Below are 57,671 nucleotides of genomic sequence, written 5' to 3'. Positions count from 1 at the left end.
CCTGAACCGGTGGGGCCGGTGACCAGAAGAATGCCGTAGGCCTGGCGCGTCATCTTATCGAAAATGGCTCGCTGTTCCGGCAAAAGCCCCAGTTTGTCGGGGCTGGTGAGGATACCGGTCTTTTTTAGCAGGCGCATCACCACCTTCTCGCCGTAGATAACAGGAATGGTGCTGATGCGTAGGTCATACACTTCGCCGTTCTCTCCGTGCATCACGAATCTACCATCTTGTGGGCGCCGCCTCTCCGCGATGTTCATATGGGCTAAGATTTTAATGCGCGAGATCACGGCCGCGTAGTGCCCTCGTGGCAAGGTCATCTGGTCATAAAGCAATCCGTCCTGACGAAACCGCACCCGTACCGTGGTCTCCTGCGGCTCGATATGGATATCGCTTACCCCTCCCGCAATGGCATCTTGAATAAGCCCGTTCACCAAGCGCACAATGGGGGCATCCTCAGCCATTCCGAGCAGTTCGTCTGTGCTCAACTCCGCCTCGGGCGTCTGGCCATCCATCTCTTGCAGTACCGAGGCCGCCCTTGGGCGTTGCCGATAGACGCGCTCTATAGCCTCCAGGAGGTCCGATTCGAGTGCCAAGTAGGGGATGATGCGTTGATTAAAGCGTCGCCGCAACTCGTCGAGAGCGCTAACATCGAGAGGGTCGGCCAGTGCCACACAGATGCCCTCCTGCTTTTTCTGAAAAGGGAGCGCTTTCATGCGTCTGGCCACGGCATCCGAAAGGGCATGGGCAACGCCCAGGTCTACATAGGTCTCACTGAGGTGAATGAACGGAAAGCCCGTTATCGCTTTTAAACACGGGCCGAGATCGTTTGGCGAGATGAACCCAAGCGAAACAAGGGTTTCACCGAGAAACTTGCCGGTCTCTTGCTGCACCTGCAGGGCTTTTTGAAGCTGTTGGGTATTGATGAGGCCGGTTTCAACCAAAAGCTCTCCCAAACGCGCGCATCGCACCTCGATCGCGAGGTTTGCCATAGAGGTCTCTCCTACAATACAATTCAACAATCTGCGGTTCTGGAAGAGTTATTCCCCAAAAGCAGCGGAAATTACCATGCAAGAAATACGGGTTCGACTCGTTTCGAGTCGAACCCTTAATCATACAAAGCGAAAAATCCAGATGGTAAGGAGGAAAGTGCCGAGAACAGGGATCGAACCTGTGACACGCGGATTTTCAGTCCGCTGCTCTACCAACTGAGCTATCTCGGCTTACCTCTACCAAGTTTGTATTATAACGTTTCGAGCGTCCGCTTGTCAAGCTTACACTCCGTAGAGCCTGGTGACGCTTCACCTGGTCTGCTTGTAGGGTCGGCACAAAGCCTACCTCCTACAGATACCTCTCTATTGCGGCGGGCTAAAGCCCTGCATTGTCAACTTGTAACGTAAGCACCCGCCAAACCGTAATTTGAATGGTTGTGCTACAAGAGGGTTTTACGGTAAACTATCGTTGTGGCACGCATTTTCGCTTGCCTCTGTCTGCAAGCGAAAGAAGATTCTAAATCCTTAATCCATCATGTTGGTTTTTGCCCTATGGGCAAAACCGGCAAAGGAGGTCAAGAGTTCGTTATGAAGAAGACAGCCTTGTTCTCAACCCTGCTCGCTGCCCTTAGCGTCTCCGTGGCAGTTGCAGCCCCGCCGGCCAAAAAGGCTCCGGCGAAAAAGCCCACTCCCAAAAAGCCGGCCATTGTGGATGTGTGGACTTGCCCCATCACGGGCGATAAGGTAGACCCGAAGATGCAGGCCGGCAAGCCGGTGGTTGTGGGCCACTATCGGGTTCACTTCTGCTGTGGCGGCTGCCCTGGTGCATTTGCAAAGCTCAGCCCGAAGGAGCAGCTTGCCAAGGCGGAGGCCGCCTACAAGAAAGACCACGAATCGAAAACAAAGAAGAGCTAGCACCAATCGCTCGCATCTCGTAACGAAGGGCGGAAGCGTTTTGCCTCCGCTCTTTTTCATAAGTCCGCTTTATGCCGCGCTATATTCTCTTCTTTACGAAAGAAGAGCCTGTTCGCTGGCTAGGCCATCTCGACATCCTGCGCACGTTCGAGAGGGCTATTCGGCGTTCCGGCCTGCCCATTGCGTTCTCCGGTGGTTTTAACCCGCGGGAACGGCTCTCTTTTGCCTCGGCCTTAGGCGTGGGCGTTACCGGCGCCGAGGAGCGGGTAGCCTTGGAGCTAACCGAGCTTATTCCGCCGCAAGAGGTGCAAGAGCGGCTTAATGCCGTTCTTCCGCCCGGCATTCGGATTATTCGATGCTTTCCCGTTTCGGAAGAGCAACAGGAGCGCAACCTTTTTGGCGAGCTAGACCGTGCCGATTATGAGGTGGTGTGCAGTGTCTCTGAGCCGATAACGGCCGAAGCGGTAGAGCGAGCGATTGACCATCTTCTCTCCCAACCCCAGGTAACGATCGCACGCGAGCGCGAGGGAAAGACGCGCGCCGTGGATATAAGGCCCTACGTTCATGCTCTTCAGCTTAAGCCGGAGAGTTTTCAGAACCACCAGTTTGTTCTTATCATGCGTCTGGGCATGGGGGAGACGGGCAACGTGCGCCCCAACGAGGTGGTCGAGGCGCTCGGTCAGCAGGTACCCGGCATTAAAGCTCGTCGTATCCACCGCCTTCGTCTGCTTGCTCCAGATTCTTAGATGCTTTACATACACTCTGCTTCGCTACACCTTCCTCTTTCAAAAGCCGAACTTTAAGAAGGCAAAAAAAGTGTTGACGCAAATAAGACACTATGTTATAATAGGTTTGTAGCTTCTACGGTAGAAGCTACCTATTCTGTAAAACAAAGGAGATACATCCTCATGAACGCCTATTGCCTAAACGGTAAGAAGTCACAGTTGCAGGGTGTCATGCTGCCCCCCCGTAGTCCCCTCCTTGTTTAAGGGTGTGATCGCAGCTTTGTTCATCCTGGTTTACCTCACCGTCTCCCCTCATGCGCTAGCCCAATATCCACCTCCTGGCCCGTACCCGCCTGGGTCGCCTTTTGGAGCGTGGGTTGGCCCCTACTATCTCCCCGTAGGTGAGATCGACTCATCTATCATTCCGGCAAGCAATCCCACCCCTGTGACGGATAAAGCCCCTTGGCCACCGCCTTATTCCTTCCCCTATAGAATAGACCCTCTTGGCATGGGCTATATCTTCTCGGCTTCCGGAAGCTACTTCTTTAGCACGGGCAGCACAGGGCCTAATCTCAACGCCCAATATTCGGCTAAAGGAATCCTCTACGGAATGTTTATTTGGGAAGACCCTATGACGGGGCTTCCACTTCCGAACGCCCCTAAAGACCTATGGGTTTTAGAGGATTGTCACGCGGATTATAGCGCAGGGCCAAATGGCCAAGGCGATGTGAACGACGGATGGGGCGACGATTTGGTGACAAACGATAACGATACCGCCGTCAGCGGCTACCGGCAGGGAGAACATCTGGTGCATCTGGACGGTTCTTCGGGCATAGCCAAGTTCGAAATCCCGCTTTCGGGGCAGATTCAAGCCTCCTGGTCTCCCAACGTAACCCCTGTGGGGTGTGGTGGGTTCTTGAACTTCTACGTAAGGGTTCAGCCGGACACACGCGGGGTGTATGTAAGCACCAGCTTAGGGGCCACCTATCATCGTGAGCTTATTAACAACGTGCCGACTCGGGTGCTCGATCGGCCCGAAAACGATGGCGACCCCTGCCCCAACAGCTTCAAGCTGGTTCAAAACACCGTGAAGCCGGACTGGACACCGTTTCCTGCCAGCCTCACAAAGGAAAACTCTGTTTGGATCAGTTACACGGCGTCGCCTGTGGGCGGCTGGGGTGCCAATAGCACGTATGAATGGATGGAAACTATGTTTAACGATAATCAGGATGGTTTATTCAATGTAAGTCCGGATCACTTGCAAACCATCTGGGACTTTCCACCTGGACAGCCTATACTTTTCCGTGAGTATGCCATCGGGCAAAATGGCATTGAATATTTCGAGCACGACGTTCAAAGCAACTCGATGAGCACGGTAACAACTCATGCATTTGTGCGCCTTACGGATTCGACGCCGGATTCCAACGGCGAACAGGCCAGCGCTACCGGCAACGTCTACGTGAATTTCCACTTCAAATACGGAGATCGAAGCGAATGGATACGAGACCCCAAAAAGACGGTATGCCATCCGATCACTCAGGACATCATACTTGGGAAACCACTTGAAGAGCAGCCTGATGATATTCAACATGATTGGAAGTGTGCTGGTCAATATGACAACCGGCAGTCCAAACAGACACAGCATCAGAGTTTCACCTTCTCTTCAGAATTAAAAGTCACAAACGGCGGCTCGATCAACTTTCAGTTAGGTCCGCTTGAGCAACTGGCATTACAAACTGCCATCAATCTCAATTTCAGCCAGGAGGAGGACATCACCCAAGGAGCGACGATAGATGTCAACATCGATCCCCAAGTCTATGTCCAGATATGGGTCGGTCCGATTTGGCATGAGGAGGGTGGCACCTGCCCCATCTACGATGCGCATGGATATGCCGGAGAGGCAACCTGGTACGCCCAAATAGTGGATATGGTAGGAGAGATTAAGTCGCTCGTTGCTCCCACCCCGGCTATCCATATTCAGCCTATTACTGAACCATAATTCTTGTTTCTACCACCTCGGCAGGCCTTAGGCCTGCCGAGGCCTCCACGATTTTAAGGAGATAAACCATGAAAGCAAGAGGAAACCTAAGCCAGATAAAGTGGGGGCTGTTTATCGTGCTAGCTCTGCTCCTCGCCCTGGGGCTGTTGGGCGGCCAAGCGCCCACACTCCACCAAACCGACACACCAAACAGCACAGCGGAACTCCTCAAACACTACAAGCCCGATTGGACAGGCACTATTATACTGCCCAACGGCAATAAAATCGGCCTGCCAGGCAAATTTTTTGGTGGGATATTTGATGATGTGGCCTGTCTTGGTTGCGTGCGTCTCTATCCCATGATGCAGGATAGGGCTTTGCGCAAAGCCTTCAAAATCCTCGAAGAGAAACACGCCTTCGATGCTGCCGCAAAAATCTTTCAAAGCTACCTCCAAACCCATCCCAACTCGATCTATGCCTGGATAGGCCTCATGCAGTGCAGCCCCAAATACTGGGATGCCGAACTAAAGAAGCTGGAAACCACCGATTTCGACCCGAAAAAAGACCCAACCTCCGCCTTCAAACTCGGAATGCTGCTGTGGTACAAATACATTATGCGGCCAGAACCACAGAATGTCAGTTACGAGCAGTACGAGGCTGCTCGAAGAGCGTGGATAGCAGACCCGGTTAAAAAACGCATAGAGTGGTTGCTGAAAGAGGCATGGGTCTACTCGCATAATCCTTTTTATGGCATTGCCTACGTTGATGATAGCCCTCACTCTGGCATTCCCCGCATAAGCGATCAGGAACTGATTAAGGCGATGTTAGAGGAGACGGCAGGGCCGAAAGCGATGGCGATCTATCACCAGGCCGAAGCCAACCATTGGAACGGGCCTGTACCGGACTTGAAACTGATAGACCCTCAGAAATTGGGGTTGTTGCGTGGAGTAATAGCAACTCTCTACATAGACAGAATGTCTTATGGAGAGACATTCTTTCCAGAGGCCAATGGGAAAATGCGTGTTGTCTACGACCACTATCCCTCCCCGGAGGCCAAACGGCAAGGAGCCTATCTGAAACGGTGGCGTAATCTTATTGACCAGACGCTTAAGGCAGAGTATGAGGACGTTCCTACCCCAGAGGCCAAAAACTAGAAACGGTTCACACTAAGACATCTCAATGTTTTCTCACTGTCTCTCTCACGATTTCGGCGGTTTGCGAGGAATAGCCTGCAATCCATGAGGTTTTTTCGTCTTGAGCAGGTAAACTTTAAATAGCAGCACCGCATGATGAGAGGAGACAGGAGCGATGGCTTCCGGAAGCTGTGGCCCAGCAGAGAACACAGAGGATGCAGTGGGCTTGCCGACCCCAGAAAGCGCCCACCACAGCCCTGAAGAAGAGCAACTCATCGCCAAAGCGCGCCAAATTGCCGAAGAGGTTCTGTTGCCCAACGCGGAGATAAGCGACCAGGCCGACGGCCCTAACCGAGAGAATTTTCGTGCTCTAGCCGAAGCCGGCCTCTTGGGGATTGCGTTGCCCAAAGAGTATGGTGGCTCCAACGTCTCGGGTGAGACGCAGCGGGCCATCACCGAGATACTCGCCTCCGCCTGCGGCGTTACCACCTTTGTGCAGGCGCAACATCACGGCCCTTCACGCATGATCGCCAACGGGCCAAACCCCGCCCTCAAAGAGCGCCTCGTGCCGGAGCTTGCCGCGGGACGAATGCTGTGCGGTGTCTCCTTTGCCCACTTGCGTCGCCCCGGGCCTCCTGTGTTGCGCGCGGAACCCGTGCCCGGTGGCTATCGCCTTTATGGCACCGCCCCATGGGTTACCGGATGGGGCCTCATGAACCAGGTCGTTTTCGGCGCCACTCTGCCGGACGAGCGTTTTGTCTACGTTTGGGTGCCGGCGAACCGAGAGGAGTTCCCGGAACTGTTCGAGGGGCTTACGCCGCCCGATGGGGACTGGGGCCGCTATCAAGCTTCTCCGCCGTTGCGCCTCTGCGCCATGAACGCCTCGGCAACGGTTACCCTCACCCTTGAAGGCCTCTTCGTGCCAGAAGCCCATCGCCTGCAATTCTCCGATAGAGAGACCCTGCGCTGCAACGACCGCAAAGGCGTTTTGGGGGGCACGGCCCTCCCCATGGGCTGCGCCGCCGGAGCCGTGCGCCTGCTCTGCAGCCTGGCGGAAAAACGCCCCCTACCGGCCATTCGCCAATCTGCAGACCATTTCACCCAAGAGCTTGCCCGCACCCGCCGTGCCATTGCAGAGTGGAACGCACGCAACAACGAGCCGGATTTCTTTGAAAAAGCGGTTCGCCTGCGCGCCCATGCCATCCGCTTGGCCGTTCGCGCCGCCCATGCCGCCGTGGCGGCCAGCAGCGGAGCGGCCAACCTGCTTTCTAACCCAGCTCAGCGCCTCTTCCGCGAGGCGATGTTCTATACGGTACAAGCACAAACACAAGAGGTGATGGCCGCCACCCTGCAGCTCCTGGAAGAGGAGACTTTGGAGGAGCTGCTGCCGCCTGCGGAAACATCCTCCTAGGCGTTTAAAGAGGAGGTAGACGAAACGCACACCGGTTTGTGAAGGAAGAAGGATGCCTGTTCTGTCCGTCGCACACGATGTCATCTGCCCTTGGTGTTGGGTAGGTCGCCATCAGGCAAAACGTTTGAAACAAGAGTTTCCGACCATCGAATTCAATTGGCTTGGGTTCGAGCTTTTACCGGAGGGGCTAACCTACACACCCCCTCCCCCCGATCCGGATGCCGATAAAAAGCCGCCGGTGCCCACACGCCTGGAACTGCTCTTGGCGGCCGAAGGGCTTACCCTGCCGAAAAAGCGAGGGCCTCTCTCTAACTCTCGCCTCGCGTTGGAAGGTGCCGAGTTTGCTAAGGAACAAGGGCTTATCGAGCCTTATCTCGATGCCCTATATCATGCCTATTGGGAAGAAGACAGGGATATAGCCGATAGAAGCATCCTTCGCGAGATCGCAAGGAGAGCCGATCTCGATGGGGTGGCTTTTGAGCGATGCCTTAACGAGCGCCGCTACAGAGATAGAATCGTCGAGTTCGACGCCCCTGCCCATCGTGTAGGCATTTGGAACGTACCGACTTGGATGTTCCCAGAAAAATGGGTTGCCGAACAACCCTACACCGTGCTGCGCGGGCTGGCGGCGCGTTTTGTGGCCGGGACTACTCCTTCTCGATAGCGGCCGTACTCGGATTCTCATGTACGGCAAAGACCGCAATAAGAAAAGCCGTCAGCAGCATCACCGCACACCCTAAGAACGGCCACCCATGGTTGGGAACAACCAAAAAACCTAGGCGGAAGCCGGGCTGCTTATAGAGAAAACTGCCCACACCAATCCCCACAATGGTGCCAAGCGCCTGTGCTGTTCCCACCGCGCCAATGGCCGCCCCTCGTTGGCTTGCATCGCTTAAAGAGCTTACCAGTGCCATCCAAGCGGGAAAGGCCAGCACAAAGCCAAGCCCAAGCAGCGTTCCGTAGATCGGCAAGGTAGCGCGCTGCAAAAACAGCACCATAAGCCAGAAGGAGACCGCACACGTCCCGATGCCGATCTTGATCGCCAACGGTTTCCCCAATCGGTCGCCCAAGGCCCCCATCGGCGCCGAGAGAACGGCAATAAGGAGCGCCGGAATAAGCAACATGCGCCCGAAATCCGTCTCTGTAAGATGTAAAGCCGCCATTAAGAAGAGCTTTACGTAGGCCATGATCAGCCCGATGCCGAGAAAAGTGATGAAGGTCATGAGGAGTATCATGGGCATTCGGCGCATCATGGCACGGAAGGCCTTAAAATCAAACTCGTTTGTGGCCTTGGCGTGGCCGGCGCCGGGGTGATCGTTTGGTAGCACGAGCACGGCGATCAGCGAGGTTAAGAGAAACAGCACCGAGGCCAAATAGAAGGAGAAGCGCACGGGCGATGCCCCATGAAGATGGAGGCGGTACCGGGCAAAGTCGTCTATCGCCCCTCCGAGAAACGGCCCTACCGCAACCCCGATGAGATAGGCAATATTAAAATAGCTCATCGCGGCCGTGCGCCTGTTTTCGGGAACGTGGTCACCGATAAGGCTAAACGCCGACGGCCAAAGCGCCGCCGCCCCAATGCCGTCGAAAATGCGTAGAAGGATGAGGGCAAAGGGATGCTGCACGTGGGGCGTCAGCACGGCTGTGGCCGTAGAGAGGAGAGGGCCGGCGATCATCATGACCTTGCGCCCGAATCGATCACCTAAAATGCCGAACGGCGACTTTAAAAGGCCCTCCGTCACCAGGAAAGAGAGCATGGCGATGCCCACGAGATGATCGCCAAGGCGGAGGTCATGAATATAGACCGGCATGGCCGAAACGTTCACGGTGGTGTAGCCCAGCTCGCCGAACACGGCCACGCAGACGATCGCCAAAAGCAACCCCCTCACGCTCACCGTCGGAGCGGAGGTCGAACACAAAGCCGTCTCCTGAGAAGTCTCTATTCCCTTCTCAGAACGTTCGGATGGGGTTTCTGAGGGCGCTTCCAAAGGAAACTCTCCTTTGCCTGACGGAATAACCGGCCGACGGTATCGGCGTAGCCGATACGCTTTTCAAGACGAAGTAGTGCATAGATTTGGTTTCGTTATCTTACGAAGAACCCACCTGTACGCTCGAGGCGCACAGGTGGGTTGAGGAGAGCATTAGGCGATGGCGACTTCTTTGCCCGATTCTGCGGAGCGATAGAGGGCTTCGGTAATCTGCGCTACGATCAAGGCCTGTTCCCCGGTTACCAGCGGCTCCTTGCCGTCGCGTACACACTCCACAAACGACTTGATCTCGGCGTTGTAGGTGTTGAACTGCTGGCCGCCACCGGGCACCCGTGGCTCGAAGTGATAGAGCGCTTTATGCTTCTCCTGCACAATGGTGGGCGGGCTTGTTTCCAGACCGCCGTCCGTGCCTAACAGCGTTATGTTTTGGGTGTCCTGCTTCCAGTTGGCGGCGAAGCTCGCCTCAATCGTCATGGTGAGGCCGTTCTCGAAGCGCACAAAGCCAACGGCCAAATCCTCCACGGTGAAGTTCTTGTAATCCCATTGGCCCATAAACCCAACGAGGTCGCGATTGCCCAGTTTCTGATAGGTCATACCGGTAGCGCTGATGGGTTTAGGATGCCCCATAAACCAGAGCGCGAGGTCAATTACGTGTACCCCGATATCTATGAGAGGGCCCCCGCCCTGTTTTTCCTTATCGGTAAAGACACCCCAACCGGGAATGCCGCGCACGCGCAAGGCCTGCACGCGCGCGTAGTAGATGTCGCCTAGGTCGCCGGCATCTATGAAACGCTTCAGGGCCTGATGGGTAGGCGAAAAGCGCGAGTTGAAGCCCACTTGTAAGATTTTGCCCTGTTTGCGCGCCGTCTCCACCATCTCCTTTGCCTCTTGGGTATTGATGGCGATAGGCTTCTCGCAGAGCACATGTTTGCCGGCCTTCAAGGCATCCACAGTAGGCCCGTAGTGTGCCGCGTTGTGCGTGCAGACAGAAACCGCATCGATCTCATCGAGCTCTAGCAGCTTGCGGTAATCATCGAAAAGATGCTTTACTTGCGGATAGCGTTGTGCGGTGCGTTGAAGGGCTTCTGGATTAATATCGCAGAGAGCCACAATTTCACACTCATCGGGGATGTTTGCATAGCCGGGAAGATGCGCCCCATTGGCAATACCTCCCGTACCGATCACACCCACTCGAACTTTTTTAGCCACGTTCTCCTATAGTCCTTTCCTGGTTGTTTTTTATTTTTTGGAAACTCTCGTTCCCCCTGCGGAACGCCGATTTTAGCCGGTTTTGAGAGGCTGCTGCGTCCTCTGAGAACGCCACACCAGCTTCACAAAACGCGGGAGCAGCAGCACTTTGCCCAGTTTGCGCGGGTTGTTTAACAACCGCCAAAGCCACTCCAAATGAAGCCGACGCATCCATTGAGGAGCACGCCTTACCTTGCCGGAGAGCACGTCGAAGGTTCCCCCTACCCCAATTGCCACCGGCACCCCAAGCGCACGTTGATAGGTGGCTATCCACTTCTCCTGTTTCGGAATCCCTAAGGCCACACACAGAATATCGGGTTGGCAGCGGCGTATCTCATCTAGGATGGCCTCGTTCTCCGTCGGGCCGAAGAACCCATGATAAGCCCCCACAATTTGAACGCCCGGATAGCGCCGGCGCATGCGCTCGGCGGCAGCAGCAGCGATGCCTGGCGCCGCCCCGAGAAAGTAGAGGCGATAGCCTTTCTGCGCAGAAAGCGCACAAAAACGTTCCACAAGCTCAACGCCCGATACGCGTTCCGCCAAAGGCGTTCCCTGCCGCCTCGCCGCCCAAAGCACCCCCGCGCTATCCGGCGTTATAAGATCGGCAGCGAGTAAAATAGAGCGTAACTCCCTATCCTCCTGCGCCATCACCAACATGGATGCGTCCGCCGTGATAATGTGTCGAGGCTTGCGCTCCCGAACGAATCGATCCACGATATCAAGAGCCTCCTGCATGTTCACGCGATGAACAGGAAGCCCCAAGATGGTGATGGCGGGAACCGTTTTGGCGTCCGCCTGAGTTTGAAGGTCGGTCATTCTATAAACTGTCCTCTAGGGCCTACCCCAAAGCCGGCATTTCTGGTGTACAATATCGTGCGTGAAGAGTCCTACGGTGTAAAATCCGCTTAGAAGTATACCCTTGAGATTTCAAAATGCGAATTAGCGTGCGCCGATTAGCGCGTGAATGGGCTTTGAAAGTGCTCTATCAATACGATGTGGGCGATGGTGATCTCCATGAGGTGCTCATGACCGCGATGGATCACCTTCGTCAGGATTTTGTACATCTCGGCTCACGCACCAGCAGCGGCTCTCCTTTCGAGGAGGCCTGTCTCGATGTTCTCACACAACCTCTTCTGCCCCGACTGCCTCACTTTCATCTGGCTTTGGCACGCCTCTATGCTTTCGTGGCAGCCGCCCTACTCGGAGAGGCCCCGTGGTGGCAAGAACAGCTTCTGGAAAGGTCTTTGCGCAATAAACTGCCCTCCGGTGTCTTACAACCCCCTTATCTACTCTCCGCCCTCCCCAAAAGGGCCTTCTTACCACCACCCGGCCATCCGCTCGAAGCCGATTATGAGGCTCTAACCTCCCAAGAGAAGGCCGATCTGGAGCAGTTTCTTCAGGAGATGAGAGAAAATTTGCCTCGTCACCTCGAAAGCCTCATGCGCGGCATCGCACGTCAGGAGGCGAAACGCATTTTGGATTCCCTCCCCGCCTCCGCGCCGACGGAAGAGACCCGAAACCTCTTGCTAACACAACGCGAGGAGTTCAATCGGCAGCAGATAGCGCGTTGGCGCCGAATCGCGGATACGGTGAGGCACTATCTTGAACTGTGGCTTCGTACCGCTCCCTTTGCTACCCAGTTGGTACTGGATGTGTCTCAAAACCGTAATCAGCTCGACGCAGCCATTGGAGAGACGGCCGTGGGTTGGAGGTTGGAACGCCTCGTATCGGTAGACCGCAACATCCTCCGTCTCGGCGCTTGTGAACTGCTGATCCGACGCGAGCTTCCGGCTGCCGTCATCATTAACGAGGCTGTGGAGCTGGCCAAAAAGTATAGCACCGCCGATTCGGGCCGATTCGTGAACGGTGTGCTGAGCGCGATGGCCGAAAAGCTTGCCACCGCTCCAACGCCCTCACCGCATCTCATGGAACAAGAAGAGACCCTCATCGAAATGGATATGGATGGAAAGGACGAGAGTTGAGCGAACAGACGGAACGTAAAGCCACTTTACTCGATGGCACCGCCACAGCGCGAACGATCCGCGCCGAGATCGCCGAGGCGGTACGTGCGTTCAAACAGGAACGGGGCATCGTGCCGCATCTCGCTGCTGTGCTCATTGGCGATAACCCCGCTTCAGAGACCTATGTGGCCATGAAGCAGAAAGCCTGTGGATGGGTAGGTATGGAATCGTCGGTGCATCGCTTGCCCGCCGACACCACTCAGGAAGAGGCCGAGGCGCTTGTGGAACGTCTCAATGCCGACCCCCACGTCCACGGCATCCTGGTGCAACACCCACTTCCGAAACATCTGCACGAGACCGCCGTGCTCGATAAGGTTTCGGTGGAGAAGGATATTGATGGCATTAGCCGCATGAGCCTGGGCGCCCTCGTCAACGGGGAACCGGCCTTCCCCGCCTGCACGCCCGCCGGCATTATTGAGCTGCTCGATCGGTACCATATCCCCATCGAAGGCAAACATGCTGTGGTTGTGGGGCGAAGCATCATCTTGGGAAAGCCCATGGCGCTTCTTCTCCTAAACCGCAACGCAACGGTTACCATCTGTCACTCACGTACCCCAAATTTGGCCGAGCAGACTCGCCAGGCCGACATCCTCGTTGCCGCTGTGGGACGCCCAGAGATGATAACCGGCGACATGATCCGTCCCGGCGCGGTGGTCATAGATGCCGGTTACAATCGTGTAGAGGGCCGTAGTGGGGACGTGGGCGATGTGCATTTTGAATCGGCGGCGCAGGTTGCCTCCTATATTACCCCTGTCCCAGGCGGAGTTGGCCCCATGACCATCGCCATGTTGCTGCGCAACACGCTCCTTGCCGCCATGGGGAACTATCCGACCACCAGATAGCTGGCCTTTAACACGCCTGGCCGCCCCAGCGTTGAAGCCTGGAGTTTCTAACCTATTCGTAACACTAGAGGAACTCCGAAACTAAATGTCGAAAGAGGAGTCTTGTAGTTGTCAAAAAACCTAATCTGCGAGGAAACGAATGGCAAAAAAAGTGAATTCGAGTAAAGGCCCTCTCTGCCCTGAAGACTTAGAACGGATGCGCCGTGACTTCCAAGCCAACCCCATCTTTCGTGTGGCTATGAACGCGGTTTGCAAAACCCCTATCAATCAGGTTGCCCTTAATCGTCATGTGGTTACCCGCACCAACCACACTTTTTCGCACATGGTGAAAACAGGTGCCGCCACGAGCCAAGAGAGAAGCGGACGCTGCTGGCTCTTTGCCGCACTGAACACCCTGCGCATGGCCGCAGCGGAACAGATGAACCTGGAGGATTTCGAGTTTTCTCAAAACTACCTCATGTTCTGGGATAAGCTGGAAAAGGCCAACTATTTCTTAGAAAATATCCTCAAAACGCTTGATGAACCTACCGATGGGCGCCTGATCAACTGGCTACTGCAATCCCCCATTCAAGATGGCGGACAGTGGGATATGTTTGTTAACCTCGTGCACAAGTATGGGCTTATCCCCAAAAGCATCATGCCCGAAACGGAAAGCAGCAGCAACACACCCAGCATGAACTACTACATTACTGCCAAGCTGCGCGAAGATGCGGCCGAGCTACGCAAAGCCCATAGCAAGGGCGTTAAGGAGGCCAAACTGCGTGAACGCAAAGCCGAAATGGTGAACGAAGTCTACCGCATGTTGTGCATCCATCTCGGCGAACCTCCTCAGGAGTTTCTTTGGCAGTGGCGCGACAAAGATAAGGTCTTTCACCGCGATGGGGTCATTACACCACATGAGTTCATGCAACGCCATGTGCCCGTAGACCTCGATGAGCGTGTCTGTCTCATCCATTGCCCCATTTTAGATTATAACAAGCTCTACACCATTGAGTATCTGGGCAATGTTGTAGAAGGGCACATTGTGCGCTATCTCAATGTAGAGCTTCCTGTAATTAAAAAAGCCACCGTCTCCATGATCAAAGACGGCAAACCGGTTTGGTTTGGATGCGATGTAGGCAAACACTTCGACCGCGATCTGGGGCTTATGGACTTAGAGCTGCACGATCCGGAAAGCCTTTACGGTGTCTCTTTTGGGATGGATAAGGCCACTCGGCTGAACTACGGCCATAGCCAGATGACCCATGCCATGGTGTTTACCGGCGTAGACCTCGACGAGAAGGAGCGCCCGCGCAAGTGGCGTGTGGAGAACAGTTGGGGCGATAAAGGTGGCGACAAGGGCTTCATGGTGATGACCGACCCTTGGTTCGATGAATATACCTACGAGGTGGTGGTAGAGAAGTCGTACGTCGAGCCGAAAATCCTCAAGGCGCTCGATACGAAGCCTATTCCTCTGCCCCCCTGGCACCCGATGGGCTCGCTGGCCTGTGCCTAAAACCCATCCTCTTAACATTACGGGCAGCCGAATGGCTGCCCGTAACTTTTTTTTACTTCGCTAAGGTCTCTTAGAAGAGCGTAGCCGTCCACGTGCCGGAGCCGTTGAACACGTTGCCCGACACCAAACCGCTGCAGCTCCAACTGCCTTGCAACGACGGTTGCCCTATGGCAGCGCTGGCCGAGATCGTTGCCGAGGCGCTAGCGCCGCTCGCTAAAGGAAATACAGGCGTGAGAGAGAGCGTGTTGTTCGAGCCAAGGCTTCCGAAGGCAAGCACCACCTTTTGATTATGAGGCAGCGTGGTATCGGTGTTGTCGTGGGCATACAAAAGGAGTTCCTTGTTCGGAAAGAGGAAAAGGAACCACGAGCCAGAAGGGCCCGACGAACTGCCGGCAGCCTGAGCGCTAAATGTACCTACATAGGCGGCGCCAGGTGTGCCTGTCAGGGTGTTTGTGTTGTCTTGAGAGCCGCTTTGGCTACCGCCCGAGCTTCCGGAACCGCCGGAACCGGTAGGCGGCGGAGGCGGCGTGCTGCCACCGCTCGAATCGCTTTGCGCCGAGGCGTGGGTCGCCTCCCAATGGCCATCTAGCTGCCCGTTCGCAGAAGCCCAATGCCCGTGCATCTCTTCACCGTCCACAACGCCGGTCACGGTGTACGAGGCATCCGTTGTGGTGGCTGTGAAGGAGCCGTCCGATTGTAGCGTGGCAGAAAAGCTATCGGCATCGGAGACAGACCCTCCGCTGGAGGCCAGCACAAGGACGCCCTGCACGGTGGAATGGGTGCTATCTACCACGAGGTCTACGAGAGCATGAACCGCCTTCCCCTCGTTCTCCTCATCCGAGGCCGCCTGCGAAGGGGGTTGCCCAACATAGGCGCCGCCGATAACCGCTTGCGCCTCCTCTTGTTCCACCTGCTCGGCCACATTTTCCTGGTCGGTAAGCTGTTTGGTGAGGTCAATATTCGGTCCATGCCCCGCCTGTTCTTGGGCCAGCACCTGCTGCACAAACTGGCTTACCAACGTCCCTAGATTGGCCGTATTCGAGGCCAGATTCGCCTTGAGCTGTTGCAGCAAGTAGCCCACCGCCAACGTGGTGTTTTCGTCGGCATCGGCCACCACAGGTCCACTCGAAGAGGAGGTGCTGGTGGAGGCATAGGTAGCCACCGTTATGGTCGTCGGAGTGCCCGTACTGGTAACGGTTTTGCTGGCCTGCACCACGAAATTATGCCCTGGAGGCAGGTTCTGGAACTGGTAGTTCCCGTTGGCATCGGTTGTTGTGGTAGCAACCGGAGAGCCGGCAATCGCGTTGGCGCCTCCTTGGGTAATATCGTAGAGGCTTACACTGGCGCCGGGCAGAGGTACATTGGTGGATGTTGCGCGGAAGCTAACCCCACGCGTTGGGGTTCCGGAGGGCACAGTCACGGTTCCTGTGAGGCTGGTGGTACTTCGTGTTCCCACAGAGCCTCCGCCGCCGCCACACCCTGTTAAGGCCACGCCGAAACCGGCGGCAGCCAACCCCAAAAGCAAGTAACGACCAACTTTCATCGTTTGTATCTCCTCGATCAAGATGAAAAAGCCCATCCGAGACGCTTTGCGGGGGATGAGCTACTAACTCGATTATCGGATGTTCAAACAGAAAAGAACATAGTAGAGAAACGTGAATTCCGAAGCGCTTGTGACATGGATTTCCAGGAGAATACGGCAGTCCTAGTTTTTCGATTCCTAAGAGGGCAAAAGGGTTCCCTAATCGGCCGGCACCGACCTCGCTTCCCTGTTCCAAGCCCTATTTCACCGGCCAAGGGGAGGGTGGTGACGGAGTCCAGTAAGTGACGGCATAGGGAGCGGTAGCAAGCAAAGCGTTTCTCGATAGAACATGAGGGCCGGTCGCAAGCTGGTTCTGGGTAAGCCCGTAAAACCGGTTTCCAAGCACTTGTACAGGAACGGGTGAAGCGTTGTGCACGGCGGTAGGAGGATGCGCCGTTTGATCGTTAAGTAGGATGTTATCTTGAACCACAAGAGAGGAGGGACTCTTGAGATGGCCTTCCTCGCCAAAAGCGATGATGATACCCGTCTCCGATTTCGGCCCCTTCTCGATCAGATTCTTCTGAATACGTGCGATGCCGCCGTTAGGCAGATCGATGCTGAAACTGGTCGTTCCATCGGGGCCATCGGCAATGACAGAGGCGGTAATGGTTGTGCGTCGGGCACGGCTCTTGATGTTGTGCCCCACAACGGCCGCATAGAAATAGCTGTGTTGCACCACCAAACTGTCGGCATCTCCAACGTAGAGGTTGTGCGTAAAACCGTCGCCAGCACCGTTATGTGCGAACTCACAGTTTCGAATGGTTAACGTGCCGCCCTGACCAAGCAGACCATCTTGATTATCATGAAAGCAGCAGTTTTCAAGAGTTAAATTGCCGCCCTGCCAGCGGATGCCGGCATCGTTGCCGCTGGGGCCTTTCGCCCCAGAAAATTCCAGATTTTGAAGCACACAGTCCGTGTTAACGATAAAAATCCCCTTATCGTTCGGAATAGGCTTTGTGCAAACGAGGTGAGCCTTACCACCAACACCCACAATCTGAACTTTGGCATCTATGCTGGCGAAATCGTTGAGGTAGGTGCCTGCCTGCACGCGAATGGTATCGCCATCGCGCGAAGCCGCAAGCGCCGCCGACAGAGTTGCAAACTCCTGCCCAGGCCCCACGGTAAGCACCCGCCGTTTGGAAGAAGGGCTTTGAACAAAAAGCGTTCCCTTGTCATTGGCCCCTATCCCACCTACCATGAGCAGCATAAGGCCTGTAAAACGAAAGAAAGTCGCACGGTTCACTTGAGGTTCTCCAAGGGAAGCTAAAAAGCTTGAGGCGGCCGATCCGTTTGGAACAGTTTGGCCTCGATGTCTGGCGACAGAGCGGGAGGCGCAGAACGATCTAACTCCGCCCGTGCTTGAAGCAAAGCAAGACACTCCTGAGTCGCCATAGCCACCGCTTGCGGGAGGGAGGGCAGCTGAAGCAGGTCTTTTAAAAACGGGATGGCACGTGGATCGCTGCGGAGTTTAATGTCCTCGATGATCGCCAAAGCGATATCGCTGTCCAACGGTTCCCCCGATTGGCTGGCGCGCAACAGCTCTTCAGACCTCTCTAGATGCGCATCCATAGCCGGCCGCAGAAGCTGCTCCGGCATGGTCGGCTCGACCTGAGAGGCTCGCAAAAGAACGCGGGTCTCTTGTTCCCGACGTAGGCGCTCCTCAATGCGCCTCTGTGCCTCGATGGCCGCCTGACGAATAGGCGGCAGATGACCGTGCTTTCCCCTGCCTCGCGCGATGAGTTTTACCGCGGAGAGCACGCTTCGGGTGCCCACTTTTGTAAAGGCCTCGAGTATTCGCTGCGCAAGCAGCTCGTTGGGGGCGTTCAGCAGATAAGAGAGCAGCTGAAGAGTAGAGGGTCTTAGCGTGCCGTAGTGCGCCGATGTTAGCAAGGGAAGCAAATGGCAGAGAGCGTTGCGCGCCTGTAGACGCACAAACAGCATGTCGTTCACCGCTGCTGCAGTGAGGAGATCGATAGTCTCTACGGCCTGAAGGGTTTGTAGAGCGCGCGCGGCCTCTCCTCTGATCTGGGCAGCGTGCGAGCGGGCGGCATCCCACACAAACAGATGCACGAGAGGGTAGCAAAGAATGGCAATAACCAAGATACCAGCCGGGGTAAGCGTTATTGCCCCGATAATGAGGCTGATAAAGGCCGAACGCGCCACGATGCTGCGCAGCGATGGCTTATACCGCTTGCTGACCACATCGGCGAGCGTTTGTATTGCAACCGAACGCTGATGGGGCAACAGAGGAACATGGGATAGGCACCAAGCAGCCAGCCGCGATTCGCGCCAATGATACCTGTCAGGAGAGACCAAGGCCTGCACAAGCTCTGCAAAGGCCGTCGCCGGCGGTGTCGCATTGGCGACGATCTGCTCGGCGATCGCACGAATGCGGCTTCGTTGCGAAACCTGATTGAGTAACGAGAAGGCATGTCGCACCTCATCGTTACCTAAAGGAGGCGGCTGTATGGACGTGGTCATCATAATATCTTTTCACTAAGGATATTACCACCGTTTGCCATCAAAATCATCGTGGTGCACGGTTCCGCGTTCGACCCCGTTGAGGCTCTTTATCTACACCAAGCTCCTCCTAAAACGCGCTTTCCGCTTTTTGGCCTCTTAGGCACATTATATACCTGGCAAACCGGCAACTTTACCGAAAAACAACGAAACCTTTTTCATGCTACACTGGTTATCTATAGCATACCGTATGCATGTACTATGTAAAAGGACTTAAGGAGGCAAAACATTGAAAAGGCAGCTGCTCTGCTTTCTTGCAGTCGTGTGTCTCGTGGGTTGTGGGCCTAACAAGCAAAGCGCAGACCCGTCCCACCAAGTTGCACGCCCCGATCTGCTGATCGTGGCTATAGACAGGTCCGGTTCAACAACCCCTTTCCGAGAACAACAGCTCGCTCAACTCGACCTACTTGCTACCTATGCCCTTAGCTACAAAATACCTATGGAGATATGGACGTATGACCGCCAATCCCAATGCATCTTCGGGCCGCGCGTACCACCCGACGAATACTCCATGGAGTTCAAAGACCTAAAGGATCGCTATTTCGCGCCACAACATCTATCTAAGGATTTGGGCACCCGGCCGTGTACTCTCTTTCATTTCATTGCAGATGACCCGCACTATCGTCAATCCGCCCGACCGGTTGTGGTAATTCTGACCGATGGCGACGATGATGAGGGCAACGTAACGAACTTCTGTAAGCGGGCACACACGCTTTGCCACGACCACACAAGCCTACAACTGTATGTTATTGACATCACACCCGAAAATCGGCCTCTGTGGCAAAGAGCGTTTTACGAAACCCTTCAGAACCATCTACAGCTCGCCGGTTTAGATGAGTGGAAGAGCGCCCTTTCGACGCTCTACGGAAAATAAGGATAGGAAGGAGCAAGAACCTGTGTCAGACGATTACGGCCATGAAGAAGCGAACAAACAACCGATTATCCGGGCGCGTCCCATGCCCCACAGATTTCGACGCCCACCTCGTGCAGAAGCGCTGACAGATGATCAAATCAAAACGATCTACCAACCCCTGATAAACTGGCTAAGGTCTTTCATGCCCGCCGAAGCAAGACGCCTAGAGGACCTGCTCCACCGAATTACCTTCAATCACGCACGTGAATCGTTAGTTCGGGAAGAGGAGGAGCTCAAACTTCATCAACAAAACGCGCTTATCCTCGAATCAAACCAACAGATAGATGAAGAGATTCAAGATATCTTAAAACAGATAGCGGACTGCCGAAGCGGCATTAGGCAAGCGCATCAGGAGTACGAACAGCAGCTACAACCGCACGAGGATGTGCTGCTAGAGGCCCGGGAAGAGGCATGGCACCTCGCAGCACAGTGCGGAGTGATCGTGTTGCCCAAAAAGGAAATGCCTATTCAAACGGAGAACGAGTCTCCGGCAGCCCAACCTGCCCCTGCCGCGCCGATGCCTGTACCAGATGCGTCTCGGCAACAACCGGAACAGCGCCAAGAGTCTACCGCACCGCCCCGTACCTCTATCTTCGCAACGATTCGAGATGCACTCGCCCAAAAGATCGCACATCGGCTTGAATCTCGCCCAGCACCTGAGCCAAAGCCTTGGCACGACGATCCGGACTACTCTGAATCGCTGGAGCTTGCGAGAAAGCGCGCTCCATCCGTTGAGGCCCTGGCCGCCCGTTACGGCATTTTGAGCCATTCTCCTACGATGGAACTGATGCAGGGAATGCGGTTGAAACCTATGCCGGAGGATCGGAGGGGGCTGTTCGCTTGGGCACAACGTCTGTATGTGACTTGCGCCAACGCGGTTTTGTCTAGCTCACATTGGCTTATGACGGCTGTAGCCACCGTCATCTGCGGAACTATTTTTGGGACAAGCATCGGCATTCTCTTTGGCATTGTGCAGATGGATCAGTTCACCGTGGATCCGCAAGCGCAGTTGCGCGCCCTAGGGCCTCTCGCAGTCATCGGCGTGGCCATGTTCTGGATTTTGGGGCGAACCGTGCACGGCATCGCCGCCCTCCTGGCCGAAGAGCGCTATAACTCCTTCATTGTTCGCCATCAGGACGACCCAGAACGCGTGGGCGAATGGCTTCGGAGAGCGGTGTTCATCTCTCTATTCCTTTTGGTGTTCGCACTTGCCAGCTTCATTTGGTTGGAGGCTCACATCGAGCGAAACGGCATTGTGCAGTTCTTCCAAGACCGCCATACAAACCAGCTCATACTTCACGGCAGTAAACTCGCTAATGGCGATATATCCAACCTGACGTATTGGACGCTAGCGCTTATCGCCTGCGTTCCTTTCCTGTTCTGGCACGCCTTGGAGGGCTGGGTTTTTGGACGTGGTCGCTCTATCCACAAAGCCTTTGCCGATAAGCGTGAAGCCCAGGTCTACGACATCGCAGACAAGATTCATCTGGAGCACATCCAGATGGCCCGTGCCCAGGCGAAGCAACAGCAAACAGAGGCTTCCCCTGAAGGGGAACCCTCATCGCCAACGCCCTCGCGCGATGACCGCGTAAACGAAGCCTCTGCACAACCGACGTATGACACCGCTAACGGTTCCTATGCGCCCACAGACCTTACTGCGTTTCACAAGGACGATAGGCAACAGGCCCAGGCCGTTGTCTATGAGAAAGTTCCACATCATCAGTGGCAACCTGCAGGACTCGGCCCTGCCTCTTCATCTCCAAAGCCCAAAAACACCTATTCTACGGATAGGCCCAACCCTGACCTATTGGATGACGACACAACGGAACCGCTCAAGAACGAAGCCTCCCGAGAGAAGCTTGGCGAGTATGCGGCGGCCTGTCAACGGAGCAAAACCCTCTACGAGCGATTCCAGCGCATCGAGGCGAGCTTACGCCAACAGCGGGACGCCACCATTCAAGGCTACCAGAGGCAGATCGAGCGCCTAGAAAATCGGCTCCAACAGTTGCAGAACCAAATAAAGCAGCCTTCACTGAATCTTTCGCAAGATAGCCAAAAGAGGATAGGCGTCGCCTATCGCGACTATAACGCGGCCATTCGCTCCTTCGATCGCAATTTCTCTCGGCTGCTATGGCGCATTCGGTTGCGGCTTGCCGGAGGCCTCATACGCTATCTCTTAAGCTTCCTGTGGTGCACGCCCATTCCCCCGCTGGCGGACGATACGGCGCCAAACGCTCTCCCTATAGAACCCGCAAAAGAGTTGCCGAAGGCGGAGGATTAGGCAACGGGATAGGGGTTTTTCGTGGTATATTATTCTGCGCCGAAGCGCGATATGGAGAGAAGAATGCGTCGTTACCTAAACACCTTCAATGTTGTTGGGGTCATCCTTGTGATACTAAGCCTTTTCGGTTTCGCAACTGGCGGCCGTGCTCTCACGGAGCCGGGGTCGAAAACCGAGGCTATTTCGTCTTTGGTCTATCTCGGCACCGGAGTGCTTATGCTCATTAACGGTTTCGTTTCTGTGAAAATGCACCCGGCCGATTCTTCGTTAGAAAGCACAAAAAAGAGGTGAAAATGAAAACAGAGGCTTCTATTTCAGGAGGACAGGTAGAGATGCCTAAGCCCGATGAACCTGTGCAAGAGGTACGCTGCTACAAAACAGGAAAGCCTTTACCCAAAGTTCCCCAGTGGTTGGCCACCGTCAATGTGAAGTTCGTCAGCGACGAAGCGCGTCAAAAAGAGACGCTCGCACCGAGCATATTGGATAGCCCAAACCCTCTGCTTTCTCGCCTGGCTATTGTGCATGAGGATGACGACGCCGATCTCAGCGCCGCCGCTCCTTTGGTTGAGGATGTAGAGATAGACGACATCGCTTCGGAAGAACTTGATGTTGAAGAGGAGATAGAGCCGGAAGGAGAGCTTGACGAAGAGCCAACCATCTAGCTGTTCTTCGCGGGGATTTGAAGGGGCAGCCGAAACGAAAAAGTGCTGCCCCTTCCATATTCGCTCTGAACTCCCACCTGGCCGCCGTGGGCCTCGATGATGTGCTTCACGATGGAAAGACCTAAGCCGGTTCCTCCGGTGCGCCGTGAGCGCGCCTTATCGGCACGATAAAAACGTTCCCAAATGCGCGGTAGGTCTTGACTCAGAATGCCGATTCCGGTATCGCGCACCTCCACAACGATCTCCGCCTCCGTTTTTCGGGCACAAACCTCCACCTGCCCTCCCTCTCGATTGTATTTAATGGCGTTGTCAATTAAGTTTACGAGCACCTGTTCCATCTGATCACGATCGGCGGATATCGGCAAAGGCGCTTCTATAAGGCACTGCAGGCTCACCCCATGGCGTTCGGCCTGTTTCTGAAAACGCTCCACCACGTCCCGAATCATCTCGGCGAGGTCGAAGGAGACGCGCTGTACCGGTTGCGATTCGGCACGCGAGAGCACAAGCAGATCGGAAAGAATGCGGGTAAGCCGTTCCACCTCTCCGAGGATAATCCCAATAAAGCGGTCGGCAACATCGGGGTCTTGTAGCGCTCCATCCCGAAGCGTTTCGGCGATAGCGCGAATAGAGGTGAGGGGCGTGTGCAGTTCGTGAGAAACATTGGCAACAAAGTCGCGCCGAACCGTTTCTAGATGACGCAGGGTGGTTACATCCTGCAGAAGTATCAGAAAGAACAGGGTTTTTGCTTCTTCATCCGGTGCGGAATCGGTGCGGAAGATAGGGATCACGCGAACCTTGAGAATACGGCCTGTGGCCTCTCGATAGCGTATCTCTCCTTCTTGAGGCTCCAAACGGTTGCGGGCGAGTTGCAGCAGCTCGAGCATGTCGTAGGAGAGAGTGGCTTCTAGCAAGGTGCGCCCCACCAAACCTGCATCTGGAGCGCCGAGCATCTTTCTAGCCGCAAGATTATCCTGCCGAATGCGGCGCTTTTCATCTACCAAAAGCACCCCTATTTCCAGCTCTTGAAGAAGCGGCTCCAGCAAAAAGGCATCCATGCTATTCGGAGAACTTATAGCCCACACCCCTTACCGTAATGAGGCGTCGTGGATTGGAGGGGTCTTCTTCTATTTTTTCCCGTAGCCAGCGGATATGCACGTCCACCGTGCGTTCATCCACAAAAGCCTCCGTTCCCCAAACGCGATCGAGGAGCGTTTGGCGCGTGAAAACACGGCCGGGATGGGTGGCAAGAAAACGCAGTAGGTCGAACTCCTTTGGGGCGAGGTTCAGCGGCCTCTCACCTAATCGCGCCTCATGTCGGCCCACATCAATGAAGAGATTTCCCACTTTAATCGTCTCGTCTTTGGCATGTGAGGGCGAGGTACGGCGCAGCACGCTTCGCACGCGCGCAATAAGCTCACGCATGTTAAATGGCTTGGTAACATAGTCATCCGCGCCGAGTTCAAGCCCTTTCACACGGTCATGCTCCGCGGTGCGAGCCGTTAGCATGATGATGGGGATGTCGCCTTGGCGGCGCAAAAGGCGACACACATCGAAGCCACTAATGGAAGGCAGCATAATGTCGAGAATGACCAAAGAGGGGGGTGTCGTGCGCACGAGTTCGAGACAGGTCTCGGCATCGGCAGCCGTCTGCACAAAGAACCCCTCTTTTTTTAGGTTGTAGGCTATGGCCTCCGCTATCGGCTGTTCATCGTCCACCACAAGAATGCGAGCGGCTTCAGGCATCTTTCCTTCTCCCGATTTAGGTTCCACCAGAGCTTGTGTTTGCGGATGCGTTAGGCGGTAGAGACCCGTTAACAAAGGACTGAAAATTCTGCAGACGCGCTGTGAGGTCTTGCACGGAGGTGGTGTCTGGGTTCAGGCTCATCGCGTCGTTGCGAAACAGGCTGGCCTGTGCTATGGCCAAAGGGTCGCCTCCTTGCGGCGAGGGAACCTGCACAAACACGGTGGCATAAGCATAGTAGGAGTTTGCGAACACGTAGCGCGCGGCACGATAGATATTGCGTATAACGGTGGCCTGGGTCGTTGGGCTTGTATCGGAGGCATAGCTGGCCGGCGCCAAGAGAAAAAGAGCGACTTCCCCTCTTCCCAAGTTGTTTTCGCCTGTAAGTTGAAAGCCGTTGGTAAGGTCGAGTTTGTCTGGAGAGGTCGTGGGCGTTTGTGGCAGAGAGGTCTGAGGCTCATCCGGCACGCGCGCGAGCTGGGTGGGCTGCACCGGCAACGGGGTGGTTCCCTTTAGCGGTGCCGGAGGCAGATGAGGTTGTGGGGGCAAGGAGGGGGCAGCGGTTGCTTGATCGTTTTGGGTTGCCGATACGCCGCTGCGGTTTGCGGGAGCCACCTGAGAAGTCGGGGCGCTCTGCATTGGGGAGGATGAGGAAACGGGAACGTAGGGACTTGTGGTGTAGGCGGGTGGCAGCGACGTGACCCCATTGCCGAACCCGCCGCCGATCTTCGGGGTTGCATAAGAGGAAGACGGCGTAGGAAGAGGGGAGCGCGTGCGCATTGCGATGAGCATGAGGAGCACGCCGGCGAGAAACCCCAACGATACCAGCCAAAGCCCCAGCAGCCAACGCTGCGGTGGCAACCCCATTAAGGGCATGGTGCCGGCTCGCAACTCCGGGTCGGAGGGGATGGCGTTTGGAAGCGCTCGTTGGTGGCGAAGTAACTCTTGCTCGGCGCGTTGGAGGCGCGCCTCATCTACGGCACTTGGGCGAATCTCCACGGCCATACGATACCATCGCACCGCCTCCGCCCAATTCTCCTGATCACGATAGATATCGCCGAGCATGGAGTGAGCGGCCTGACAATCGGGTCGGCGACGAATGGCAGTAATGCAGCATTCTACCGCCTCGGCATACTGTTTGCGCAAACGATGGAGATTGGCTCTGACGAGAAGGTGGCGTATGCCTGCCTCACCCGGAGGAATGGAGGGGTCTTCCACAATACTCGCCAAAGCCCCTCCCTTCGCAGTATCTGTAGGCTCCTGTTTGGTTGAATTTGAGTCGCTCTCTAATGGGGTCTCGGTCTTTCTTTCATCCGGTATATCCATCCGTTCGCTCCTTCATGCACCCTGCAAACTCCCCGCTACGTTGAATTTACCACACTTGGGCAACAACCAATTCCCGTACTGCCAAACCCTCCATCACCACGCTCTGTGGCATCGAGAGCCGACGTCTCTTCCACAACAACCTTGGCGACAGGGGAGATCACCAACTGTGCGATACGCTCACCGCGCCGCACCGTGAAAGGCACCTCGCCCCAATTGATCAGCAACACTTTTAAGACACCACGAAAGTCCGCATCTATCGTGCCGGGCGCATTTACCAACCCGATTCCGTAGTTCAGCGCCAGCCCGCTGCGTGCGCGCACCTGCCCCTCAAACCCCGGCGGAATGGCTATCCGCAGCCCTGTGGAGATCAGTTTTCTTTCACCGGGCCGGATGATGACCTCCTCATTTTCCGGAAGCGCCGCATACAGATCGAGGCCGACCGCTCCCGGTGTGGCGTATTCGGGCAAGGGCAGCCCCTCTGCCTCCGGCTCACGTTGTACACGCACGATCACAGGCTGCACCGATTGTCTCTCCTTTATCCTCTACGCAGATTTAGCCATCGCGTGATCGCGACTAGCTCGATTTGGCCACCTCGCTCTGCTGTTTCGGCTGCCGCAACGGGATGCGGAACCAGAACGTGCTTCCCTTGCCAAGCTCGCTCTCAACCCACATATAGCCGCCATGACGGGCGATAAGGTGCTTCACCAAGAACAGCCCGATGCCGGTGCCCCCTACCGCCCTTACCTTTTTGTTTTCGGAGCGGAAGAACTTCTCTCCGATTCGCTTGATCTCCTTTTCCGAAAGGCCAATGCCTTGGTCTTTCACGCCGATCAGCACGGAACCTTGAGGAAACTCCTCACTTGGCGGCTCTTGCCGCGCAATAATGCGAACCTCTCCTCCCTCCGAATACTTGATAGCGTTGGAGACGAAGTTTTGGAGAATGTTCTGAATCTTATCGGGGTCGGTTTCAACCTTGATATGCTCCGGCTCAAAATCAATCACCAGCGTATGCTTGTCCGTACGTCCTTTTTGGGTGTTAACCACGGCCTCTGCAGCCTTGCGGAGGTCGGTGATCTCCCAATTCATTTCGATGCCGGCAGCCCCCATGCGCTCGATGCGAGACACGTTGAGCAGATCGTTGATCATGCGGCTAAGCCTATCCACGTTCTCCTGAATGATCTGATAGTACTCTTTCTGCTCTTCTTTAGTGAGCCATCCCTCCTCAAGGCCATCAATAAGCATCTGAATGAAGCCTTTCATGGGCGTAAGGGGCGTGCGCAGTTCATGCGATACGATGGAAACAAACTCGGTTTTCATGCGCTCGATGTTCCGAATATCCGTGATGTCGTTAAAGATAAAGACGGTTCCGATGAGCTTATCGGCGCTCTCGCGCACCAAAGCGGCGTGCACCTGATAGATATACTGGTCTTCATCTTCATCGGTGATGGTGATCTCGTTCTGCTGGGCCCGCTCTTCCCCCGTAGACGAATCGGATTCGGGAAGCGACGGATTAAGCAGTTCCCTCATCTTACGCTGTATGATTTCGAGAGCCTGCTCGTGCTGAATGACCGCCCGATAATGCTTGCCGATGGGATCGAGATAAGAGGGAATGTGGAAAATGGCGCGTGCCTGCGCATTCATCTGGGCAATGCGGCCATCAGGACTGATCAGCAGGATGCCGGCAGAAAGGCTTTCAATCGTATGAGCAAGCTTCTGCTTCTCTTCCACCACCCGCATATAGATTTGGATATTGGCGATTACGGCCGCTGTGTTACGCGCCAATCGTTCAAGCAGGCGCAAATCCTCCTCGTTAAAGCGCTCTTCGAATCGTTTATTGAAGCAGTGCAACACACCCACCGTGATGCGATCTACGATCTGATTGTTCTCATCGCGCTTTTCAAGGATGAGAGGAACCGAGAGGGCGTTGCGAACACCGTAGGTATGAAGCTGTTCGAGGCGTGCCCGTGGGGATGCGGATGCATCCTCCAGGAAGGCCGGCTTCCCCGTTTTATAAACTTCGCCGGAGTAGCCTACATCGGGCGAGACACGAAACCGCCTCACCTCTTCATCGCTCATCCCCCAGGCGGGCTTGCAGGCCACAAGTTCGCCTGTCTCTTCATCGCGCACCATGATCACGCACTTTTCTGCCTGCACGATCATGGCCGTGCGCTGCACCACCCGCCGCAGGGTCGCCTCATATTCGGTAATCACCACCGGGGCTTCGGCGATCTCGGTAGGTGCGGGGGCAGCACCTTTGGTTTGCTCTAGCTCTGCTCTCCGTTGACGCTCCGCCGCGAGCTGTTCCCGCGCTTCTGCAAGCTCTTTACGAAGCTTCTCAACCTCTGCACGGAGGTTAACGATCTCCTCGTTGTCATTACACATGGGATGGCTGCTCATCGTCCTATGCTGTCTTCGTTTGGGTCTGTTGTTTCGATTTCGCAAAGGGCTATCAAGCCCACAAAGCGATTTTGCGAAAGTAGTTAAAGCGATAGATAGAGTATACCCTTCAAAAGCGCGCTTGCGGAAAGCTTTCCTTAAAAAATGCCAGCCGAAGTGCGGACTTCGGCTGGAAGAGAAACAGCAAAGGGCAGTTTGCGGATTTAAGGGACGTTCACGCGGAAAGTTCCACCGAAGGTGCCTCTTTTATAGCTTCCTTTTACGGAGAGCAGCGTTAGGCCTGAAGGTAGCGTAAGGAGGCAGGAAAAAGCGGCCTGGTGAAGAACTGAAGTGTATCCTCAACCTACTATTTGCGGCGCTTTGCGCAAGGAAGCGCCCTTGTAAGGAGCAACGATTTAACCTATGAAAATCACGGCCATTGAAACCCATGTCTGCAATGCGCGAATGCGCAACTGGATTTTCGTAAAAGTGCTCACCGATGAGCCTGGCCTTTGGGGCTGGGGAGAAGCGACTTTGGAATGGCATACCAGATCGGTAGTGGGTGCCATCGAAGACCTCTCTTCCCTACTTATTGGCGAAGACCCCACACGCATCGAGCACCTTTGGCAGATGATGTATCGCCAGCATTTCTGGCACGGCAACGGAATTGTGCGGGCCACAGCCATCGCCGGCATAGATATCGCCTTGTGGGACATCCTCGGCAAATCGCTGGGCGTTCCCTGCCACAAACTATGGGGTGGTCCTGTCCGCGACTATATCCGGCTCTATTGCCACCTTGGTGGCGGCAAAATGGAGGACTTCTACGAAACCCACCCGGCCGATGCCAAACGCTTCGCCGACTTGGCCCAACAGGCAGTGGAGGAGGGGTTTACGGCTTTCAAGGCGATGGCTGTGCCTGAAACCATGCCTCTAGAAGGGCTGCGCCCCCTACATTACGCAGAGGCGTGTGTTCGTGCTATGCGGGAGGCCGTAGGGCCGGATATTGACATCATGGTAGATTGCCACGCCCGTCCCTCCCCACGTATGGGGCTTCTGTTCGCCAAAGCCCTCGAACCTTATGGGCTTTACTGGCTCGAGGAGCCGTGCTGGCCCGAAGTGGTGGATGATATCGCCCTTATTCAACGCGCCGTGAAAACCCCTATCGCAACGGGAGAACGCCTAACCTCGCAACATGCCGTGCGGGAATATCTGGAAAAACGCGCCTGTAGTGTGCTTCAGTGCGACATCACCCACTGTGGGGGCTTTTCGGAGATGCGGCGTATTGCCGGCATGGCAGAGGCCTATCGGGTAGCGCTTGCTCCCCATAACCCTCAAGGGCCGATAAGCACCGCAGCCTCGCTAGAGTTCGGCTTCGCTACCCCTTCCTATATCATCTGCGAGTCGGTGCACAAAGATGTGCCCTGGCGCCAAGATGTGGTAAGTGAAGGCTTTACGGTAGACCCAAAAGGGCAGGTCGTTCGTCCCTCCAACCGCCCCGGATTAGGCATCGAGATCAACGAGGAGGAGGTAAAAAAGCATCCCTTCCAACCGGAGGTGTTACAACGCACCTTTTACCCCGATGGCAGCGTGGGCGATTGGTAGCCAAGCCCCTTCGGTATTTCCTTAAGGACAGATATCGGCGCGGGTAAGCGGCAGGGAATGAATAACCTCCTTGCTCACAAGGGTTTGATGCACGCCATGTGTCCCTACCCGAAAGGCTGCCGAAGCCCCACGCAAATAGAGTCGCCACATCCGAACAAAGCGTTCCCCATACATGGCGCGTACCTTCTCCACGTTCTGCTCGAAACGCTCGGACCACCTATCCAGAGTGAGGCGGTAGTGGGGTCGAAGGTTCTCTACATCCAACACGATAAACCCTTGTTCTGAAAGATGGGTTAGCATTTCGGGTAGCGTAGGGATATAGCCGCCCGGAAAGATGTATTTTTGCTCCCAAGAGATCGTGTGCAGCGCATACTCAGGCGTGGGGGTGCGCAACGTAATGTGGTGCAGAAGAGCCACTCCTTGGGGTGCGAGTAACTTGCGTACACAAGAGACGAACTCTTTGAGGTGAGCCTTACCGACATGCTCGATCATCCCAATGCTGATGATCTTATCGAAAGTTAACCCCTCATCCGCCAGCTGTTGGTAATGTTGCAGCCGGACCTGTACGCGATCCTCCAGCCCTCGCGCCTTAATTGCATCTAGCGAGGCGTTGTACTGCTCTCGGCTAAGAGTAATGCCCATGGCGTAGACCCCATATTTCTCTGCTGCACGCAAGATCAGAGCGCCCCATCCTGAACCGATGTCGAGCAGCGTTTCGCCGGGCCGGAGCCGGAGCTTTTTCAGCGAGTAGTCCATCTTGTTACGCTGTGCTTCTTCAATCGTGTCGTTAGGCGTGCGGAAAAAGGCACAAGAGTAGGTCATGGTCTCATCGAGCCATAAACGGAAGAAGGCGTTGCCCAGATCATAGTGGGCTGCCACATCTTCTTGTTGTTTCCGTAACGAGCGTTTCGCATGGCCTGCCACACGCCCCAAAACACGCAAAGCCCGCCTTTGTCGCCAAGTTGCCTCTAAGGCAATGTTCCGTAAAGCCATGGCAACCAGGTCGGCCAAATCGCCCTCCACTTCGATGTCGCCGTTCATGTAGGCCTCACCAAAAGCAAGGGCCATGTTTTCGATAAAGGCTCCGATATCCACCGGCTTCAACAACTTCACAGTAAAAACCGGCTCTCCCTCCTCGCCGTAACGATATGTACAGCCGTCCCAATAGGTCACGACAAAGGGATCGCCTCTTGCGCGAGAGAAGAGGCCATGCAGAAGTGTCTTTGCATCCATCGTTATTCTCCTCGTTCCAAAAGCACAAAAGCCCCTAGCGCACGAGGTTTGGTTCTTTCTTTCATCGTGTGCTAGAGGCTCCGGCCTCCTTGAATATCGTTAAGACAGCGCCGGCAAGAGCGTTATCTGCACTTATTATAAACCATTTTGAGATCGCCGCCCACCTAAAAGCCCCCACTCTAGAAAATTTGCCCCGAAATTCCGATAGCATTAACAGGGCTTATTCCAAACAGAGGAGCCATTTACCATGTCGTCAAATCGATTCCTCACAGCCACACGCGCCGTCACCTATCCTCTTTTAGCTGAGGGTGCCGTGGCCTTCAACGGCTCTACCATCAGTGTAGACCACAGCTCTTATATGGCGCAGCATGACCTTGTTTATCATATGGTGCCAACGCTAAGCGCTTTGGCGATGCCTCTTGGGGATGGCGACCTCGGCGCCATGGTATGGTGCCCGGAAAAACTGACCGTTCAGCTCCAAAAAGCCGACCTTTGGGACGATCCGTTGCCCTCTTGGGAGCCTTCCACGGTCCTTGAACAGAGTGCACCTATCGTAAAAACCGCCGAGCAGTGGAGACAGATCTCTGCAGGTCGGCTGGCCATAGATTGCACCCCATCGCTTTTTGCGGAGCCGGTTCGCTACGAACAACGTCTTTCTCCCTACTCGGCTACGCTCTATATCACGGCCGACTCGCCGGCAGGCTCCTGCCAAGTCACCGCATTTGTGGCTGCAAACACCGGTGTGCTCGTATTACGGTATCAAGACCAAAGCCTACGCAACGTGCAGCGACGTGTAGAGGTTTCCCTGTGGCGTCAGGCCCACCTGTTCGCGCTTGGAGAGACGATAGGCATTCTTCAAGCGCTGGCGGATAGGCGCTATGCTCTTATGGTGCGTGTACAAGGGCGTGAGGTGAAAGCCGGAATGCGCGACTCGCACCACGCCTATCTAGAGATCGCGCCAAGCCGTTCCTGCGATTTCACTCTTTACGTGGCGGTGGCAACCGTGCCTCGCAACGGCGACCCTGTGAGCGCTGCGCGAGCCCAGTTGCAGTCGGCGATGGCCAAAGGTTACGATACGCTGCTGCGGGAGCATCGTCAACACTGGGCGGCCTTTTGGCAAAAATCTTTTCTGCGCCTCGATGGGGGCGAGTACGACTCTTTCGCCTCCTATTTGGAGAATCTGTGGTACCTGAATCTCTACTACCTTGCAGCCTGCGCGCGAAGCGCCGACGCTCCTCTGCCCAACGGCGCGCTGTGGCTTAGCCAACAAGATAGGCGCCCAGACCCCGCTCTCTATAACGGGACGGCTCTGCGCACCCTATTGGCGCCGCTGCCCGTGGCCAACCATCCCGAAATCGGCGTACCGATTGTGGAGACCTATCATCGTCTCTTGCCGATCATGGCGGCCAAAACAAGCCGCGATACGGGGTTGGGCGGAGCCTATTTCCCAGAGCGGTTCAATCGGTTCGGGCACAGCTTCGATGCCCCTTCCGCTGCGCACAACAATGGCCTCTACACGGCCCTGCTGCTTTGGCAACTATGGCGTCACGCCCCCGATCTTTTTCTGCTGAAGGAGCGGGTCTATCCTCTGTTACGTGCCTGTGCGCAGTTCGCCTTAGAGCGGCGTGAAACGGTTGGGGAAGGAAAGCCCTTAAGCGATGCTCAGGAGGACTTTCGAGAGCGTGCGGCGCTCTCACGAGCCTTACGCGCCCTGTTATGGATGAGCACGACACTCGAAATAGACGAAGAGGAAACGCGCACCCAATGGCGCCAGGCTCTGCAGGAACTGGGAGGAGACATGCCTTTTGACCCCATTTACGAGCTTCTGCCATTTTCCTGCCAAAATGCGGAGGAGTTCTCGATGCAGCTACGCGAGTGGCTACAAGAGATGCACCAGACGCCACAGGGTTGGCTCGCCCCGGAGATGCATGTACCTCGGTTGGATTATAGCGCTCAACTGCTCTTGCTCATCCAATCGTTACTCCTACGAGAAGAGTCGCTGCCTAGCCTCGCCCTCACGCGATCCAACATTAACCCAATTGCCTGGGAAGAGGGCTTTGGAGGGGAAGTTCCCACCGCCATCCACCTGTTTCCGGCGCTGCCCTCTCACTGGAGCGCAGCTTTTACCTTAGCGGCGCCGGGTGGCTTTCGCCTAAGCGCCGAAGTGTTGGAAGGGAAAGTGCGCTATATTGCCGTTCGTAGCCTTGTAGGGGGGCTATGTCGGCTGGTAAACCCTTGGGGAGAAAGCGCTACGGTTCGCATTCTCGACGGTCGCCAAACGCTCGCCGAAGTCTCCGGGCCTATTCTCGCGTTTGAAACCGTGGCCGGAGGTACGTACCTCATAGAGCGTAGCGATTTTCCCCTTTCTCGTGCGGTGCGCATTCGTTTTCACGGCAGACGAAACGAAGCTTGCAAGACCGCGGGGCGCCTTTTGCTTGGACTGCCGGCGCTTCCGACCTCGTAAGGATGCCGGAATGTTGTTTGGGATTGTAGAATCGCACAAAAACGCTTGCCGAAATCTTTGAAAGCGTGTATAATAATACTTGTAGGAAACCCCTCTCTTGATGAATCTGCGCTCGTTCCCCCCTTTGCGAGTGTAGGTTTGTTTTGCCGGCACCTTCCGGCAGGCGAAACGAAAACAAACAACATACCTAAAGGCAGGACTTCGTATGTTCAGAAGCGTTGCAAACTACTCACGATGGGTTATGCTTACTTCGGTGCTCGCACTGCTCGTTCTTGCATGGGCACTTAGTGGCTGTGGAGGCGGCGGAGGTGGTGGTGCTCTAGGTACCGGCAGTGGCAGCGGCTCCTCATCCGGCTCTTCTGGCAGCCCACCACCCGTAGGGAATCCTAACCTCGCTACCATCACCGGTCAGGTCACCGATATTGCCGGTAATCCGGTTGCCGGAGCGGCCATCAGCATCATCGGAACCAACCTCACCGGCAGCAGTGCCTCCGACGGTTCCTTCACCATCTATAACGTTCCGCTTACGGCCACGCAGTTCACCGTAACGCCGCCTAGCGGCTACTACAGCTTCGACGTGCGCTATCTGGGAAACGACTATAACCTTCAAAAACCGTGCCCCCTCCCCCTGCCCAGTCCGCTGCAAAAGGGTGCCAACCCACTGCCCGGCCCTGTTCAGCTCTATCCGACGAGCGGGCCACCGCCAGCCCCTACCTACGGCTGTCCATAAGTTTCTGCTGATCTATCCCAACACGGTGCGCATCCAACGCACCGTGTTTTTTCGTTTAGAGCCATTTGCACACACGGCTGCACCGCGCACATGTTTACGACGTTCCGATAGAACGTCCCTTCACCGATATGTAGCCCGCGCGTTCAGCACTTAAAAGGGGAGGCCTTGCGCCTACCCCTATGCATCCATGCCCGCATCGGTAAGCTACCATGTTCTCCCTGCTTTTTGAAGGCCAGATAGCCCCCTTCCCTGCAGAAGAAGCGTTGGAAAGCAGCGTGCTGTAGGAAGTTTCAAGGTATCTGCAAAAATAGGCGAAACATTACCCCCTACTCTTGTATTCTATATATAGAGGCTGTGCGACACAATACCCTACTACATTTCTGGCGAAAGGATAGCAGAATGGTTTCTCGGACGGTTAGCCGATGGTTTGTTGCTCTGTTTACTTTGGGTCTGCTCGCTTGGAGTAGAGGAACTGCGGCACTCGCCGCTCAAAACATCGTTCCTCCTGCCGCTCAACAGACATTGCATATCCAAGCACAAAGCGACTTCTACCAGATCGCCTGGAACGGCATGAGCGGCACACTTACCCAGATAGAGCCTTCGAGTGGACAGCGCATCGTGTATCCCCTTACCCTCTTGCGCATAGACAGTGGCCCTGTGGGCTATGCGCACTATCTCGTTTGGTTTCTAGCACGTAGCCCGCAGAGCTTCGCCATCCTTTGGTGCTACCTTAACGATACGGGCAATGACTTCTATTGCTGGCTCTACCGCTATCCTGGCACCCAACTGAATGGAGTCCATTTTCGGGGAGACTACTCTGTTCCGCCCCAAGTTCCTCTGCCCACTCCTACCCCCCTACCTACTCTGCAGCTGCCTGCGCCACCCATCTACACCGGCCCCAGCTTTACCTACCGGAATTGGACCACGCAAGGAGGAACCATCCCGCGACTGCCCCTTTGGACTGCCGACCACGCGAGCTTTGCACAGCCTGCAGCGCAGACCGATCAAAAACCAGAGCGCGTCCTTACCGATCTGCAAGTAACGCCGCTTCATCAGGTGAATGTAACTCCCAACAACGGCTGGAGATCGGATGGATGGAGTGAACTCCATGCGCTCGCCTACGATTCTGCCAAGAACCCCTACTACCTCATTCTTTACTCCAACACCGCGCACGGCTACGTCATTGACCTTAAAGAGGGGCGCATCTATGTGGCCGATTTTGGTACTCCGGTGGTCTTTGCCCCCGGAACCACCCTCTTTGGCGTTGCACAAAACGATTTTTCGCCTCCGCCGGCTCCGCGCGTTCCGGCCTATAGCCTACAGGAGATCACTCTGTATGCTTCCGGGCACTATACCAACCCCTATACTCAGGTCCAGTTCGAGGTGCAGTTTAGCCGCCCGGATGGACAGGTCGTTACCGTTCCCGGATTTTGGGACGGAGGGCAAACCTGGCGCGTGCGCATTGCCCCCACACTCATAGGCGATTGGCAGTGGAAGACGCTCTCTAACGACCCCGGACTTAACGGTCAGGTGGGACGCTTCACCTGCATCACGGAGGCCAGAGAGATTGACGGTTTTCTGATAGTAGACCCGGAAAACCCACGCGAGTTCCGCTATGCGGGCGGAGGGCACTTTCTGCCCGTGCCCGTTTGGTTTTCCCTCACGTCCGGCACCTCTACAGCGCCGACACCTAGCACCGCGCCGAACACAGCGGCAACGACCTCTCTCACATCAAGTTCGACGCTCTCCTCCTCAAACGATCCGCCACAAACGGAGACGGATGTGCTTACTACCCTACAAAAACTGCACGACCTCGGTGTGAACCGCCTTATGGGCACTTGGATGCTGGATGCCGGCTCGCAGGCGCTGGTTAACGACAACCCGGACGCCATCAATCCCGCCTTTTTTCAAATGCTCGATGCAAAGGTACGCGCCTGCAATCTTCTCGGCATCGTGCCCGATATTGGCTTGGGTAGCGCCGATTCGCCCCTGCTTAAAACCATGAGCGCCGAACAGTTGCAGCGCTTCTGGAGCTATGTGGTGGCGCGCTATTCCGCCTACAATATCTGCTGGAATCTGCTCAATGCTTCGTCCGGCTTCTCGGGCGATGTGCAAGACCTGCTCCAAAACCTTATTGAACTTACCCATAAGTACGACATCGAGCAGCACCCGATCACGGCTATTTTGCCCGGCATCAACTCCTTACCCTCGGCGCCCCAATTTCCGGCCATGCCATCTGAAGAGAACACCTCCGACGGCGCCATCTTCATCAGTTCGCCGGCGGGCATGCCCCTTTGGCCCAACAACACCAACGCGGATGAGCAAGAGCTTGCGATGGAACGGTTTGTGGCGGCGCAAACGCCGAGTGCCCAAGTGCACGATCTCGACATCATTACCATCAACGGAGGAAACCTGCTATCGGTAGCCGCCGATCAGACGTACCGAAAGCCCATCGTCATTTGCGATGCTATCTCCTCTACCGATGAAGCGCGAAGGCGACTATGGGAAACACGCCTTTCCGGTGGGTATTGGGTTGCAAAATCGGCTCCGATTTATGAAGGCAGTGCCATTTCGCCTATCATCACCCAAAGCCTTGCCTGCGCTCATCTCTTCAAGATGGTTTCCTACTGGTTGCTACGCCCTCACGATGATCTGCTTTCTGCACCAAACGGCGGCCAACTGCCTCCCGATATCCACGCTTTGGCCAACCCAGGCTGGTTCTACGTGGTGTACTTTCCTACCGGTGGCGCGGTGCAGCTCGATCTGCTCGAAGCGACCGGTCAGCTCGAAGCGGCTTGGTTTAACCCGAGAACCGATTCCATCGTCAACACATTCCGCTTCAGTGGAGGGCAAAAACGCGTTTTCCGTACCCCCGATTCACAGGACTGGGTGTTGCTGATACGCTACCCAAACTAAATTCCGTATTTTAGCAGGAAGCAGCACCCTCAACGGCGAAAAAGGGATGTAATGGTTCTTCGGAGTTATATATCGTATGTCGGGTGAACAGGTTGCTTGGGAGCGGTTGAAAACAGGCGATATTCTTAACGAGCGCTACCGTATCCTACGCATATTGGGCAAAGGGGGCATGGGCACCGTTTATATGGCGGAGCACCTGCACCTCAATACGCTTGTGGCGATTAAAGAGGTGCGCCTGCCTAAGGCCAGCGGTTCGGAGCAAGCGCCTCATGAGCAAGAGACGGTGCTGCATGAGGCGCAAGTGCTCGTGCAGCTCCACCACCCGAACCTGCCCAAAGTAACCGATGCCTTCATCGAAAACGATAAGTTCTATCTCGTCATGGAGTACATCGAAGGCGTTACCTTGGAGGCGTTTCTACGCAACCAAGAACGCACCCACCTTGATGTGTCCAAGGTAGTGGCCTGGGGAATCCAGATAGCCGATGTGCTTGATTACCTACACCGTCAAGACCCTCCGATCATCTTTCGTGACCTCAAGCCCTCCAACGTCATGCTGCGCGCCGACGGCAGCATCTGCCTTATTGACTTCGGCATTGCTCGCCGTTTTCAGCCGGGCGCCTCTCGCGACACTGCCCTGCTAGGGAGCGTGGGCTACTCGCCCCCCGAACAGTTCGGTAAGCGCCAAACCGACATGCGCTCCGATATCTATGCGCTAGGGGCAACCCTCCATCACCTTCTGACAGGCCACGACCCGGCTTCCCAACCCTTCAAATTTCCCTCGGTACGTAGCCTCAATCCCAGTGTGCCGGAGAGCCTTGATAGACTCATCAGCGCTTGCCTCGCTTTAGAACCAGAAGCACGCCCGCAAACCGCGCGCGAAGTGAAAGAGGCTCTGGAAAATATTCAAAAAGAGATCGCGCTCTCCGGCCCCTTATCGGGGCTTTACCCTCCAAGCAGCGGCATCGGGATATCTTCGACTTCCGCTCCTCTTGCATCCGGTGGTCTTGAATCCACCACCAAGAAATGGGCGCTGCTGGGCGTCGCCGTGGGTGTGGTTATCGTTATCGGATTAGTTGGTGTGGTTATCGCCGTAACGCGCCAGCCCCATAAAGAGACGAAACCTGCCGTCGTCGTCACCACTCAGGTACCCTCTACTCCTGCCCCACCTACGACAGACACGGCCCCTCCGAACAACTCCACCATGAACCCCCTCACAACCGTCCCCGTTGAACCAACGGCCCCACCACCGCAACCGTTGATAGATACCTCTACGATAACTCTTGCTCCTCAACAGGCTCTGCAGAAATCGAATAACGCCGTGTTGCCTCTTACCATTAGTGGAAGCATTGTGGGACATGCCGGAACGAATGCCACTATAGCCGTCTATTTTTATCGTGACGACAAAGCGCTCGTGCCCCTCCTCGCCGCCGACCCTAGCAACGACACCTACGTCACGTCGAATGGGCAACTCGGCATAGCGGCCCAGCTAACAGTAACCACCGATCCCCAGCCCTTTACCTGGAACACCACCGTGCCCCTCAAAGAGATCCCGATAGATGCCGTCTCTGCCGGGCAGGTTTATGCGCGTGCAGAAGTGCTCATTAACGGACAACGCATCTGCATCTCGCCCACGGTGAACCTTATGCCCTACTTGCCCCTGCCCGTTCCGGCCAACGGCAGCAATGCATCGAACCCCGTATCGGGAGGCATGTCTACCGCCAATCCGCTTTATGGCACAGCAGGTCAGCCTTAACCTGCCAGCCTTCCACTTTCTATCGAGTAGGAATTCCCACAAAATCGGCCAAAAACTTGACAAAGGAACCGTGTGAAGCATACAATAGTTTTGCAGCGTCGCCTATGCGCTGCAATCGGTTGGTTTCATTCGCGAAGGTTACTTAACGAGCGCATGTCACTTTCGCAGTCCCTCCCCGTCTACGAGGAAAAGAAAGTAAGAATGGCGTCTTTCATGGAGATGGCGACGGGGCAAAACAAGGACAGGCAGTCTTTAACGAACACTATATAGGGGTGGTGACTCTTTGAAAACACGACTGGATCACGCGGAAACCGAATCTGTACAGGCGATTGTCCCTTCTGCCGCACGCACACACTCAGTTCTTAACGGCCACCTTACCTCCACGATCTCTTTAGAGGCGATTCGCCAGGCCCTACGCGGCGCCATTCACTATCTGCGTGATCGCCAACAGCCCGATGGCCACTGGGTGGCGGAACTGGAAGGCGACACGATTTTGGAAAGCGAGTACATTCTCCTGTTGCAGTTTCTGGGTAAAAACGACCCGGAGAAGTTTCGTAAACTCGCCAACTACATTCGCAGCAAACAACACCCAGAGGGCTATTGGGCCATCTATCCGGGAGGGCCACCTGAAGTCAGCGCATCGGTAAAGGCCTATTTCGCCTGTAAACTGGCCGGTTTCAGTGAAAGCGAGCCGTTTATGATTCGCGCCCGCCGCGCCATTTTGTCGCTGGGTGGGGTGACCCACTGCAACACCTTCACCAAACTCTATCTCTCCATTTTCGGGCAGTACGATTGGTACGGCGTTCCCGTTATCCCCCCTGAACTCATTCTCATGCCGAAATGGTTCTACTTTAACATCTATGAGATGTCTTCGTGGTCGCGAGCCATTCTTGTACCGCTCTCGGTTATCAACGCGTTGCGTCCCTATCGCCCCATACCTGCCCATGCGACCATTGATGAGCTTTTCGTGGGTGGGAAAAACCGTAAACGGATGCAATTGCCGTGGGATAGCCGCCCCCTTACCTGGCGTAACGTCTTTTTGGTTGTGGATAAAATCTTGAAGCTCTACCACGCCAGCCCCATCAAGCCGTTTCGCAAGCTGGCGCTGCAACGCTGCTTGCAGTGGCTCTTGGAGCGGGAGGAGAACAGTGGGGGGCTAGGGGCCATCTTTCCGGCAATGACCCACGCCATTATGGCCTACAAATGCATGGGGTTGCCGGACGACCACCCGGCTATCCAAAAAGAGCTAAAGGAGCTTGCGGCTTTCGAGATCGAAGAGGGCGACACCATTCGCCTTCAACCTTGTGTCTCACCCGTTTGGGATACGGCCATCTCCCTTAATGCGCTGCTCGATAGCGGCTACCCGCCTGAAAGCGAGGAGATTCGCAAAGCAGCCGAATGGTTGCTCAGTAAACAGACCCGCAAAAAGGGTGACTGGGCGGTAAAAGTGCGCAATGTAGAGCCGGGCGGATGGTATTTCGAAAAGGAAAACGAGTTCTACCCCGACGTGGACGATACCATCATGGTACTTATGGCCCTTTATAAAACCTACTGCCATGACGGACGTCCATGGACAGAGGCGCCTCCTCCGGTACGTGAGGCGATGCGCAAAGGCCTTAACTGGGTGTTCGCCATGCAGAATCGGGATGGCGGATGGGCCAGCTTTGACAAAGACAACAATCGCGTGCTTTTCCAGTATGTGCCCTATGCCGACCATAACGCAATGCTAGACCCCTCCTCGGCCGACATCACAGCCCGCGTTTTGGAGATGTGCTCCTACTATGGCATCGGCAAAACCGACCCACGGGTGAAACGCGCCATCGCCTATCTCTACCGAGAACAGGAAGAAGACGGCTCGTGGTTTGGCCGCTGGGGCGTGAACTACCTCTACGGCACATGGCAGGTGCTACGAGGACTGGCCCGTATTGGAGAGGATATGCGCTCGGAGCGCATTCAACGCGCCGTCCGCTGGCTGCACTCTGTGCAAAACGAAGATGGCGGTTGGGGAGAGAGCTGCCAGAGCTACGAGCCTGGTCACCCCAAAGCCACCGGCCCCTCTACGCCCTCCCAAACCGCTTGGGCACTTATGGGGCTTTTTAACGCCGGCGACCTTTCAAGCTGTGCTGTCCAACGTGGTATCGAGTACCTTTTGAAAAACCAAACCGACGATGGCACCTGGCAGGAAGAGTGGTTCACCGGCACCGGCTTCCCGCGTGTCTTCTATCTGCGCTATCACTTCTATCGGCACTACTTCCCCCTCTGGGCGCTCGCCCAGTATCATCGGTTTGTTGCCGGCGAGCCGGGCTATACCCAAGAAGAGGCTCCAACCCCGGCCGACCGATTCGCAAACTTAGAGGTGTGAGTGTCTAGGGGGCAGTGTACCACTGCCCCCTAATTATACCCCTCTCAAAAGACGGACGTAGAGCTAGGCGCTCAATACACTTGCCGAGAGACGACTAGCTTCCCTAACGGAAACTTCTGCCCCCTCTCAGGCGTAACTCTCTTGCCTTCTATTCTGCGGCACAACTGCTCATGTGCCGACCACAATTTCATGTTTACCAGGGGGACTTTACTGCATGGCTTCAGAAACAAAACGTGAGATGCACTATCGCCGACTTGGCAACAGCGGGCTAATGGTCTCTGAAATCTGCTTGGGCAGCTGGCTCACCTATGGCAACGCCGTGGAGGATGAGCGCGCGGAGCGATGCATTGATAAAGCCTACGAGCTAGGCATCAACTTCTTCGATACGGCCAATGTCTATGCACGCGGTCGAAGCGAGGAGGTTGTCGGGCGGGCGCTGCGCAAATACCCACGAGACACCTATGTCATCGCCACCAAAGTGTTCTTCCCTATGAGCGATGGCCCTATGCCTAACAACAGCGGACTCTCTCGCAAGCATATCATGGAGCAGTGCCATGCCAGCCTCAAACGGCTCGGTGTGGACTATATTGACCTCTACCAGTGCCATCGCTACGACCCCAATACGCCCCTCGAAGAGACTTTGCGCGCCCTCGATGACCTCATTACCCAAGGGAAAGTGCTCTACATCGGCTTTAGCCAGTGGAGCGCCTACCAAATAGCGGATGCTGTGAAGTTCCAGGAAGCTCACAATATGGATCGGTTTATCTCTAGCCAACCCTACTACAACATGTTAGGACGGGGCATTGAAAAAGACGTTATCCCTGTGTGCGAGCGAGAAGGCATAGGTCAGATCGTGTTCTCCCCGCTGGCGCAGGGAATATTAACGGGCAAATACAAGCCCGGGCAGCCTCCGCCGGAAGGAAGCCGCGCCGCCGACCCACGCCAGAACATGTTCCTGAACCAGGGCCGGCTTGATGACACCGTGTTAGAGAAGGTGCAGCGACTGGAACCCATCGCAAAGCAGGCAGGGCTTACGATGGCGCAACTGGCTTTAGCATGGTGTCTGCGGCTTTCAAACGTTGCCAGTGTCATTATCGGCGCCTCCCGTCCAGAACAGGTGGAAGAGAACGCAGGCGCCGCCGGGGTGAAGCTCAGCCCCGACATCCTGAAAGCTATAGACGAGGCGCTGGCCTAATTTAGGTCGCCCTCTTAGTGGCTCTTTGGCTCCAAAAATTGCAGGGGTGCACGAACGTGCGCCCCTTCTGTGTTAGAACACTATGATACTTCTGTGAGACGCGCGGTCGTTTACGAGCGAGGGACGCTCGTTGTCCACGTTCGATTCGTCTCGGCCACCATCTGCAGCATAAAAGCGCGATCGTTATCGAATGTTACATTCCAATCGGCGTCCTGAGCCGCAAAATCAAAAACCCAAAATGCTGCTAAGGGAACGTCATAGCGCGAAAAGGCATCGAGAAACTCTTGAAACCGGGCACGCTGTTGATCCAAGGTTCCCTCCTGGCGACTCACTCCAAACTCCTCAATAACGAGGGGCTTCCCCGTCTTTTTAGCAACCTCTCTTAGTAAGCCGACAATCTCTTGCAGGTTCTTCGCTCCACCCGGATAGATGTTTTTTGGATCAGGATAGAGGTGAACGCAGAGGGTATCTATAGGGCTGGGGTTATCGCGCCGCAGGATGGTCTCAAACTGATCCACGGTATCGAGCTGCCAAGTATGATTGTGCAGATTGTGATAGGCGGACGGGCGTGGAACGGCGTTGCCGGTAAGGAGAATACGCTGAGGGTCGTATTGGCGCACCGTTGTAGCGAAGGCGTGTAATGCCACCTGAATATCATTCCAGTGCAACTCATCCCGTGCCGAGCGGCTTGCGGGTGTGCCCAAATTAGGCGCGACGGGCGGCCGGTGCTCCGAGGCGTTTGGAAGGTCGGCAACCAGATTATATTCGTTGCCGAACTCCCAGCCCCAAATGGCTTCTGAGTTACGGTATCGGGTTACGACCTGCCGAGTGAATCGGCGGATATAAGCGTTCGTTCGGCTTTTTGGGTCGCCGTAGGCCTGCATCGGCTCACCCATAAGGTCGGGCACCGTAGAAACGTTCCAAAAGAGGGAGGGGATAAGCCCCATACCGCAACGTTCGGCTGCATCTACCACCCAATCGAGCCTCGCGAAGAATTCAGCTGGCTTCTTAAGATAGAGGCTCTGCTCGGACGGCCAAAACCCGCCACACATAAAGCGCACAAAAGGAATGCCGTGTTGAGCCAAACGGCGCAGATTTGTGAGAGAAGAGCTATCGCCAGGGTTCTTCAACAGCCGATAGAACAGGTCGAAATAGTTGGCGCCGATGCCGCGATAGAGGTGCCCTGCCCGCATAAGCGTTCCGTGCTCGACGTACAGACCCTTTGGCATCGCAGCAACGGCTTGAGATGGAGGCACCGACAAACCGGTTAGAAGCCCCCCTGCCACGGTTTGCATAAACCTACGGCGGCTCAGTTTATCGCCGCTCATAGGGCCACCGTTTGCCCCCCATCTACCAGGATGGTCTGTCCGGTCACATAAGCGGCCGCATCAGAAGCGAGGAAGACCACCATGTTGGCCAGCTCTTCCGGTCGCCCCAATCGCCCCATCGGGATGGCGGCCTCCATCTGTCTACGCGCCTCTTCCACCGAGATGCCGCGCTCATGAGCACGTCGTTCCAACAGCAGTTTTATCCGATCGGTATCGAAACTGCCCGGCCCTACGTTGTTTACGGTAATGCCGTAAGGGGCTAGCTCCTGAGCAAGCGTTTTACACAGCCCTACCACTCCGGTGCGCAAGGTGTTGGAGAGCAAGAGTCCAGGAATGGGCTGACGTACTGAGGTGGAAGTAATAACCACAATGCGCCCCCAACCCGCCTGTTGCATATGCGGAAGGGCTTCTCGAATGAGACGCACCGTAGAAAGCAGCGTGCTCTCAATGGCCGCACGCCACTCGGCTTCGCCCAAAGAGGCGAACGTTCCCGGCGGCGGTCCGCCGCTGTTGGGCACCAGAATATGAAGCGCACCCAAACGGGCTACCGTTTGGGATACCGCAGAGGCGATATCCTCCGGCTTCGTTACATCCGCCACAAGCGGCAACACCTCGGCGCCGGTCTCTTCATGAATGCGATGAGCCGCCTCTTGAATCGCCTTCTCCGTGCGCGCAAAGAGGGCGACTTTGGCTCCCTCACGCGCCAATCCCAAAGCGCATGCAAACCCCAACCCCTTACTGGCCGCTGCCACAAGGGATACCTTATCTTTAAGTCCAAACTCCACTCGCGTTACTCCGTTTATTGTGTTGAACTCTATTTCGTTCCTATACCGCTCTCTTCCTGCCCACTTCTGTTCTCGGCAGAGACGGCTTCTGAACACGCCTCTTTCGAGAAACTCTCGCCTATAGACGCGAAGTGAGGGAAAAGTGTAGACTCTTTGTACACTGTTTGAATGGAGAGATCAAGAGGATGTTACGTGCTCTGCAGGGAGCGCTTTTGCTGTTAGCCATGACCATAACCTCATATGCCTACGCCATTTCCTCATCGGTTCCTACCTTCTCCGAGACATGCCGCCTGGCTTGGTACCAATACGATACGAACTTACCTCTTCACCCCACATTAAAACCCCTCGACACAACTTCAACCGGTATCCGTTATGCGCTGACCTACGATAGCATTCACGATCAGCGCGTTACGGCGATTTTAGCGCTCCCGAAACAGGGCAAAGCGCCCTACCCGGCCGTCATCGTTATGCATGGCTCGGGAGGAAATAAAGATAGCTCCTACGTGAAGGCCAGCGCCGAAATGCTGAACGGCATCGGCTTCGCAGCCCTCTCTATAGACGCGCAGTATTGTGGCGACCGAAAACGCCCCGAACGCAGCGGCGATATTTTCCTGCCCAACTCCTACACCGCACGCGATGCCTGGGTACAGACCGTGGTAGACCTACGACGCGCCATAGACTATCTGCAAAGCCGCCCCGATATCGCCAAAAACCGCATCGGCTATCTCGGCTTCTCCATGGGCGCCATGTTGGGGAGCGTGCTAGGGGGTGTAGACAGAAGGGTAGCGGCCCTCTGTTTGGCCGTTCCGGGCGGAGGGTTCGTGCAGATTGCCGAACATATCGCCGCCTACCCCCTCCTGCGGGCGCATTGGCCTATTACCATTAACCCCCAGGTGATGAAAATTATTCAGAGCGTTTCCCAGATCACCGATCCCATCTACTATATCGGCCGCATCGCTCCACGTCCCATGCTTATCTTCACCGCCAAGTACGACGAGATCATTCCTCCAGCCGCCTCAAAAGCGCTCATCGCCGCTGCTCGTAACGATAAAAACCTGCGTGTCATCGAGGTAAACTCCGGCCATATCCTTAATCCGGAGATTATCTTCACCATCCGCGACTGGTTTCAAAAACATCTGCTTCCGCAAACCACAAGCCTGAACGATTCCTTTAAAGCTCGTGCCTTCCACTCTGACACCACCTCGGCGAGATCAGGGGCAAAATGCTCTTGGAGGTTGCCAACTGCTGACCGATAGATGCGCCAATGTTGTAGGGGTAGGCCTTATGTCTACCCCTGTGCGTGAAACCGATCTATTTGGGCATGGTTTGAACAGCGCTAGCAAATACCTTCTTCTAAAGGACGAAAGACAAATAGGAGAGAGAAAGTCTTTCTCTCTCCGGTTGCTTTTGAAGCGTGTTTGTTGACTTTGTTACTTTGTTTCGGCAGGCGGAGCGCCCTGCATTGCCTCTGACGAATGGGCACGCTGCGCCCACTTATGCCATACGGCAGGATCGGCTAACAGCTTGATGGCGATTCCGCCAACCACGGAACGTGCCTGAAACCCCACCTGCTTCGCCGAGATCGTGTCGTACCAGTCGGTAAGTGGTACCCGATTCGGGGTGGCATTCATAAACGCCTCGATATGCTGCATAAAAACATCGAAATCGGTGCGGCTCTCCGCAAGGGTCGCCGTCCAAACCTCCCAGTCAAGTTTGGTGTAGGTGGCACGGTTGTCTAGCGGCAAACCGTACGGGTTCATTTTGGTGAGATAGAAGGCCACTTCCTTACGGGCAACGCTTTCAGGGAAAAGGTTTAGATGCAGAATTTTATCCCACACCAGGTTGTACTTTTGGCTCCAAGTGCCCGGCTTGTCGAAAGCGAGACGATAATGATCTCCATCGTCGGCCATCTGCATCCACTGCTGCGCCATGGAATGAGCCAGCTGAGCATACTCTCGTGCTTGTTCGGTACGCCCCGTTAGTTGGCAGAGTTTTGCGAAACAGCCTAAGGCCACAATGGCCTTAATTGAAAGGTTGCAGTTATGGGCGAGATGGCCGGCAAAGTCGTCGGTGCAGAGCTGGTTGGCCGGGTCAAGCCCATTCTGTTTTAAATAGCTGGCCCACTTCTCTAGCTCTGGCCAGTAGCGTTCGGCAAAATGGGCATTGCCGTCAATGCTGGCCTCGGCAGCCATAAGAATGAGCAGGTTACCGCTCTCCTCCACCGGCATCTGGTCTACCTCGCTTTTCTCTCCTCCGCCGTATACCTGGCCGTTGGCGAGCGGATAGGTGCCGAGATCATGGGGGGCGAAGGGGAACTTCCAACGTGGCGAGGCTGCATAGTCCATTACCGGTGTTAACAAGGCCTTCAGCAGGTCGGTGTTGAGCAGAAGGAAAAGAGGCGCGGAAGGATAGATAACATCTACCGTGCTAATACAGCCGTTGCTGAAGTTCTCTTTCGGAAAGAGCAGGAGTTGGCCATTCGGGCCGGCAGCATAGCCGTGCGCCGCCAGGCACTGCGGATAGGCTAACGTCATAAGGCGCTCATAGCGCTCTCCGCCAACATGGCGCATGTCCTCCATAAACTGCTCATCGAAGCGATGGCATCGCCTTTGCAGATCGGCGAAATCCGCCGTGGCGGATTGCAGCAGCTGCGCGATGGTCGCCCCGTTACGACGCCAATAGGGCCGTAGGCGCTGCCCCATCAACTCGATGCTATAGCGCTCGTCGTATGCCAGAAGGAGTTGGTGCGTAACCGGCGCCTCAGCAACATGAAAGGGAGGAAACGTAACGGCCAGCACCGGCCAATGGTCGTTCGCCGCCCGTGGCCATTGGGTGATGGTGGGCTGATCGGAAAGCGAGCCGCCAGCAGCGAAAGCGCCTCGCGCCACCTGATCGCTAAGCAGGTGCACCTGTCCCTTTGAAGCGGCAGCTAGGTAAAAATAACCCCAGTCAATGCGACGGTTATCGCCGGCGGCGCCAAGAATGGGCTGTGCTTCCGTGCCGAACCGTCCCACAGAAAGGCCATTTAAACTCTCCACCTGCCCCACCACAAGCTGATCGGGTGTGTTGACCGCCCATTCCGCTGAACAGTCGTAGTAAAGGGCCACTTCATGGGAGCGATGGTCTGCCGAATGCACACGCAGGGTTAGGTAGGTAAGCGGCTGTGCTAGAACATCAGGGTCATCCGGCAAAAGAGGGTTTAAAAACTCCACATCGAGCACAACGCCATCGGCAGAGAAACGATAGGTGGTTTGGGTAGGCGTGATCGTGAGGCCCTCCTGCTCCATAGGGGGTATCTCGGCAGGAAGATGCGCCCCATCTGGCAGCACCAACCCGACATCCTGTGGAGTTTGAGGCAGATTCGGCTGCGGACCGGCCCAACGATAGACCTTGCCGTCAATGCGTATAAGCCCGCACATCGCGTTTACGGCGCCCGTCCAGTGACGAGTCCAATCGTCCGTCAAATGGTCGCTCATGCTCCACACACTAAAATAGGGGTCATGAACCACCAGAGGGACAGCGGGCGGACGATAGTGTGCGGTCTCTGCAGCCCGCGCCATGGCAACGACACAAGGCATTAGAACAAGCAGAGGCAACAGGGAATGGGCCAAATGGGTAACAGAGAAAGTCATTTGTGTTGTGAAAACCTCCGAGTACTTTTATTTAGTAAGGATCGGTGAGTCGTTCCTCAACGACTTCAAGCTGCTCGCCGTCTTGGCTCACCTTGCGGAAAAAGCAGGAGCGATAGCCCTCATGACAAGCAGCCCCCGTCTGCTCTACCTTGATCAAAAGACAGTCCTTATCGCAGTCCACGCGCATCTCCCGTACCCGTTGCACATTGCCGGAGGTCTCCCCCTTCACCCAGAACTGCTGACGCGAGCGGCTCCAGTAGGTGGCCCTTCCTGTCTGCAGGGTGCGTTCGACGGCCTCCTGATTCATATAGGCGACCATCAAAACCTCTCCACTATCGGCATCCTGCACGACCACGGGTATCAGGCCATTGGCATCGAACTTGAGATTTTGAGGCACTTGCATCGTGAAAACTCCTGTGGTTCAAACGTTTGGTTGTTCTTGCGAAAAATCCGTGATGCGGCCACTAGCGCACACAGACACCATGCTCGGCAAGATAGGCTTTGATCTGCGCGATGGTGTAGTGTCCATCGTGAACCATCGAGGCGATAAGGGCCGCATCGGCTTTGCCTTCCGTAAGCGCTTCCAGACAGTGATGGGGCGTGCCGGCTCCGCCGGATGCGATCACCGGTATTCCGACCTTTTCGGCCACCGCCCGGGTCAGTTCAAGATCATAGCCGAGCTGTGTCCCATCGCGGTCCATGCTGGTAAGCAGAATCTCTCCGGCGCCTAGCGCTTCCGCCTGCTGCGCCCATTCGATGGCATCAAGCCCCGTAGGCGTACGCCCTCCGTTCACATAGACCTCCCAACGAGGGCGTCCATCCGGGTAGGTACCCACCCGACGTGGGTCTATCGCGATGACAACACACTGCCTTCCAAAACGCTCGGCGGCCTCGCTGAGAATCTCCGGGCGCTTTACAGCAGCCGTATTTACCGCCACCTTATCAGCACCGGCACAGAGGATTCGCCGAAAATCGTCCACACTGCGAATACCGCCCCCCACCGTGAACGGAATAAAGACCTGTTCGGCCACACGCTCGGCGACCTCCACAATCAGGTCGCGCTGTTCATAGCTGGCAGTGATGTCGAGGAAAACGAGTTCATCGGCGCCTTCGGCATCGTATTTCGCCGCCAATTCCACCGGATCGCCTGCATCACGCAAGTTGAGAAAGTTCACCCCTTTAACAACCCGACCTGCCTTAACGTCTAAGCAGGGAATAATGCGCTTCGCCAACATGCTCTGACCTTTCCGCCTTCAGATTATAGCACTTTTGCTTCCGAAAACGGTCTCCTCAAAGCCTATCTTGACAAGGGAGCCAGTATTCAAGTATTATAGAAAACACTTGAATATTGAGCCTTTCTGGAGAAAGCCAACGCCCATGCCAACAGGCGAAAAACGCTGTCTTAAAGAGGCCCTTTACGAGCAGTTCGCTCGCATTGGCCGCGCCCTAGCCAATCCACATCGTCTTGAGTTGCTTGACCTTCTTGCGCAAGGGGAGCGGACGGTGGAGGATTTGGCTCGTGAGATGGAGCTATCGGTTGCCAATGTGTCTCAACACCTGCAAATCCTGCGTGGAGCGCGTTTGGTAGAGGTACGTCGTTCTGGCCTATATGCTTACTATCGGCTTGCCGATCCCCACGTCTTTTCTTTATGGCGATCCATACGTACCTTCGGGGAAACCCGCCTCGCAGAGATACAGCAGGTGGTCGCAAGCTATTTTAACAATCGGGACAGCCTACAGGCGATAACGTTGCAGGAGCTGAAGGAGAGACTGGCAGAAGGCAGTGTCATCGTAATTGATGTGCGCCCCTATGATGAGTATCTCCAGGGGCACATTCCTGCCGCACAAGCCATCCCCTTAGAGGAGTTGGAAAGGCGTTTACAAGAGCTGCCACGCGACCAGGAGATCGTTGCCTACTGTCGAGGGCCTTATTGTGTCTTCGCCGACGAGGCGGTCGCCCTGCTCCAACAGCACGGTTTTAAGGCTTTAAGGCTGCTGGAGGGATTGCCGGATTGGCGGGACGAGGGCTTGCCCGTAGAAGTTGGAGGAGATAAGCGATGAGCACAATTTCTGTAGAGACACTGCGAAGATGGTTAGAAGAGGGACGACCTGTAACTGTGGTAGACATTCGTCGTACGAAAGATCGGAAAGAATGGTATATTCCAGGCAGTCTACATGTAGACATCTACGATGCGGTAGCAAACCGCGATCCCTCCGCTCTGGCCGATCTGAATCTTCCGTCGGATGCTCCGGTGGTCTTCGTCTGTAACATGGGGGTGACCGCCGCCATCGCCGCAGAGCTTTTAATCCGACAAGGTATCGAGGCCTACGTGCTTGAGGGGGGAATGCAGGCGTGGAGTTTAGCCTACAACGTCGCAGACGTTCCTTTTGAAGCGGGCGTGGAGATACTGCAGGTGCGCCGAACCGGCAAGGGCTGCCTCTCCTATATGATAGGGTCGGACAAAGAATCTGCCGTTATTGATGCCTCTGTTGAAGCAGAAGTCTATCAATCCCTCGCACAGCAACGTGGTTGGGAAATCCGGGCGGTGATAGATACCCATGTCCATGCCGACCATATTTCACGTGCTTTGAGCTTGACACGCCAAACGGGGGCAACCCTCTATTTGCCGGCGCAGAACCGCGTTCACTATGCCTTTACACCTCTTGAGGATGGAGATAGTATAGACATCGGCCGCGCCCGTCTCATCGTATGTCATACGCCGGGACATACCGAGGAGAGCAGTTGCTATCTCCTCAATGATAAGGCCCTATTTACCGGCGACACGCTCTTTTTAGACGCGGTGGGTAGGCCTGACCTTCATACCGATCCCGAAGCGGCCCGAAGACGGGCCGAACGGCTCTACGATAGCCTTTTGCGATTGCAATCGCTTCCACCTTCTACCCTTATTCTTCCAGGGCACACCGATTCTCCGACTCCCTTCGATGGTCGCCCCCTTGTGAGAACTTTGGGCGAAATATACCAGACGACTCCGCTGTTACAAGAGAGCGATAAGGAGGTGTTTGTGCAAACTATTCTCGCACGCATTCCACCTACGCCTCCAAACTATCTTGAAATCATTCACATCAACGAAAGCGGTAGCCTAGAGACACTCGCAAAGCCCGTTACCGAATTAGAGGCAGGGGCAAATCGCTGTGCCGTTCATTAACGTCTTTGGTGAACGCCACAACGCAGAACCTCGACTTGGCATTCAGGCCAATTTGGCTCAGTTTGCCCTGTTGATCGTCATTAACGCCTTTGTTGGAGGCATGGTAGGGCTTGAGCGAACGGTGCTGCCTCTTATAGGCATCTCGCTATTTCATCTCCATTCCGACGCCATCATGGTAAGCTTTATCGTGAGTTTTGGCGTCGTGAAGGCCTTTGTTAACCTCTTTTCCGGTGCTCTCGCAGATAGATTTGGGCGCAAGCGTATTCTGGTATTAGGTTGGCTCTTCGGGCTTCCCATACCCTTTCTTCTCATGTGGTCTAAAAGCTGGTACTGGATCAACGTTGCCAACATGCTACTGGGGGTGAATCAGGGGCTTGCTTGGTCTATGACCGTCAACATGAAGATAGACCTTGTAGGCCCGCGCCGGCGCGGTCTTGCAATAGGGCTGAACGAGTTTGCAGGTTACTTCATGGTTGGCCTCACCGCATTCGTAACCGGCTATTTGGCAAGCTGCTACGGCCTTCGCCCAAAACCGTTCTATCTGGGCATCGGTTATGTGCTGTGTGGTCTGCTTCTCTCCTGGCTTTTTGTACGAGAGACCCAGCAACATGTCGCTGTAGAGGCCGCACAGCGTTCATCCAGCCAACAGAGCGAGAAACTCTCTTTTCGAGAGGTGTTTCTGCGAACGAGTTGGAGAGATCGATCTCTGTTCGCCGTCTGCCAGGCCGGTCTTGTCAATAACCTCAATGACGGGATGTCTTGGGGAATCCTCCCTCTTTTTTTCAGTGCCTACGGTTTATCGGTGGAGCGGATAGGCCTCTTGAAGTTCGTCTACCCTGCCATATGGGGGATTATGCAGATAGTGACCGGCCCGCTCTCCGATCGGATCGGGCGCAAGGGTCTCATTGTTCCAGGCCTGGTGCTCCAAGCGTTCGCTCTAGCCCTTATCCTGATGGCCCACCGTTTCAGCGGTTGGTTGTTCGGCAGTGTGCTGCTTGGTTTGGGAACGGCGATGGTCTATCCAACCCTCATTGCCGCCGTCAGCGATAGTGTAGCCCCTCAATGGAGGGCGCGTGCGCTAAGCGTCTACCGTTTTTGGCGTGATATGGGGTATGCCATCGGCGCCCTACTGGCCGGCATCTTGGCAGACCTCCTTGGCTACGCTTGGGCTATCGGCGTCGTGGCAACCCTTACTTTTCTATCGGGGATGGTTGTCTTTGTTGTGAGGCGACACCGAGCCGCCGCCTTCTGAACAGACCGTTTTCCTGCAAGCTATCGCGCCACGAGCAGCGGCAGCAACAACGACAGATCGTAAAGCAGACCAAAAAGCAGATGGGCTTGAGCGGTTCCTACGACACTGATGGCGCGATAGGCCTTCACGATGGCCGGCAGTGCCAATAGCGTTAGCAAAGTGAATGAAGGCAATAGATGCCACAGCACGCCAACGACAACGAAGAGAAGCGGGAAAAAGAGAAGGCCCATCAAAATCGCCTTTCCCCACGCCAGAGGCAGTAAGTTCGCTAAGGTGTACACGCCTGCAGCCCGATCATCCGAACGATCTCGAAGATTGTTGGCATGGAGAATGGCGTCTACAAGGGAGGCAATGGGTAGGCTCAACAACAGCACACGCCCTACCCAGGCAGGCTCTAGCGGAGCCATTTGGGTGAGATAGGCGCCTAAGGAGAAGCCGAAACCGAAGGTCAACACAATCAGCAGATCGCCAAGGGCATAGCGTTTTAGGGTTATGGAGTAGAGCAATGCGGTAAGGGCACCGACGACCACAAGCCCCACAATGTACCCCGTCGGGGCAGAGGAGCCGAGCATGAGAAGAAGCAACAAGCCGCAGGCCAGCGCTGCCACCGATAGCAGGGTACCGAACTCAAACATCTGTTTCGCACCTAGCAAGCGTTGCGTCAGCACGCCACTGCCGTGTTCGGGACGTACATCCACATGGTTTTTGTAGTCATAGTAGTCGTTATAGACGTTGGCAGCAGCATGAGCGAGCACGCCTCCCAAAAAGGTGAGTAGAAACGCGATCAGATGAAACCGATGGGTTTGCTGCACGGCTAACACCGTGCCCAACAGAATAGGCACGATGCTGGCAGGAAAGGAATAGGCTCGAAGCGCCTGCCAATAGACGCGAAACGGAGCAGGTTTTTGAGGCACTATGTCTGTTGTCATTGCACCCTCCTGTCAATAGTTTCGTTCGGCAATATAGGCAGCCAGCAGCTCAAGGCTTGCACGCGACGGGGTTTCAGGGAGCAGGGCCAGCGATTGTTTTGCGCACTCCACATGGGCCTGTGCCAGCGTTTGCGTTTTCTCGAAGGCACCTGCACTTTCGAGCAGGTTGCAGACGGCATCTACGGCCTCCTCGCCCAGGTTCGGATTGCCAAATGCATCTAAAAGCATCGTTTTTCTTTCGGCGGGAATCTCCTCAAGCGCGAGTAGGAGGGGCAGAGTGGCGCGACCATCACGCAGATCGCTGCCGCGCGGCTTGCCGGTGATGGCGGGGTCTCCCACGTAGTCCAACAGATCGTCCACAATTTGAAAGGCCATTCCTATGCGAAAGCCGTATTCGGCGAGGGCCTCCTCCTGCGTTTCGTCAGCACCGCCTAAAATGGCTCCGCAACGGCAACATCCCTCCACAAAGACGGCAGTCTTTTTACGCAAAATCTCGAAATACTCCGGTATCGGCAGGTCTATGCGCCCTGTCGCCACGATCTCCATCACCTCGCCCTCACTCATATCGATCGTCACTTCTGAAACGGTACGAATGATGCGCAGGTCTCCATCGAGCGCTAACAGGCGCATTGAACGGGCGAGAATGTAGTCCCCACTGAGCACCGCAACGCCGTTTCCATAGACGGCGTTAGCGGTAGGGCGCCCTCGACGTATGGCGGTATTGTCTACCACATCGTCGTGTACCAAGGTGGCCATGTGGACAAACTCCATCGCCGCACCAACGGTGGCTACACGCGTGGGGTCTGCATTGGGGTTCACAGCCCGCGCCGCCAAAGCGACCATGGCGGGTCGCAGACGCTTACCTCCCGCTTCCAGCAGGTGGCGTGACAGCGCAGAGATGGTGCGCACGTCGGAGCCTAGCTCCGCTTGCATCCGCGCTTCCACCGCTTGGAGGTCGGCCCTTACAGGCTGAAGAAAGGCTGCCGTGGCAACAATGCCACTCGATTTTGTTGTTGAAATGGGGACAACGTTCATTGTAAAACCTCCCCGGTATAGGCCGGCCGAACCCCTATATGGATGCAAACCGTGCCAAAATTTAGGTCATAGACGGTAATTTGGGTCAGTCCTGCCCGTTTCATGGCCTCCGCCAGCTCCTCGCGAGAAACGAACTGTGCGATCGATTCGGGCAGATAAGTATAGGCCTCTTTTCGGCTGAGCCAGCCACCGATACGGGGCAGAATTTTGAATAGATAGAGATCGAGCAGAGGGCGTAGGAGACATGGACGAGGCCGCGTGAACTCCAAAATCACCACCCTCCCCCCCGGGCGCGCGACGCGCACCATCTCCGCCAGGGCCCTCTCCAAACAGGCCACGTTCCGCACTCCAAAACCCACCGTCACCACGTCGAAGGAGGCGTTGGGATAGGGCAGGTTCTGCGCATCGGCCACGGCCATTTTGATCTGCTTATAGGCCCCGTTACGTATCTTCTGAAGAGCGATCTGCAACATCGGAACACAGAAATCGGCACCCAACACCGTTCCCTGCTCCCCCACGGCGCGCGCCAAAGCCAGAGCGAAATCTCCCGTGCCCGTACACACATCGAGACAGCGCTCACCGGCCCTCACATTTGCCAAACGCACTGCCCGCCATCGCCAAGCGTGGTGCCGGTGGAAGCTGAGAATGGAGTTAAGCCGGTCGTAGCGTGGGGCGATTGTGGCGAACATCGCCTGCACATAGCGGGATTTTTCGCCGGTAACCAGCGGTTTTTTGCGGGCAACGCTCGACATAACTATTTTAACCGACGTCCCTTCTTCCGAAACGCGCTTTATGCCCCTAAGTTTGTGTGCTTTTTCACAAACCTGCGGCGGAGTATACCTTCTCTTGAGAGAAGGAGTCAACGCATTGAAACATATTGCTCACTAATGATATTTCTACTCTAGAGAACGCTCCACCCCCATATTTAGTTCCTTTACGACATCTCCAGCACAGAGGGGAGAGTGGGTCTATTTCCCCGTTGGGTCGGTTGTTGCGTTTGGTAATGGAGGCGGTTGGGAGAGATGAGGGTTTTTGAGAAAATCCGAGCGATAGCGGCACTTGGCCACGATCTCCTGTTCATAGGGAGCTGCATCGGCGATGTTGGATAGGTTATGCTCCTGCATTACCTGGGCAAGCACTGCAGGGAAGGGATTGATGTTTCCGCGATTCACCTGTCTATCGAACAGGGTAGCAAGACCGGCCTCAGAGTGGATAACATCTGAGACTTTGCCGGTGAGGGTCTGACCGTTAACCTGCACGGTCACCGGGAAATTGGCGGGCCAATAGTTGGCGATGGCGGTTTCGATCTGGGCGACCCGAAACGGGGTGCTAAGGCGCCCGGCACGCTGGAACACGGCGGTGAGTCGTCTGTCCGCGATAACCTTCATGACGGCATCGGCTCCTACCAGCTCCGCTCCGGTATCGGGGTCAACCACATCGAGCGTGCCATCCGGAGTAACATCTACCCCAAAGCGATGAAAATCGTTCTGAAAAGCGCTTGGGTTTTCACTCTTTTCTCTCTGAAGCACAGGAATGAGGTCGCCTTTTCCGTTGGCGGCGGTGATGAACTGAAGAAAGCCGACGGACACATAGCCTGTGTCGTAGGTGTTGACGGCATCGAACCCACCCTCTAATGGAGAGACGGCGGCCAACACATGAGCCTGTTCTGGGGTGAGATGGGCGGCATCGAAAAGCGCTTGCAACTCCTGCGGAGGCATGGCCTTCAGCGAAATGCCTGCCGTATCGGTGCCTTGTGGGAAGCGATAGTAGGCATAGGCGGGGGGCATATCTATGTTGTCTTGATAGGTAAAAGAGACGCCATCGTCGAAGATGACGGTGGTTTGAAGCGGCGTTACCGCGTTGGCAAAGGGCGGAGGATCGCCGCAGGCGGCGAGCAGATCAGGAGGAATAGGGCCTGGGAAAGGGGGTGGAGCCGTTCGCTTTGGAACGGAGTAGCCAAGGGCGGCGTTGGCCGCATCGGCCGCTTTCTGAGCTTGGTAACGATCCCAAGCGATCTTGGCCTGCACCCACGCTTTCCAACTCGCATAGGGCGACTGCGCCTGGGTCGGCTGTTGCGTGGGAGGGGCTGCGGCGGCACCGATGGCGATCTGGTAACTCAAAAGCCACTTCGACCCATCCGGTGTGAGGCGCACCTGCCACGGCCCGTGTTTTAGCGAATCGGAGGGTAAGCTGTAAGCCAGCCGTCCGGGCGCCTGCCAATAGGCAACGATCTGGGCGCACTCCTGCGGAGTGAACATGGGCGGAGGAGGAGGGGTTTGTTGGGAGCTAGGTGCCTGCGCAAAGGCGAGCGAGGAGCATAGCAAAAAAGCGATCAGCGTTCGACAAACGCGTTGGAAGCCCATTCCCTCTCTCCTCCTTTGTGCAGCGTAGGCATAAACACCGACCTCAAACGTCTCAGGGAAAAACCTGTTTCGATGCTTCTCATGAAGCTTGCACACACCTTCCGCTGTACAGTTTACCATTATACCCGTCTCTCTATCGGTGGAGAGGGGGCACACAACGAAATGCGTGGTTGACAACTTTTTCAAAAAGATGCTATACTTTTCATTGGTAAGCGAACAGCAGCGTAGCTTGTGATTTTTACCTCGGCGTAAGCAGGCGCAACGGTGCGACTGTTTTTGGAAAGACCCCTTTGATGTGGTCGGGCCGTTGATGCTGTTTCCTCATACGGCACTCCTCCTTAAGCGATGTCATTGCAAACGGCCTTGCTATGCCTTTTGCAAGAGATCGCTTCCAAAAGAACTTGCGACCATCGCGCACGGTCTTTCCTAGTTTCAGCGTAACTATTCATGAACCATCACAATTCTGCTGCATCGCTCTGTGTTCCATAAAAACCATCTACCACTCTTAAGGAGAACGCTAAATGACAACACCCAAAGAGGTAATCGAGTTCGCACGGGAGCGCGAAGTGCGCGTTGTGGATGTCCGTTTCACCGACCTGTTCGGGCAGCAACAGCACTTCTCCATCCCTGCTACGGCTTTCACCGAGGAGGTGTTTTCAGAGGGCCTCGCTTTCGATGGCTCCTCCATTCGGGGCTTTAAAACCATTGACGAGTCGGACATGCTGCTTCTGCCCGACCCCAATACGGCTTTCATAGACCCCTTCTTCGATGTCGTGACC

General features: G+C 55.5%; 47 protein-coding genes and 1 tRNA gene (1 of these 48 running past the window's edge). 25 read left to right on the top strand and 23 right to left on the bottom strand.

Annotated features, from left to right (window positions below):
• Both VKV18_RS05595 and VKV18_RS05590 read right to left on the bottom strand, forming a co-directional pair.
• Nucleotides 1-989, bottom strand: the 5' portion of a protein-coding gene (locus VKV18_RS05595; RefSeq protein ID WP_324203241.1) for a GspE/PulE family protein. It extends 742 nt beyond the left edge of the window; 989 of the gene's 1,731 nt are visible here — the first part of the coding sequence; its start codon is at nucleotides 987-989; the stop codon falls past the left edge of the window.
• A 158-nt stretch (nucleotides 990-1,147) separates the two neighbouring features.
• Nucleotides 1,148-1,220 (bottom strand) — tRNA-Phe (locus VKV18_RS05590).
• Between the two features lie 357 nt (nucleotides 1,221-1,577).
• On the opposite strand from VKV18_RS05590, the gene VKV18_RS05585 reads away from it, so the two are divergent.
• The 6 genes from VKV18_RS05585 (at nucleotide 1,578) to VKV18_RS05560 (ending at nucleotide 7,815) form a co-directional block, all read left to right on the top strand.
• The gene (locus tag VKV18_RS05585) at nucleotides 1,578-1,904 is read left to right on the top strand and encodes a hypothetical protein (RefSeq protein WP_324203240.1); all 327 of its coding nucleotides are present in this window, start codon (nucleotides 1,578-1,580) and stop codon (nucleotides 1,902-1,904) included.
• A gap of 71 nt (nucleotides 1,905-1,975) precedes the next feature.
• Nucleotides 1,976-2,650: a TIGR03936 family radical SAM-associated protein gene (locus tag VKV18_RS05580; protein ID WP_324203239.1), complete on the top strand. Its 675-nt coding sequence runs from the start codon at nucleotides 1,976-1,978 to the stop codon at nucleotides 2,648-2,650.
• A 247-nt stretch (nucleotides 2,651-2,897) separates the two neighbouring features.
• A complete protein-coding gene (locus tag VKV18_RS05575; RefSeq protein ID WP_324203238.1) occupies nucleotides 2,898-4,628 on the top strand; it encodes a hypothetical protein in 1,731 nt (576 codons plus the stop codon).
• A 68-nt stretch (nucleotides 4,629-4,696) separates the two neighbouring features.
• A complete protein-coding gene (locus VKV18_RS05570; protein ID WP_324203237.1) occupies nucleotides 4,697-5,761 on the top strand; it encodes a hypothetical protein in 1,065 nt (354 codons plus the stop codon).
• Between the two features lie 154 nt (nucleotides 5,762-5,915).
• Nucleotides 5,916-7,151 carry an acyl-CoA dehydrogenase family protein gene (locus VKV18_RS05565; protein ID WP_324203236.1) on the top strand — a complete coding sequence of 412 codons (1,236 nt, stop codon included), beginning with the start codon at nucleotides 5,916-5,918 and terminating at the stop codon, nucleotides 7,149-7,151.
• Nucleotides 7,152-7,203: 52 nt separating this feature from the next.
• Complete coding sequence (locus VKV18_RS05560; RefSeq protein ID WP_324203235.1) at nucleotides 7,204-7,815, top strand: DsbA family oxidoreductase; 612 nt, start codon at nucleotides 7,204-7,206, stop codon at nucleotides 7,813-7,815.
• Here VKV18_RS05560 and VKV18_RS05555 read toward each other — a convergent pair.
• The 3 genes from VKV18_RS05555 to VKV18_RS05545 all read right to left on the bottom strand — a co-directional run bounded on the left by VKV18_RS05555 (nucleotide 7,799) and on the right by VKV18_RS05545 (nucleotide 11,203).
• Nucleotides 7,799-9,139, bottom strand: a complete 1,341-nt coding sequence (locus VKV18_RS05555; RefSeq protein ID WP_324203234.1) for an MFS transporter — start codon at nucleotides 9,137-9,139, stop codon at nucleotides 7,799-7,801. The genes VKV18_RS05560 and VKV18_RS05555 overlap by 17 nt on opposite strands.
• A gap of 153 nt (nucleotides 9,140-9,292) precedes the next feature.
• Nucleotides 9,293-10,348, bottom strand: a complete 1,056-nt coding sequence (locus tag VKV18_RS05550; RefSeq protein ID WP_324203233.1) for a Gfo/Idh/MocA family oxidoreductase — start codon at nucleotides 10,346-10,348, stop codon at nucleotides 9,293-9,295.
• 72 nt (nucleotides 10,349-10,420) lie between these two features.
• A complete protein-coding gene (locus VKV18_RS05545; RefSeq protein ID WP_324203232.1) occupies nucleotides 10,421-11,203 on the bottom strand; it encodes a WecB/TagA/CpsF family glycosyltransferase in 783 nt (260 codons plus the stop codon).
• 116 nt (nucleotides 11,204-11,319) lie between these two features.
• Between VKV18_RS05545 and nusB the strand changes: the two genes are divergently transcribed.
• The 3 genes from nusB (at nucleotide 11,320) to VKV18_RS05530 (ending at nucleotide 14,745) form a co-directional block, all read left to right on the top strand.
• Complete coding sequence (gene nusB / locus VKV18_RS05540; RefSeq protein ID WP_324203231.1) at nucleotides 11,320-12,369, top strand: transcription antitermination factor NusB; 1,050 nt, start codon at nucleotides 11,320-11,322, stop codon at nucleotides 12,367-12,369.
• The gene (gene folD / locus VKV18_RS05535) at nucleotides 12,366-13,250 is read left to right on the top strand and encodes a bifunctional methylenetetrahydrofolate dehydrogenase/methenyltetrahydrofolate cyclohydrolase FolD (protein ID WP_324203230.1); all 885 of its coding nucleotides are present in this window, start codon (nucleotides 12,366-12,368) and stop codon (nucleotides 13,248-13,250) included. The genes nusB and folD overlap by 4 nt, the downstream gene beginning before the upstream one ends.
• A gap of 139 nt (nucleotides 13,251-13,389) precedes the next feature.
• Nucleotides 13,390-14,745, top strand: a complete 1,356-nt coding sequence (locus tag VKV18_RS05530; RefSeq protein ID WP_324203229.1) for a C1 family peptidase — start codon at nucleotides 13,390-13,392, stop codon at nucleotides 14,743-14,745.
• A gap of 70 nt (nucleotides 14,746-14,815) precedes the next feature.
• Here the strand turns inward: VKV18_RS05530 and VKV18_RS05525 are convergent, their stop codons facing one another.
• The 3 genes from VKV18_RS05525 to VKV18_RS05515 form a co-directional block, all read right to left on the bottom strand.
• Nucleotides 14,816-16,288 carry a carboxypeptidase-like regulatory domain-containing protein gene (locus VKV18_RS05525; protein WP_324203228.1) on the bottom strand — a complete coding sequence of 491 codons (1,473 nt, stop codon included), beginning with the start codon at nucleotides 16,286-16,288 and terminating at the stop codon, nucleotides 14,816-14,818.
• 238 nt (nucleotides 16,289-16,526) lie between these two features.
• Complete coding sequence (locus VKV18_RS05520) at nucleotides 16,527-17,570, bottom strand: right-handed parallel beta-helix repeat-containing protein (protein ID WP_324203227.1); 1,044 nt, start codon at nucleotides 17,568-17,570, stop codon at nucleotides 16,527-16,529.
• Nucleotides 17,571-17,590: 20 nt separating this feature from the next.
• Nucleotides 17,591-18,811 carry a hypothetical protein gene (locus VKV18_RS05515; protein ID WP_324203226.1) on the bottom strand — a complete coding sequence of 407 codons (1,221 nt, stop codon included), beginning with the start codon at nucleotides 18,809-18,811 and terminating at the stop codon, nucleotides 17,591-17,593.
• 265 nt (nucleotides 18,812-19,076) lie between these two features.
• Between VKV18_RS05515 and VKV18_RS05510 the strand changes: the two genes are divergently transcribed.
• The 4 genes from VKV18_RS05510 (at nucleotide 19,077) to VKV18_RS05495 (ending at nucleotide 22,703) form a co-directional block, all read left to right on the top strand.
• Entirely contained in the window at nucleotides 19,077-19,721 is a 645-nt protein-coding gene (locus tag VKV18_RS05510; protein ID WP_324203225.1) for a hypothetical protein, read from the top strand.
• Nucleotides 19,722-19,743: 22 nt separating this feature from the next.
• Nucleotides 19,744-22,041, top strand: coding sequence for a hypothetical protein (locus VKV18_RS05505; RefSeq protein WP_324203224.1), 2,298 nt, complete (start codon nucleotides 19,744-19,746; stop codon nucleotides 22,039-22,041).
• A 63-nt stretch (nucleotides 22,042-22,104) separates the two neighbouring features.
• Complete coding sequence (locus tag VKV18_RS05500; RefSeq protein WP_324203223.1) at nucleotides 22,105-22,332, top strand: hypothetical protein; 228 nt, start codon at nucleotides 22,105-22,107, stop codon at nucleotides 22,330-22,332.
• 2 nt (nucleotides 22,333-22,334) lie between these two features.
• Nucleotides 22,335-22,703, top strand: a complete 369-nt coding sequence (locus VKV18_RS05495) for a hypothetical protein (RefSeq protein WP_324203222.1) — start codon at nucleotides 22,335-22,337, stop codon at nucleotides 22,701-22,703.
• Here the strand turns inward: VKV18_RS05495 and VKV18_RS05490 are convergent.
• From VKV18_RS05490 to VKV18_RS05470, 5 genes are read right to left on the bottom strand one after another with little or no spacing between them, the layout of a single operon-like run.
• Nucleotides 22,700-23,746, bottom strand: coding sequence for a sensor histidine kinase (locus VKV18_RS05490; protein ID WP_324203221.1), 1,047 nt, complete (start codon nucleotides 23,744-23,746; stop codon nucleotides 22,700-22,702). The two genes, VKV18_RS05495 and VKV18_RS05490, sit on opposite strands and share 4 nt — an antisense overlap.
• Before the next feature lie 13 nt (nucleotides 23,747-23,759).
• Complete coding sequence (locus VKV18_RS05485) at nucleotides 23,760-24,446, bottom strand: response regulator transcription factor (RefSeq protein ID WP_324203220.1); 687 nt, start codon at nucleotides 24,444-24,446, stop codon at nucleotides 23,760-23,762.
• A 16-nt stretch (nucleotides 24,447-24,462) separates the two neighbouring features.
• Complete coding sequence (locus VKV18_RS05480) at nucleotides 24,463-25,770, bottom strand: tetratricopeptide repeat protein (RefSeq protein WP_324203219.1); 1,308 nt, start codon at nucleotides 25,768-25,770, stop codon at nucleotides 24,463-24,465.
• Between the two features lie 35 nt (nucleotides 25,771-25,805).
• Nucleotides 25,806-26,291 carry a dUTP diphosphatase gene (gene dut, locus VKV18_RS05475; protein WP_324203218.1) on the bottom strand — a complete coding sequence of 162 codons (486 nt, stop codon included), beginning with the start codon at nucleotides 26,289-26,291 and terminating at the stop codon, nucleotides 25,806-25,808.
• A gap of 52 nt (nucleotides 26,292-26,343) precedes the next feature.
• On the bottom strand, nucleotides 26,344-28,152 hold the full coding sequence (locus VKV18_RS05470) for an ATP-binding protein (protein WP_324203217.1): 1,809 nt from the start codon (nucleotides 28,150-28,152) through the stop codon (nucleotides 26,344-26,346).
• Between the two features lie 417 nt (nucleotides 28,153-28,569).
• On the opposite strand from VKV18_RS05470, the gene dgoD reads away from it, so the two are divergent.
• Nucleotides 28,570-29,748, top strand: coding sequence for a galactonate dehydratase (dgoD, locus tag VKV18_RS05465; protein WP_324203216.1), 1,179 nt, complete (start codon nucleotides 28,570-28,572; stop codon nucleotides 29,746-29,748).
• 21 nt (nucleotides 29,749-29,769) lie between these two features.
• Here dgoD and VKV18_RS05460 read toward each other — a convergent pair whose 3' ends face one another.
• On the bottom strand, nucleotides 29,770-30,981 hold the full coding sequence (locus tag VKV18_RS05460; RefSeq protein ID WP_324203215.1) for a cyclopropane-fatty-acyl-phospholipid synthase family protein: 1,212 nt from the start codon (nucleotides 30,979-30,981) through the stop codon (nucleotides 29,770-29,772).
• Nucleotides 30,982-31,228: 247 nt separating this feature from the next.
• Between VKV18_RS05460 and VKV18_RS05455 the strand changes: the two genes are divergently transcribed.
• From VKV18_RS05455 to VKV18_RS05430, 6 genes are all read left to right on the top strand, one after another.
• The gene (locus VKV18_RS05455; RefSeq protein WP_324203214.1) at nucleotides 31,229-33,445 is read left to right on the top strand and encodes a glycoside hydrolase family 95-like protein; all 2,217 of its coding nucleotides are present in this window, start codon (nucleotides 31,229-31,231) and stop codon (nucleotides 33,443-33,445) included.
• 205 nt (nucleotides 33,446-33,650) lie between these two features.
• Nucleotides 33,651-34,175: a carboxypeptidase-like regulatory domain-containing protein gene (locus VKV18_RS05450; protein WP_324203213.1), complete on the top strand. Its 525-nt coding sequence runs from the start codon at nucleotides 33,651-33,653 to the stop codon at nucleotides 34,173-34,175.
• Between the two features lie 399 nt (nucleotides 34,176-34,574).
• The gene (locus tag VKV18_RS05445) at nucleotides 34,575-37,091 is read left to right on the top strand and encodes a DUF5060 domain-containing protein (protein WP_324203212.1); all 2,517 of its coding nucleotides are present in this window, start codon (nucleotides 34,575-34,577) and stop codon (nucleotides 37,089-37,091) included.
• Between the two features lie 76 nt (nucleotides 37,092-37,167).
• Nucleotides 37,168-38,844, top strand: a complete 1,677-nt coding sequence (locus tag VKV18_RS05440) for a serine/threonine protein kinase (protein ID WP_324203211.1) — start codon at nucleotides 37,168-37,170, stop codon at nucleotides 38,842-38,844.
• 283 nt (nucleotides 38,845-39,127) lie between these two features.
• Nucleotides 39,128-41,206, top strand: coding sequence for a squalene--hopene cyclase (gene shc, locus VKV18_RS05435; protein ID WP_324203210.1), 2,079 nt, complete (start codon nucleotides 39,128-39,130; stop codon nucleotides 41,204-41,206).
• A 238-nt stretch (nucleotides 41,207-41,444) separates the two neighbouring features.
• Entirely contained in the window at nucleotides 41,445-42,401 is a 957-nt protein-coding gene (locus tag VKV18_RS05430; protein ID WP_345786395.1) for an aldo/keto reductase family protein, read from the top strand.
• 110 nt (nucleotides 42,402-42,511) lie between these two features.
• Here the strand turns inward: VKV18_RS05430 and VKV18_RS05425 are convergent, their stop codons facing one another.
• Both VKV18_RS05425 and VKV18_RS05420 read right to left on the bottom strand, forming a co-directional pair.
• Nucleotides 42,512-43,729, bottom strand: a complete 1,218-nt coding sequence (locus tag VKV18_RS05425; protein WP_324203208.1) for a cellulase family glycosylhydrolase — start codon at nucleotides 43,727-43,729, stop codon at nucleotides 42,512-42,514.
• A complete protein-coding gene (locus tag VKV18_RS05420) occupies nucleotides 43,726-44,514 on the bottom strand; it encodes an SDR family oxidoreductase (protein WP_324203207.1) in 789 nt (262 codons plus the stop codon). Before VKV18_RS05420 ends, VKV18_RS05425 begins: the two co-directional genes overlap by 4 nt.
• Nucleotides 44,515-44,699: 185 nt before the next feature.
• Between VKV18_RS05420 and VKV18_RS05415 the strand changes: the two genes are divergently transcribed.
• Entirely contained in the window at nucleotides 44,700-45,770 is a 1,071-nt protein-coding gene (locus VKV18_RS05415; protein ID WP_324203206.1) for an alpha/beta hydrolase, read from the top strand.
• A gap of 174 nt (nucleotides 45,771-45,944) precedes the next feature.
• On the opposite strand, the gene VKV18_RS05410 is transcribed toward VKV18_RS05415, so the two are convergent.
• From VKV18_RS05410 to hisF, 3 genes are all read right to left on the bottom strand, one after another.
• Nucleotides 45,945-48,146, bottom strand: a complete 2,202-nt coding sequence (locus VKV18_RS05410) for a glutaminase family protein (RefSeq protein ID WP_324203205.1) — start codon at nucleotides 48,144-48,146, stop codon at nucleotides 45,945-45,947.
• A 31-nt stretch (nucleotides 48,147-48,177) separates the two neighbouring features.
• A complete protein-coding gene (gene hisI / locus VKV18_RS05405) occupies nucleotides 48,178-48,549 on the bottom strand; it encodes a phosphoribosyl-AMP cyclohydrolase (protein WP_324203204.1) in 372 nt (123 codons plus the stop codon).
• A 61-nt stretch (nucleotides 48,550-48,610) separates the two neighbouring features.
• On the bottom strand, nucleotides 48,611-49,381 hold the full coding sequence (hisF, locus tag VKV18_RS05400; protein WP_324203203.1) for an imidazole glycerol phosphate synthase subunit HisF: 771 nt from the start codon (nucleotides 49,379-49,381) through the stop codon (nucleotides 48,611-48,613).
• Nucleotides 49,382-49,523: 142 nt separating this feature from the next.
• Between hisF and VKV18_RS05395 the strand changes: the two genes are divergently transcribed.
• From VKV18_RS05395 to VKV18_RS05385, 3 genes are read left to right on the top strand one after another with little or no spacing between them, the layout of a single operon-like run.
• Nucleotides 49,524-50,207 carry a metalloregulator ArsR/SmtB family transcription factor gene (locus VKV18_RS05395; protein ID WP_324203202.1) on the top strand — a complete coding sequence of 228 codons (684 nt, stop codon included), beginning with the start codon at nucleotides 49,524-49,526 and terminating at the stop codon, nucleotides 50,205-50,207.
• On the top strand, nucleotides 50,204-51,313 hold the full coding sequence (locus VKV18_RS05390) for an MBL fold metallo-hydrolase (RefSeq protein ID WP_324203201.1): 1,110 nt from the start codon (nucleotides 50,204-50,206) through the stop codon (nucleotides 51,311-51,313). The genes VKV18_RS05395 and VKV18_RS05390 overlap by 4 nt, the downstream gene beginning before the upstream one ends.
• The gene (locus VKV18_RS05385) at nucleotides 51,300-52,565 is read left to right on the top strand and encodes an MFS transporter (RefSeq protein ID WP_324203200.1); all 1,266 of its coding nucleotides are present in this window, start codon (nucleotides 51,300-51,302) and stop codon (nucleotides 52,563-52,565) included. Before VKV18_RS05390 ends, VKV18_RS05385 begins: the two co-directional genes overlap by 14 nt.
• A gap of 20 nt (nucleotides 52,566-52,585) precedes the next feature.
• On the opposite strand, the gene VKV18_RS05380 is transcribed toward VKV18_RS05385, so the two are convergent.
• From VKV18_RS05380 to VKV18_RS05365, 4 genes are all read right to left on the bottom strand, one after another.
• Entirely contained in the window at nucleotides 52,586-53,494 is a 909-nt protein-coding gene (locus VKV18_RS05380; RefSeq protein WP_324203199.1) for a prenyltransferase, read from the bottom strand.
• 12 nt (nucleotides 53,495-53,506) lie between these two features.
• Nucleotides 53,507-54,529, bottom strand: a complete 1,023-nt coding sequence (locus VKV18_RS05375) for a polyprenyl synthetase family protein (protein WP_324203198.1) — start codon at nucleotides 54,527-54,529, stop codon at nucleotides 53,507-53,509.
• Nucleotides 54,526-55,281 carry a bifunctional demethylmenaquinone methyltransferase/2-methoxy-6-polyprenyl-1,4-benzoquinol methylase UbiE gene (gene ubiE, locus VKV18_RS05370; protein ID WP_324203197.1) on the bottom strand — a complete coding sequence of 252 codons (756 nt, stop codon included), beginning with the start codon at nucleotides 55,279-55,281 and terminating at the stop codon, nucleotides 54,526-54,528. Before ubiE ends, VKV18_RS05375 begins: the two co-directional genes overlap by 4 nt.
• Before the next feature lie 216 nt (nucleotides 55,282-55,497).
• Nucleotides 55,498-56,892, bottom strand: a complete 1,395-nt coding sequence (locus VKV18_RS05365; RefSeq protein ID WP_324203196.1) for a hypothetical protein — start codon at nucleotides 56,890-56,892, stop codon at nucleotides 55,498-55,500.
• A gap of 521 nt (nucleotides 56,893-57,413) precedes the next feature.
• Here VKV18_RS05365 and VKV18_RS05360 point away from each other — a divergent pair.
• A partial coding sequence (locus VKV18_RS05360) for a glutamine synthetase (RefSeq protein WP_324199958.1) occupies nucleotides 57,414-57,671 on the top strand: 258 nt, incomplete at its 3' end.

It is taken from the genome of Chthonomonas sp. (genome assembly GCF_035294505.1).
In the GTDB taxonomy this organism is placed as follows: Bacteria; Armatimonadota; Chthonomonadetes; order Chthonomonadales; family Chthonomonadaceae; genus Chthonomonas.
The sequence above is the reverse complement of the archived record's forward strand: the minus strand, read 5'-3'. Positions and strand labels throughout refer to the sequence as shown.

Coding starts and splice junctions, on each gene's coding strand:
- VKV18_RS05530 (WP_324203229.1), top strand. CDS start 13,390: ATGGCAAAAAAAGTGAATTCGAGTAAAGGCCCTCTCTGCCCTGAAGAC.
- VKV18_RS05560 (WP_324203235.1), top strand. CDS start 7,204: ATGCCTGTTCTGTCCGTCGCACACGATGTCATCTGCCCTTGGTGTTGG.
- VKV18_RS05470 (WP_324203217.1), bottom strand. CDS start 28,152: ATGTGTAATGACAACGAGGAGATCGTTAACCTCCGTGCAGAGGTTGAG.
- VKV18_RS05480 (WP_324203219.1), bottom strand. CDS start 25,770: ATGGATATACCGGATGAAAGAAAGACCGAGACCCCATTAGAGAGCGAC.
- nusB (WP_324203231.1), top strand. CDS start 11,320: ATGCGAATTAGCGTGCGCCGATTAGCGCGTGAATGGGCTTTGAAAGTG.
- dgoD (WP_324203216.1), top strand. CDS start 28,570: ATGAAAATCACGGCCATTGAAACCCATGTCTGCAATGCGCGAATGCGC.
- VKV18_RS05565 (WP_324203236.1), top strand. CDS start 5,916: ATGGCTTCCGGAAGCTGTGGCCCAGCAGAGAACACAGAGGATGCAGTG.
- VKV18_RS05390 (WP_324203201.1), top strand. CDS start 50,204: ATGAGCACAATTTCTGTAGAGACACTGCGAAGATGGTTAGAAGAGGGA.
- VKV18_RS05445 (WP_324203212.1), top strand. CDS start 34,575: ATGGTTTCTCGGACGGTTAGCCGATGGTTTGTTGCTCTGTTTACTTTG.
- VKV18_RS05415 (WP_324203206.1), top strand. CDS start 44,700: ATGTTACGTGCTCTGCAGGGAGCGCTTTTGCTGTTAGCCATGACCATA.
- VKV18_RS05525 (WP_324203228.1), bottom strand. CDS start 16,288: ATGAAAGTTGGTCGTTACTTGCTTTTGGGGTTGGCTGCCGCCGGTTTC.
- VKV18_RS05425 (WP_324203208.1), bottom strand. CDS start 43,729: ATGAGCGGCGATAAACTGAGCCGCCGTAGGTTTATGCAAACCGTGGCA.
- hisI (WP_324203204.1), bottom strand. CDS start 48,549: ATGCAAGTGCCTCAAAATCTCAAGTTCGATGCCAATGGCCTGATACCC.
- VKV18_RS05485 (WP_324203220.1), bottom strand. CDS start 24,446: ATGCCTGAAGCCGCTCGCATTCTTGTGGTGGACGATGAACAGCCGATA.
- VKV18_RS05500 (WP_324203223.1), top strand. CDS start 22,105: ATGCGTCGTTACCTAAACACCTTCAATGTTGTTGGGGTCATCCTTGTG.
- VKV18_RS05365 (WP_324203196.1), bottom strand. CDS start 56,892: ATGGGCTTCCAACGCGTTTGTCGAACGCTGATCGCTTTTTTGCTATGC.
- hisF (WP_324203203.1), bottom strand. CDS start 49,381: ATGTTGGCGAAGCGCATTATTCCCTGCTTAGACGTTAAGGCAGGTCGG.
- VKV18_RS05570 (WP_324203237.1), top strand. CDS start 4,697: ATGAAAGCAAGAGGAAACCTAAGCCAGATAAAGTGGGGGCTGTTTATC.
- VKV18_RS05395 (WP_324203202.1), top strand. CDS start 49,524: ATGCCAACAGGCGAAAAACGCTGTCTTAAAGAGGCCCTTTACGAGCAG.
- VKV18_RS05450 (WP_324203213.1), top strand. CDS start 33,651: ATGTTCAGAAGCGTTGCAAACTACTCACGATGGGTTATGCTTACTTCG.
- VKV18_RS05515 (WP_324203226.1), bottom strand. CDS start 18,811: ATGATGACCACGTCCATACAGCCGCCTCCTTTAGGTAACGATGAGGTG.
- VKV18_RS05580 (WP_324203239.1), top strand. CDS start 1,976: ATGCCGCGCTATATTCTCTTCTTTACGAAAGAAGAGCCTGTTCGCTGG.
- VKV18_RS05460 (WP_324203215.1), bottom strand. CDS start 30,981: ATGGATGCAAAGACACTTCTGCATGGCCTCTTCTCTCGCGCAAGAGGC.
- VKV18_RS05410 (WP_324203205.1), bottom strand. CDS start 48,146: ATGACTTTCTCTGTTACCCATTTGGCCCATTCCCTGTTGCCTCTGCTT.
- VKV18_RS05430 (WP_345786395.1), top strand. CDS start 41,445: ATGCACTATCGCCGACTTGGCAACAGCGGGCTAATGGTCTCTGAAATC.
- ubiE (WP_324203197.1), bottom strand. CDS start 55,281: ATGTCGAGCGTTGCCCGCAAAAAACCGCTGGTTACCGGCGAAAAATCC.
- VKV18_RS05545 (WP_324203232.1), bottom strand. CDS start 11,203: ATGACCGACCTTCAAACTCAGGCGGACGCCAAAACGGTTCCCGCCATC.
- VKV18_RS05380 (WP_324203199.1), bottom strand. CDS start 53,494: ATGACAACAGACATAGTGCCTCAAAAACCTGCTCCGTTTCGCGTCTAT.
- VKV18_RS05585 (WP_324203240.1), top strand. CDS start 1,578: ATGAAGAAGACAGCCTTGTTCTCAACCCTGCTCGCTGCCCTTAGCGTC.
- VKV18_RS05455 (WP_324203214.1), top strand. CDS start 31,229: ATGTCGTCAAATCGATTCCTCACAGCCACACGCGCCGTCACCTATCCT.
- VKV18_RS05375 (WP_324203198.1), bottom strand. CDS start 54,529: ATGAACGTTGTCCCCATTTCAACAACAAAATCGAGTGGCATTGTTGCC.
- VKV18_RS05440 (WP_324203211.1), top strand. CDS start 37,168: ATGTCGGGTGAACAGGTTGCTTGGGAGCGGTTGAAAACAGGCGATATT.
- VKV18_RS05495 (WP_324203222.1), top strand. CDS start 22,335: ATGAAAACAGAGGCTTCTATTTCAGGAGGACAGGTAGAGATGCCTAAG.